The organism is Rhodopseudomonas parapalustris, from assembly GCF_053772255.1.
This window is the reverse complement of sequence record NZ_JAMKBZ010000001.1, coordinates 334278-391948: the sequence shown is the minus strand read 5'-3', so window position 1 is coordinate 391948 and position 57671 is coordinate 334278. Positions and strand designations below refer to the sequence as shown.

51 protein-coding genes (2 of these 51 cut by a window edge) are annotated in these 57671 nt (G+C 64.4%); 26 read left to right on the top strand and 25 right to left on the bottom strand.

The window, feature by feature from the left end; genetic code table 11:
* From M9H71_RS01900 to M9H71_RS01870, 7 genes are all read right to left on the bottom strand, one after another.
* Positions 1 to 1105: the 5' portion of a CpaF family protein gene (locus M9H71_RS01900; protein ID WP_455403412.1), read on the bottom strand. 347 nt of this gene lie to the left of the window's left edge; the window shows 1105 of its 1452 coding nt (coding positions 1–1105); the start codon lies at positions 1103 to 1105; its stop codon lies off the left edge, out of view.
* A gap of 21 nt (positions 1106 to 1126) precedes the next feature.
* The gene (locus tag M9H71_RS01895; RefSeq protein WP_455403411.1) at positions 1127 to 2398 is read right to left on the bottom strand and encodes an AAA family ATPase; all 1272 of its coding nucleotides are present in this window, start codon (positions 2396 to 2398) and stop codon (positions 1127 to 1129) included.
* Complete coding sequence (locus tag M9H71_RS01890; protein WP_455403410.1) at positions 2395 to 3123, bottom strand: CpaD family pilus assembly protein; 729 nt, start codon at positions 3121 to 3123, stop codon at positions 2395 to 2397. Before M9H71_RS01890 ends, M9H71_RS01895 begins: the two co-directional genes overlap by 4 nt.
* A gap of 19 nt (positions 3124 to 3142) precedes the next feature.
* Positions 3143 to 4585: a type II and III secretion system protein family protein gene (locus M9H71_RS01885; RefSeq protein ID WP_455403409.1), complete on the bottom strand. Its 1443-nt coding sequence runs from the start codon at positions 4583 to 4585 to the stop codon at positions 3143 to 3145.
* Between the two features lie 13 nt (positions 4586 to 4598).
* The gene (cpaB, locus tag M9H71_RS01880) at positions 4599 to 5387 is read right to left on the bottom strand and encodes a Flp pilus assembly protein CpaB (protein WP_455403408.1); all 789 of its coding nucleotides are present in this window, start codon (positions 5385 to 5387) and stop codon (positions 4599 to 4601) included.
* Positions 5388 to 5511: 124 nt separating this feature from the next.
* Positions 5512 to 6036 (bottom strand): A24 family peptidase, encoded by a 525-nt coding sequence (locus M9H71_RS01875; RefSeq protein ID WP_455403407.1) that lies wholly within the window; start codon positions 6034 to 6036, stop codon positions 5512 to 5514.
* Positions 6037 to 6369: 333 nt separating this feature from the next.
* Entirely contained in the window at positions 6370 to 6546 is a 177-nt protein-coding gene (locus M9H71_RS01870; protein WP_455403406.1) for a Flp family type IVb pilin, read from the bottom strand.
* A gap of 397 nt (positions 6547 to 6943) precedes the next feature.
* Between M9H71_RS01870 and M9H71_RS01865 the strand changes: the two genes are divergently transcribed.
* From M9H71_RS01865 to M9H71_RS01855, 3 genes are all read left to right on the top strand, one after another.
* On the top strand, positions 6944 to 7438 hold the full coding sequence (locus M9H71_RS01865; RefSeq protein WP_164605322.1) for a pilus assembly protein N-terminal domain-containing protein: 495 nt from the start codon (positions 6944 to 6946) through the stop codon (positions 7436 to 7438).
* Positions 7439 to 7600: 162 nt separating this feature from the next.
* A complete protein-coding gene (locus tag M9H71_RS01860; RefSeq protein WP_455403405.1) occupies positions 7601 to 8134 on the top strand; it encodes a TadE/TadG family type IV pilus assembly protein in 534 nt (177 codons plus the stop codon).
* A 12-nt stretch (positions 8135 to 8146) separates the two neighbouring features.
* The gene (locus M9H71_RS01855; RefSeq protein WP_455403404.1) at positions 8147 to 8764 is read left to right on the top strand and encodes a TadE/TadG family type IV pilus assembly protein; all 618 of its coding nucleotides are present in this window, start codon (positions 8147 to 8149) and stop codon (positions 8762 to 8764) included.
* A gap of 95 nt (positions 8765 to 8859) precedes the next feature.
* Here M9H71_RS01855 and M9H71_RS01850 read toward each other — a convergent pair whose 3' ends face one another.
* The 3 genes from M9H71_RS01850 to M9H71_RS01840 form a co-directional block, all read right to left on the bottom strand.
* Entirely contained in the window at positions 8860 to 9072 is a 213-nt protein-coding gene (locus M9H71_RS01850; RefSeq protein WP_011440687.1) for a cold-shock protein, read from the bottom strand.
* A 284-nt stretch (positions 9073 to 9356) separates the two neighbouring features.
* A complete protein-coding gene (gene infA, locus M9H71_RS01845) occupies positions 9357 to 9635 on the bottom strand; it encodes a translation initiation factor IF-1 (protein ID WP_011159210.1) in 279 nt (92 codons plus the stop codon).
* A gap of 24 nt (positions 9636 to 9659) precedes the next feature.
* Positions 9660 to 11081, bottom strand: coding sequence for a DEAD/DEAH box helicase (locus tag M9H71_RS01840; RefSeq protein WP_455403454.1), 1422 nt, complete (start codon positions 11079 to 11081; stop codon positions 9660 to 9662).
* A gap of 503 nt (positions 11082 to 11584) precedes the next feature.
* On the opposite strand from M9H71_RS01840, the gene urtA reads away from it, so the two are divergent.
* From urtA to M9H71_RS01765, 15 genes are all read left to right on the top strand, one after another.
* Positions 11585 to 12919 (top strand): urea ABC transporter substrate-binding protein, encoded by a 1335-nt coding sequence (gene urtA / locus M9H71_RS01835; RefSeq protein WP_455403403.1) that lies wholly within the window; start codon positions 11585 to 11587, stop codon positions 12917 to 12919.
* A 93-nt stretch (positions 12920 to 13012) separates the two neighbouring features.
* Positions 13013 to 14626, top strand: coding sequence for an urea ABC transporter permease subunit UrtB (gene urtB, locus M9H71_RS01830; protein WP_455403402.1), 1614 nt, complete (start codon positions 13013 to 13015; stop codon positions 14624 to 14626).
* A 172-nt stretch (positions 14627 to 14798) separates the two neighbouring features.
* Positions 14799 to 15965: an urea ABC transporter permease subunit UrtC gene (gene urtC, locus M9H71_RS01825; RefSeq protein WP_455403401.1), complete on the top strand. Its 1167-nt coding sequence runs from the start codon at positions 14799 to 14801 to the stop codon at positions 15963 to 15965.
* A gap of 4 nt (positions 15966 to 15969) precedes the next feature.
* Entirely contained in the window at positions 15970 to 16734 is a 765-nt protein-coding gene (urtD, locus tag M9H71_RS01820) for an urea ABC transporter ATP-binding protein UrtD (RefSeq protein ID WP_164572045.1), read from the top strand.
* 223 nt (positions 16735 to 16957) lie between these two features.
* On the top strand, positions 16958 to 17653 hold the full coding sequence (gene urtE, locus M9H71_RS01815) for an urea ABC transporter ATP-binding subunit UrtE (protein WP_455403400.1): 696 nt from the start codon (positions 16958 to 16960) through the stop codon (positions 17651 to 17653).
* Between the two features lie 277 nt (positions 17654 to 17930).
* On the top strand, positions 17931 to 18767 hold the full coding sequence (locus tag M9H71_RS01810; protein ID WP_455403399.1) for an urease accessory protein UreD: 837 nt from the start codon (positions 17931 to 17933) through the stop codon (positions 18765 to 18767).
* Between the two features lie 48 nt (positions 18768 to 18815).
* Positions 18816 to 19118, top strand: coding sequence for an urease subunit gamma (locus M9H71_RS01805; RefSeq protein WP_415217827.1), 303 nt, complete (start codon positions 18816 to 18818; stop codon positions 19116 to 19118).
* Between the two features lie 137 nt (positions 19119 to 19255).
* Positions 19256 to 19561, top strand: coding sequence for an urease subunit beta (locus M9H71_RS01800; RefSeq protein ID WP_455403398.1), 306 nt, complete (start codon positions 19256 to 19258; stop codon positions 19559 to 19561).
* 9 nt (positions 19562 to 19570) lie between these two features.
* A complete protein-coding gene (locus M9H71_RS01795; protein ID WP_455403397.1) occupies positions 19571 to 20050 on the top strand; it encodes a hypothetical protein in 480 nt (159 codons plus the stop codon).
* A gap of 13 nt (positions 20051 to 20063) precedes the next feature.
* Positions 20064 to 20600: an HD domain-containing protein gene (locus M9H71_RS01790; protein WP_455403396.1), complete on the top strand. Its 537-nt coding sequence runs from the start codon at positions 20064 to 20066 to the stop codon at positions 20598 to 20600.
* On the top strand, positions 20597 to 22309 hold the full coding sequence (gene ureC, locus M9H71_RS01785; RefSeq protein WP_455403395.1) for an urease subunit alpha: 1713 nt from the start codon (positions 20597 to 20599) through the stop codon (positions 22307 to 22309). The genes M9H71_RS01790 and ureC overlap by 4 nt, the downstream gene beginning before the upstream one ends.
* Positions 22310 to 22591: 282 nt before the next feature.
* Positions 22592 to 22891 (top strand): putative quinol monooxygenase, encoded by a 300-nt coding sequence (locus M9H71_RS01780; RefSeq protein WP_455403394.1) that lies wholly within the window; start codon positions 22592 to 22594, stop codon positions 22889 to 22891.
* Between the two features lie 37 nt (positions 22892 to 22928).
* Complete coding sequence (locus M9H71_RS01775; protein ID WP_455403393.1) at positions 22929 to 23228, top strand: putative quinol monooxygenase; 300 nt, start codon at positions 22929 to 22931, stop codon at positions 23226 to 23228.
* A 243-nt stretch (positions 23229 to 23471) separates the two neighbouring features.
* Complete coding sequence (locus M9H71_RS01770; protein WP_455403392.1) at positions 23472 to 24092, top strand: urease accessory protein UreE; 621 nt, start codon at positions 23472 to 23474, stop codon at positions 24090 to 24092.
* Complete coding sequence (locus tag M9H71_RS01765; protein ID WP_455403453.1) at positions 24082 to 24804, top strand: urease accessory protein UreF; 723 nt, start codon at positions 24082 to 24084, stop codon at positions 24802 to 24804. Before M9H71_RS01770 ends, M9H71_RS01765 begins: the two co-directional genes overlap by 11 nt.
* A gap of 65 nt (positions 24805 to 24869) precedes the next feature.
* Here the strand turns inward: M9H71_RS01765 and M9H71_RS01760 are convergent, their stop codons facing one another.
* Positions 24870 to 26432, bottom strand: coding sequence for an AMP-binding protein (locus M9H71_RS01760; RefSeq protein ID WP_455403391.1), 1563 nt, complete (start codon positions 26430 to 26432; stop codon positions 24870 to 24872).
* 84 nt (positions 26433 to 26516) lie between these two features.
* Between M9H71_RS01760 and M9H71_RS01755 the strand changes: the two genes are divergently transcribed.
* On the top strand, positions 26517 to 27506 hold the full coding sequence (locus M9H71_RS01755) for an NAD(P)H-dependent flavin oxidoreductase (protein WP_455403390.1): 990 nt from the start codon (positions 26517 to 26519) through the stop codon (positions 27504 to 27506).
* Positions 27507 to 27585: 79 nt separating this feature from the next.
* Positions 27586 to 28638 (top strand): alcohol dehydrogenase, encoded by a 1053-nt coding sequence (locus M9H71_RS01750; protein ID WP_455403389.1) that lies wholly within the window; start codon positions 27586 to 27588, stop codon positions 28636 to 28638.
* 112 nt (positions 28639 to 28750) lie between these two features.
* Here the strand turns inward: M9H71_RS01750 and mobA are convergent, their stop codons facing one another.
* Positions 28751 to 29371, bottom strand: a complete 621-nt coding sequence (mobA, locus tag M9H71_RS01745) for a molybdenum cofactor guanylyltransferase MobA (RefSeq protein WP_455403388.1) — start codon at positions 29369 to 29371, stop codon at positions 28751 to 28753.
* A 129-nt stretch (positions 29372 to 29500) separates the two neighbouring features.
* Between mobA and M9H71_RS01740 the strand changes: the two genes are divergently transcribed.
* Together M9H71_RS01740 and M9H71_RS01735 are read left to right on the top strand one after the other, a co-directional pair.
* Positions 29501 to 29761 (top strand): sulfurtransferase TusA family protein, encoded by a 261-nt coding sequence (locus M9H71_RS01740; protein ID WP_455403387.1) that lies wholly within the window; start codon positions 29501 to 29503, stop codon positions 29759 to 29761.
* Between the two features lie 60 nt (positions 29762 to 29821).
* Entirely contained in the window at positions 29822 to 30214 is a 393-nt protein-coding gene (locus M9H71_RS01735) for a DUF6496 domain-containing protein (protein ID WP_455403386.1), read from the top strand.
* A 223-nt stretch (positions 30215 to 30437) separates the two neighbouring features.
* Here the strand turns inward: M9H71_RS01735 and ku are convergent, their stop codons facing one another.
* Positions 30438 to 31325, bottom strand: coding sequence for a non-homologous end joining protein Ku (gene ku, locus M9H71_RS01730; protein WP_455403385.1), 888 nt, complete (start codon positions 31323 to 31325; stop codon positions 30438 to 30440).
* A gap of 133 nt (positions 31326 to 31458) precedes the next feature.
* Between ku and ligD the strand changes: the two genes are divergently transcribed.
* Positions 31459 to 34200, top strand: coding sequence for a DNA ligase D (ligD, locus tag M9H71_RS01725; RefSeq protein ID WP_455403384.1), 2742 nt, complete (start codon positions 31459 to 31461; stop codon positions 34198 to 34200).
* 144 nt (positions 34201 to 34344) lie between these two features.
* Here ligD and M9H71_RS01720 read toward each other — a convergent pair whose 3' ends face one another.
* Positions 34345 to 34509, bottom strand: coding sequence for a DUF3309 family protein (locus M9H71_RS01720; RefSeq protein ID WP_164606647.1), 165 nt, complete (start codon positions 34507 to 34509; stop codon positions 34345 to 34347).
* A 176-nt stretch (positions 34510 to 34685) separates the two neighbouring features.
* Between M9H71_RS01720 and M9H71_RS01715 the strand changes: the two genes are divergently transcribed.
* A complete protein-coding gene (locus M9H71_RS01715) occupies positions 34686 to 34994 on the top strand; it encodes a polyhydroxyalkanoic acid system family protein (RefSeq protein ID WP_455403383.1) in 309 nt (102 codons plus the stop codon).
* A 311-nt stretch (positions 34995 to 35305) separates the two neighbouring features.
* Here M9H71_RS01715 and treY read toward each other — a convergent pair whose 3' ends face one another.
* From treY to M9H71_RS01685, 6 genes are all read right to left on the bottom strand, one after another.
* Complete coding sequence (gene treY, locus M9H71_RS01710; RefSeq protein WP_455403382.1) at positions 35306 to 38083, bottom strand: malto-oligosyltrehalose synthase; 2778 nt, start codon at positions 38081 to 38083, stop codon at positions 35306 to 35308.
* Entirely contained in the window at positions 38083 to 39852 is a 1770-nt protein-coding gene (gene treZ, locus M9H71_RS01705; protein ID WP_455403381.1) for a malto-oligosyltrehalose trehalohydrolase, read from the bottom strand. Before treZ ends, treY begins: the two co-directional genes overlap by 1 nt.
* Positions 39849 to 41930, bottom strand: a complete 2082-nt coding sequence (gene glgX, locus M9H71_RS01700) for a glycogen debranching protein GlgX (protein WP_455403380.1) — start codon at positions 41928 to 41930, stop codon at positions 39849 to 39851. Before glgX ends, treZ begins: the two co-directional genes overlap by 4 nt.
* A 159-nt stretch (positions 41931 to 42089) precedes the next feature.
* On the bottom strand, positions 42090 to 44240 hold the full coding sequence (gene glgB, locus M9H71_RS01695; RefSeq protein WP_455403379.1) for a 1,4-alpha-glucan branching protein GlgB: 2151 nt from the start codon (positions 44238 to 44240) through the stop codon (positions 42090 to 42092).
* A complete protein-coding gene (gene treS, locus M9H71_RS01690) occupies positions 44237 to 47539 on the bottom strand; it encodes a maltose alpha-D-glucosyltransferase (RefSeq protein WP_455403378.1) in 3303 nt (1100 codons plus the stop codon). Before treS ends, glgB begins: the two co-directional genes overlap by 4 nt.
* A 10-nt stretch (positions 47540 to 47549) precedes the next feature.
* Positions 47550 to 49505, bottom strand: a complete 1956-nt coding sequence (locus M9H71_RS01685; protein ID WP_455403377.1) for an alpha-1,4-glucan--maltose-1-phosphate maltosyltransferase — start codon at positions 49503 to 49505, stop codon at positions 47550 to 47552.
* 200 nt (positions 49506 to 49705) lie between these two features.
* On the opposite strand from M9H71_RS01685, the gene malQ reads away from it, so the two are divergent.
* Both malQ and M9H71_RS01675 read left to right on the top strand, forming a co-directional pair.
* Positions 49706 to 51658 carry a 4-alpha-glucanotransferase gene (malQ, locus tag M9H71_RS01680; RefSeq protein WP_455403376.1) on the top strand — a complete coding sequence of 651 codons (1953 nt, stop codon included), beginning with the start codon at positions 49706 to 49708 and terminating at the stop codon, positions 51656 to 51658.
* A 4-nt stretch (positions 51659 to 51662) separates the two neighbouring features.
* Positions 51663 to 53471 (top strand): glycoside hydrolase family 15 protein, encoded by a 1809-nt coding sequence (locus tag M9H71_RS01675; RefSeq protein ID WP_455403375.1) that lies wholly within the window; start codon positions 51663 to 51665, stop codon positions 53469 to 53471.
* Here M9H71_RS01675 and M9H71_RS01670 read toward each other — a convergent pair.
* From M9H71_RS01670 to gnd, 5 genes are all read right to left on the bottom strand, one after another.
* On the bottom strand, positions 53468 to 54286 hold the full coding sequence (locus M9H71_RS01670) for a Cof-type HAD-IIB family hydrolase (protein ID WP_455403374.1): 819 nt from the start codon (positions 54284 to 54286) through the stop codon (positions 53468 to 53470). The two genes, M9H71_RS01675 and M9H71_RS01670, sit on opposite strands and share 4 nt — an antisense overlap.
* Positions 54287 to 54412: 126 nt before the next feature.
* The gene (locus tag M9H71_RS01665) at positions 54413 to 54904 is read right to left on the bottom strand and encodes a gluconokinase (RefSeq protein ID WP_455403452.1); all 492 of its coding nucleotides are present in this window, start codon (positions 54902 to 54904) and stop codon (positions 54413 to 54415) included.
* A 25-nt stretch (positions 54905 to 54929) separates the two neighbouring features.
* Positions 54930 to 55670 carry a 6-phosphogluconolactonase gene (gene pgl / locus M9H71_RS01660; protein ID WP_455403373.1) on the bottom strand — a complete coding sequence of 247 codons (741 nt, stop codon included), beginning with the start codon at positions 55668 to 55670 and terminating at the stop codon, positions 54930 to 54932.
* Positions 55671 to 55673: 3 nt separating this feature from the next.
* Complete coding sequence (gene zwf, locus M9H71_RS01655) at positions 55674 to 57188, bottom strand: glucose-6-phosphate dehydrogenase (protein WP_455403372.1); 1515 nt, start codon at positions 57186 to 57188, stop codon at positions 55674 to 55676.
* Positions 57185 to 57671 carry the 3' portion of a phosphogluconate dehydrogenase (NAD(+)-dependent, decarboxylating) gene (gene gnd / locus M9H71_RS01650; RefSeq protein ID WP_455403371.1) on the bottom strand. Its footprint extends 554 nt past the window's final position, so only the last 487 of its 1041 coding nucleotides appear in the window; its start codon lies off the right edge, out of view — the gene reads right to left on this strand; its stop codon occupies positions 57185 to 57187. Before gnd ends, zwf begins: the two co-directional genes overlap by 4 nt.

Below are 57671 nucleotides of genomic sequence, written 5' to 3'. Positions count from 1 at the left end.
GCGACAGCGCTTCGCGCGGGTTGTTGGCGTGCAGCGTGCCCATCGAGCCGTCGTGGCCGGTGTTCATCGCCTGCAACAGATCGAACGCTTCCGGGCCGCGGACTTCGCCGACGATGATCCGTTCCGGCCGCATACGCAGACAGTTGCGGACCAGGTCGCGCATCGTGACCTGGCCTTCGCCCTCGATGTTCGGCGGCCGGGTCTCCAGGCGCACAACGTGGGGCTGCTGCAGTTGCAGTTCGGCGGCGTCCTCGCAGGTAATGATGCGTTCGTCGTCGTCGATATAGTTGGTCAGGCAGTTGAGAAGAGTGGTCTTGCCCGATCCCGTGCCGCCCGAGATCAGCACGTTACAGCGGACGCGCCCGATGATCTGCAGGATCTGGGCGCCTTCGTAGGAAATCGCGCCGAACTTGACCAACTGCTCGAGCGTCAGTTTGTCTTTCTTGAATTTGCGGATTGTCAGCGCAGGTCCGTCGATAGCCAGCGGCGGCACGATGGCATTGACGCGCGAGCCGTCGGCGAGACGAGCGTCGCAGATCGGCGAAGATTCGTCGACACGCCGGCCGACCTGGCTGACGATGCGCTGGCAGATGTTGAGGAGTTGCTGATTATCGCGAAACCGGATGCCAGTGCGCTGAATACGACCGCCGACCTCGATGTAGACCGTTCCGGAGCCGTTGACCATGATGTCGGAAATGTCGTCGCGCGACAGCAACGGTTCGAGCGGCCCGTAGCCGAGCACGTCGTTACAGATGTCGTCGAGCAGTTCTTCCTGCTCAGCGATCGACATCACGATGTTCTTGATCGCGATGATTTCGTTGACGATGTCGCGGATCTCTTCGCGGGCGGATTCACCGTCGAGCTTGGCCAGTTGTGCCAGATCGATCGCTTCGATCAGCGCCCCGAAGATGGTCGCCTTGACCTGATAGTAGTTCTCCGAGCGACGCGTCTCGACGACCGGCGGCGGCGGATTCGCGCGTCCCGGCGCGATCGGCGGCGAGGAGATGACCGCCCGTGGCTCAGGGGTGCGCGCAGCCGCCTCCAGCGTAAAGCTCACCGGCTTCGGGGCCTTGACGTCGTTATCCGGTCCGCGCTTACCAAACACCTCGATACTCCAACTTCAAGCTCATTTGGCCCGCAACTTCTCCAGAAGCGGCGCCAGGAACGAGCCTTTCGTCTTCTTGGCTTCACCGCGTCCCGTCAGGCGCTGAGCGATCTGCAGGAACATTTCGGTGGTCTTGTGGTTCGCAGCGATCTCCGCGATCATCTGGCCGTTATTGGCCGCGGCCCCGAACATCGGTGGGTCGAACGGGATCGAGACGATCGGCTGGCTCTCGATCGCCTTGGCGAATTCGCTCGTTGAGATTTCCGGCCGCTTCGGGATGCCGACCTGGTTCAGACAGTACAACGGAGGGCGGTCGTTCGGGCGCGCCGCCTTCAGCAGGTCGATCAGGTTCTTGGTATTGCGCAGATTGGCGAGGTCGGGGGTCGCGACGATCAGGATGTCGTCGGCATTGGTCAGCGCCCGCTTGGCCCATCCTGTCCACTGGTGCGGAACATCGAGCACGATGCAGGGCATGGTGCTCCGCAGCGTGTCGAAGATCGCATCGAAGGCATCGACGCCGAAATCGTAGACGCGATCCAGTGTCGCCGGTGCGGCAAGCAGGCTGAGGTGGTCGGTGCACTTCGACAACAGCCGATCCACAAAGGCAGTATCGACCCGCTCCGGCGAGAAAACCGCCTCGGCGATGCCTTGCGGCGGGTCCTGATTGTAATCGAGTCCGGCGGTGCCGAATGCGAGATCGAGGTCCGCGACCACCGAGTCCAGGGCCAAATCGCGCGCAATCGCCCAAGCGACGTTGTGCGCGATGGTCGAGGCGCCGACGCCGCCCTTTGCGCCGACGACGGCGATGATCCGCCCTACCGCCTTGGCTTCCGGGGCGGAGAACAGGTTGCAGATCGACTGCACCACGTCGATCGGACGGACGGGTGCGATCGCGTAGTCGCTGACGCCGCGTCGGACCAATTCGCGGTACAGCGTCACGTCGTTGACCTTGCCGATGACGATCACCCGGGTTCCGGGATCGCACACGGTCGCGAGCTGATCGAGGCCTGCCAGTACGTCGCTGCGCGCGTCGGTCTCGAGGATAATGACGTTGGGAGTCGGCGCAGAGCGATACGCCTCGATCGCCGCGACGACGCCGCCCATTTGAATCTTCAAATGGGCCTTGGCGAGCCTGCGGTCTTCGCCGGCGGACTGCACCGCGGCGGCGGTCTCGACGGTCTCACAGAAGGCTTGAACGGACACCCGCGGCGCCGGAGCAATGTGCTCTTCCGGCGCGGGAGCCACAGCCATCGTGGCCGGTTCGTCCTGGTTCTCGCGGGAGTAGCTGATCATTGTCCGGCGTTGCTCAACTTGGTCTTGTCGGAAGTGTCTGGCTTTGTGGTCCGGTAGGCGTCATTGGTGACGACGCGTCGGGCCGTGTAGGGTGGCGTTTCGGGGCGCGGCTGAACCAGATCCGCCGGGTTGTCGACCATCGCGGCGAGATTGCGCTGAGTGGCACACCCCAGGTTCCAATACTGCCGGTTTTCGAAGTAGCCCTTGTTCTTGATGCTGGAGCCGAGATCCTCCGGCCACAGGCCGCAGGGCCCGGCGACCGCGGCGACCCGCGGATAGATCAGGCGAATGGTCGCAAAGGTCCGCGGATCGGCCGGACGATAGTGCTTGACGGTGAGCCCGCGGGGCGGGACGCCGCCGGCGGTCAGCAGCGAGCGGATCTCCCGAATGGAATCCGCGGCCGCCCGCGCGTTCGGCGTGTCGATCGGTACTTCGGCGATGATCGGTCCGGTGCCTTCGCGCAGCCAGGTCTGACCGAGCTCCATCACGTCGGCGCGCTGGGGGGCAGTCAGGCCGCCGCGGCCATTGCCGACGAATACCTCGACGGTGCGGTCTGCTTCCCGGATCGCGATCGGATGGCGCTGCCGATAGTCGGTCGGGATGCTCTGCGTAACCTCCGCTTCACGACTGGTATGGGTGCAAGCGCCGAGCGACAACGAAAAACCGATCAAAGCGGCCCCGAGTCCGAGGCCGCGAGTCGCTTTGGCGGATATGGTGGATGTCATCGTCCTGTCCTCGCTCCGCCTAGTCGGTAATGAAGCCGAAATGGCCGCGATAGGTACGCGCCGGCTCGGTGCGGCCGGGGACGCCATAGAGCTTGTTGATGCTGCCGAGCAGATCCGCCTGCGGATCCGAGGCGTCGGCGAAGCCGTCGTCGGGCCGCGACAGGTCCTTCTGTGCCACGGCGCGAACCACATAGGGCGTCACCAGCACCATCAGCTCGGTTTGCCGGTTGATGTAGTCGCGGCTGCGGAACAGGCTGCCGAGCACCGGCAGTTGCGCAGCACCCGGTAGTCCGTTGATCGCCTGCTTGGTCTGTTCCTGAATCAACCCGGCCATCGCCAGGGAGCCGCCAGAGGGGATTTCAACCGTGCTCTCGACCCGGCGGGTCTTGATCGACGGCACCGACAGGCTGTTGATGACGACCGAGTTGTCGCTCGAGACCTCCGAAACCTCGGTCATCACCTTGAGGCTGATTCGCCCCGCGGTCATCACCACCGGGGTGAAGTTGAGCAGAATACCGAACTTCTTGAATGTGACCGATGGCGTGCAGACGCCGTTGCTGCAGGTCACGCCGCTCGGCACGGGGAATTCGCCGCCGGCCAGGAACGTGGCCGGCTCGCCCGAGATCGCGGTCAGGTTCGGTTCGGCGAGGGTGCGCACCACACCGGCACTCTCCATCGCCCGCAAGGTGGCGGTGACCGATGGCAGCGATCCAAACTTGGTCGTCAGCGCGTTGTTTGGCACCAGCGCGGAGCCCGATTGCGTGAACGGGTTGGTGTTGTTGAAGTTCACGACCGCTGTGCCGTAGGCGAGGTTCGCGCTGAGGTCGACGCCGAGTTGTTTGACGATGTCGCGCTGCACTTCGGCGACGGTGATCTTCAGCATCACCTGGTCGCGTCCGCGAACGGCGATGTTGTTCACCACCTTCTTGTCGTCGCCAACGAGGCGCGCTGCCAGATCGAACGCCTGCTGCGCTTCGATGGGGGAGCCGACCCAGCCGGTCAGCATTACGCCGTCGCCAAGCCCCTCGACGTGAACGTCGCCATTGGCGATTGACTGTTTCAGGGCCGCGCGGATTCCGTTCAGATCGCGGGTCACCGCAATGTCGTAGGCAGCGATCTGCTGGCCGCTGGAATCGAAGAACACGATGTTGGTCTGGCCGACCGAGGCGCCGATGATATAGGCGCGCTGCGCCGACCGGATCACGGCGTTTGCGATCTTCGGATCCGCGACCAGCACGTCCTTGATGTCGCGTGGCAGGTCGATCACCATCGACTTGCCGATACCGAGCGCGATCGACTGCGCGTTCAGACCAGAGCTCGTTGCCGTGACAGGAGCTGCGCGGTAGTCCCGGGCATGAACAGCCGTCAAGCTCGGAAATAAGGTGAGCGTAGCCGCGGCGGACAGCGCCAGTACCGCGCTTCTCAGAGGCCGGATGGGTCGGGTGCCGATTTCGCGGGTCATCTCCGTCCTCGGATCATTTCTGCGACGACGTCTGAGTGGTGACGCCATAGCGAACCACGTTAACGGTGCTGCTCTTGGCGTCGGTTTCGGTGGAGGTGGGCTGGCTCGCGTCGGCGAGGCTGCGCAGAGCCAACGACAGCGTTCCGCTCTGGCGTGCGCGCGCGAGGTGTTCCGCCTGCTCCGGCTTCAGCTCCAGCGTTGCGGTCTTTCCGACCACGACTTTCTGGCCGTTCTTTTCCTCGATGGTCTGGTCGATCGCCAGCACGCGGATGTTGCTGAGGATGATCTCGGAACTGACCTGATCGTTGTTCGCCTGGTCTGAATTCCTGCCACGCTTGGACAGGATCACGTCGACCCGGTCGTTGGGCAGGATGAAACCACCTGCACCGGTTTCCGGAGAAATCTCGGTCGAGACCGCTCGCATTCCGCTGGGGAGGATGGCGGCCATAAAGCCGGAGCCGTTGGCCTTCACCAGCTTCTGTTCGCGGATCGGCTCGCCAGCGATGAACGGCGAGCGCGCGACTGAACCGACGATGTCGGACGTCGCGTTCGGTTGTTCGTTTCGGCGAATGAACTTCGAGCTCGCAGTCGCCGACGGCCAAGTCTGCCATTGCAGGTCGCCGGGGGTCACGGCCTGACCCAGCGGAATATCGTTCTTGGCGACCAGGACCTCTACGGTCGGCAACTGAGCCACCGGCGCGGAAGGGGCGGCGGGCGGCGGGCCGGATGTACTCGCCAGGTAAGCCGCGACGCCGCCGGCACCGACTGCGATGGTCAGGACGACAATGCGCGCGGTATTCATACGCTTCACTTTCCACATGACACGGGCGGCGCACCCGCCGCAGTGAGGCGAGTTGACCAGCTATTCGTCAAAGCATGGTTAATGAGGCGTATCTAAATCGCGTTAACGAGGGGTTCCTGTCCGCTCAGCCCAAAGCGAGTCGGGCCAGATCGACCCCTCGGATCCATTGGGTCTGCGGATAGATCATCAGCGCACCGGTCGCGAGGGCAATTCCATACGGGATACCGGTCTCACGATCGTGGAGCCGTAACAGCCAGCTTTGTCCGACCAGCGGATAGGGGACCGGCCATTGTCGGAAGCTCAGGATCAACAACGTCAGCGCGCCGCCGAACAGAGAGGTGTAAAGTAGGTAGTCGAGCAAATGTTCGAAACCGAGCCACAACGCGGCGGCTGCCGCGACTTTCGCGTCTCCGCCGCCGATCCATCCCATGGCGAAACACGCGAAGGCTACGGTTAGGACGGTGGCGCCGGCGCCGACATGGGATAGAACGTCGTAGGCGCCGAATCCGCTGAACGGTACCAGCAGCGCAAAGCCGGCGACCAGCAATAACGACACGCGGTTCGAAATCGTCATCGTGATCAGGTCGCTCGCCGCGGCGAACGCCATCAAAGCGGGGAAGAGTGATATCCGCAGGAGATCGGCGATCATCGGCTCTGCCTTATCTTGCTCCGGGCGGCCGGAGTTGTCGCGAGTGCATCCCGAAATGGGCCCAAGGAGTAAATAATCGGAAAAAGCGTGCCGCTCAGAAGGTCGATAAAACACGAAACGCCAGAGCGGTGATCGCGAGTAGCAGCGCTACGCATACGATTTGACGCGCCGTCGCCTCACGCGCTGCGAGTTGGGTCCCAGGAATCGGCGGTCGCTGCATTCGGTTCAAATCGGGCACCAGGGTGTGACGCTGTCTTTGTCGGCGTGCATCCGGAGTAGAATCAACAAAGGCCCCGGAATATCCGGGGCCTTGATGAATCTCGCTGGGCTGTCTTACTTCTTGGCGCCGATCAGCATGTCGCTCAGTTCCGTGAATTTTGTATTCAGGGTGCCGCCGATCGTTTGCACGACCGCGATGATCGCGAGCGAGATGCCGGCAGCGATCAGACCGTACTCAATGGCGGTGGCGCCGGATTCGTCCTTGATGAAACGCGCAACGATGTTCTTCATCGGGTAGCTCCATGTACACGTGGCTGTCGAACTCTGTTTGGTCTTGCCGGCGTTCTCAGCACCGTGACCATGGCGTTGAACCTATGTGCGGGAAATTGCAGGGCAGTTAATTCGATTGCGTAAAAATGGGGGCATTGAGCGTTTCCGCGACGCTTCTCGCCCAGGGTAAATGTGCTGTTAATTTGAAGTAATTGCGAAGTGGTCGTGCTCTCGTCGGCATGCCAATACCGTGAGGCGACGATCCTTCAACTCGGCTGCTTCAAAATCGGACGAATTGGCTCGAATGCGAGCACACCGGTTTGCGGTTCGTTCATCAATTGACGTCACTTTGACACCGTCGGGCGCCGGCACCGCTGCGTATCGCTTAGGCCGGCTCGTGAACGTCCCGGAGTTGAGTATGTCGTCGTTCCGCTTCGCGCGCCGCATCGGCGCCACGCTGTTCGTTCCCTCGCTGCTGTTTGGCCTTTGCTCCGCACCGGCGGGCGCGGGCACCGAAGATTCGATCTCCGTCAGCGTCGACCAGGCCAAGCTGGTCAAGCTGCCGCAGGACGTTGCGACGATCGTGGTCGGCAATCCCCTGATCGCCGACGTGAGCCTTCAGCCCGGCGGCATGGTGGTCATTACCGGGAAGGGCTATGGCGCTACAAACGTCATTGCAATGGATCGAAAAGGAGCGGTCGTCACCGATCGCCTGATTCAGGTCGAAGGTCCGTCGGACAAGGTGGTGACCGTCTATCGCGGCACTAACCGGGAGTCTTACAGCTGCGCACCGATCTGCGAGCGCCGGATGACACTGGGCGATTCCGAGGCTTACTTCAAATCGACGATGGACCAGACCGGAAAGCTCAACGAGCAAGCGAGCGGCGTGTCAGGCGCTTCCAGGACGAATTGATCGACAATTCGGGGCTGTCGAGTCCATCGCGTCGCGCAACATGGTTGACGCGCGCTTAATGGCGTTCAGCATTTTGTTTCGATCCAGCGAAACACTTCCACAATGTGTTGAGATTAGTTTCCGAAGTTACGAGGTGGCCCGACCGAAGAGGACTGCGGATCTATGCCCTCCATGATCTCACCGGCGCTGGCATTGGCGCGCAGATTTCGCCGCAACCGGCGAGGCTCCGCCGCGGTCGAATTCGCGCTGGTGGCTCCGATGTTTTTCGCGATGCTGTTCGCGATCATCGAGGTGGGGCTGATCTTCTTCGCGGGCCAAGTCCTGGAGACCGCCGTACAGGACTCGTCGAGACTGATCCTGACCAGGCAGGCGCAAGACAGCTCGATGAAGCAGGCGGATTTCAAGAACGAGGTCTGCAATCGCGTCAAGGCGCTGTTCGACTGCAACGGCATCTATGTGGATGTGGAGAACTACGGTAGCGACTTCAGTAAGGTCAACCTTGCTTCCCCGATCGACAAGGACAACAACTTCATCGACAACATGAAGTACAACATCGGCGGACCGGGCGACATCATCGTGGTGCGGGTCTTCTATCAGTGGCCGCTGTTCGTCACCCGTTTGGGATTCGATCCTTCGAACCTAGCGAATGGCAAGCGCTTGTTGATGGCGACCACCGCGTTCCGCAACGAGCCCTGAGCGAGTTTGGCAATGCGCACTCCGACGAAGTATCTGCGCCGCTTGCGTTTTCTGCTGTTGCGGCTGCGTGCCGATCGGCGCGGGGTGGCGGCTACGGAATTCGCGGTGATCGTGCCGTTGATGCTGCTGATGTTGCTGGCGACCGTGGAAATCACTGCGGGAATTGCGGCGGACCGCAAGGTGACGCTGGTCGCGCGGACGCTTTCCGACCTGGTATCGCAGGCCAGCAGCGTCACCGACAATGATATGAAGAACGTGTTCGCTGCCAGCTATGGCGTGCTGACGCCGTATCAGGCGAACAGTGCGAAGGCGACGATCACCGAGATCTACGTGGACAAAAACAAGATCGCCAAGGTGTTGTGGAGCAAGTCGGGGACGGTGACGGTGAGCGGAAGCACCGCTTCGGCGACGCTCGCAGCCTCGCCCCACGGTGCGGGTGATACGATCTCCATTCCGAACGGCCTCAAGGTCCCGGATACGTTCTTGATCTTCAGTGAGTTCACCTATCGGTATCAGCCGACGATCGCGTATCTGCTGCCGAAAGCGGGAATCGACCTGAGCGATACGTCTTACACGCGGCCGCGGCAGACCAAATGCGTCAGCTATCCGCAAGCCGCAGCCTGTCCCTGAGGGGGGGCATTTTCCGCAGCCGGCGGGCAGGGGACAATAAAAAACGAGGCCGCGCTGGTGGGCGCGGCCTCGTTCGATTCAGATCCGAAATCTGCTCAGCTTGCGGCGCGCAGATTGTCGGCCGACGACTTGCCAGAGCGGCGATCGGCAACGATCTCGTAGCTGATCTTCTGGCCCTCGCGCAGGGTGCCGAGACCGGCACGCTCGACAGCGCTGATGTGCACGAACACGTCGTTGCCGCCATCATCCGGCTGGATGAAGCCGTAGCCTTTGGTCGCGTTGAACCACTTCACGGTTCCCATGCTCACGGGTGGTAGTCCCTTCTCAATATAGACACGGTCGATACCCACGTTGTCTCAGGTGGGCTGGTGAGATCGAATTTTTGGAAGGGTCGTCAGCGTTCTGAACCGGCTGTACCGGTGGATAGCTAATGTCGTCCGGCCGAAAATCGATTAACAGATATTATGCGAAGCCTGCCCTCAAAACAATCCTGGCATGCGCGATTTTTTAACGCCCGCAAGTTCCAGGCCAGGGGCAGCTTCGGCGCTCTGCCGCGATCGGTAGAGCGCCCTTGTTGTTGCGGTGCGTTCGCTCAGCGGCGGCGGAACTGGCCGCGCGGCGGGCCGCTGCGCGGAGGACCGCCGGGCCGCTCGTCCTTGTGGCGGAAGATCAGCCGACCCTTTTCCAGATCGTAGGGCGACATTTCAACCGTCACGCGGTCACCGGCCAAGGTCTTGATGCGGTTCTTCTTCATCTTGCCGGCGGTGTAGGCGACGATTTCGTGCCCGGTGTCGAGTTGCACGCGATAGCGCGCATCGGGGAGAATTTCGGTCACCAGTCCTTCGAACTGGATCAGCTCTTCTTTAGCCATTGGAATCTCCAGATCGGCTTAACGTTAGCGATGCGGTCGGTGTTGGGCGGTCGGCTGTGCGGGGCGGTTCTTGCGCTGCAAGAAGGCCACTCCCTGCAGGCCTTCGCCGTGACTGTTCGATTGCGGACGTGCCGTCGTCTCGTGGCGGCTGGCTTCCGGCTGACGACCGGGACCAGCGGCACCGACGCGACGTCGGCGATTCTTGGCGCGCGGCGGCGTATCCCCGCTGCGCGAGGCGTGGCCATTGGCGGCGGGACGGCCGCCGCGATGCGGGGGCGGGGTCGGATTGGCATGGGCGCCAGGAGTGCGGCGATCTTCTTTCGGCAGCGACACCTTGATCAGCTTTTCGATGTCGCGCAGATACGCCATTTCTTCGCCGGCGCACAACGAGATTGCAGTACCTTCGGCACCCGCCCGCGCGGTGCGTCCGATGCGGTGGACATAGGTCTCGGGAATGTTCGGCAGATCGAAGTTGACCACATGCGATACGCCGTCGACGTCGATGCCGCGGGCGGCGATGTCGGTGGCGACCAGGGTGCGCAACTCGCCCGTCCGGAATGCCGCCAGCACCCGCTCGCGGTAGTTCTGCGACTTGTTGCCGTGGATGGCGTCGGCGGTAATGCCGGCGCGGGCCAGTCCCTTCACCACCTTGTCGGCGCCGTGCTTGGTCCGGGTGAACACCAGCGCCTGATTGATGTTCTCGTCCTTCAGAAGCTGGGCGAGCACCGCCGGCTTGGCGGAATGGTCGAGCTGGATCACCCGCTGGTTGATGCGCTCGACCGTCGATGACACCGGGGTCACCGCGACTCGGGCCGGATCGCGCAGCATATGCTCGGCGAGCTCGGCGATATCCTTCGGCATGGTCGCCGAGAAGAACAGCGTCTGCCGCTTGATCGGGAGTTTGGCGACGATTTTGCGGATGTCGTTGATGAAGCCCATGTCCAGCATGCGGTCGGCTTCGTCCAGGACCAGGAATTCGACCTGGGTCAGCTTCAGCGCGTTGCCCTGAACCAGATCGAGCAGCCGGCCGGGGGTTGCGACCAGAACGTCGACGCCGCCCATCAGGCTCCGCACCTGCCGGCCCATCGGCACGCCGCCGATCGCGAGCGCGGCGCTGAGGTGGATGTGGCGGCCGTAGGCGTTGAAGCTGTCGAGGATCTGGCCGGACAGTTCGCGGGTCGGGCTCAGCACCAGAACGCGGCAGGTCTTGGAGGCCGGCTTGATGCGGTTCTCCAGGAGGCGATGCAGGATCGGCAGAGCGAACGATGCGGTCTTGCCGGTGCCGGTCTGGGCGATGCCGACGACGTCACGCCCGGCGAGCGCCAGCGGAATGGTCTGCGCCTGGATCGGTGTCGGGGTGTGGTAGTTTTCTTCTTTGAGGGCGCGAGAGATGGGATCGGCGAGACCGAATTCCTGAAAGGAGGTCAAAAGGCTGGTTCTTTCCATCATGAAAGCAAACGCCCGACGGAGCCCGTCGGGTGCGCTTCGAAACTCTGGAACGCTCGCGTGTCCGGAGCGTCGGCTATAATCGGATGAAAGGCGAACCAGAAACCGCAGTTCACACAGCATGCGGGATCAGAACACGCGGCTCGCAACGACCTGATGAATCTCTAGGTCTCTCACAGTCATATGGAACATCGCTGCACCGCTTTCAAGGTCGAATTGCAGATCCGGCTCAGGATCGCCGCGGCGATGATCGAAAAGTGCAATAATTGGTCAGCGAATGAATGGTTGCCTATAATTTGATCTGGTTGACCAGTCGGCAATCAATCGTTCTGCCTGCTTCGTGGGCGGATGCGTCATTTGCGATCCTTCGGCGATGACGAATTAACCCGCTGGATCATAGCCTTACCCGTATCGGTAGGGATGGCATACTTCTTGCGATCGTTTCTCGCTGCAGACGGCCGTTGGGGCCGCGCATCATGTCTGCGTCAGGGAGATGACACCTCATGCATATTGAAACAAAGCGTCTTGGAGCGACGCCGATCAGCCGCCGCAAATGGCTGGCTGCGGCGGCCGGCTTGGTTCTCGGTCTGTCGGCATTCGGCCCGGCTCGTGCGGCCGACGACACCATCAAGGTCGGCATTCTGCATTCGCTGTCGGGCACCATGGCGATCAGCGAGACGACGCTGAAAGACGTGATGCTGATGCTGATCGACGAGCAGAACAAGAAGGGCGGCGTGCTCGGCAAGAAGCTCGAGGCGGTGGTGGTCGATCCGGCCTCGAACTGGCCGCTGTTCGCCGAGAAGGCGCGCGAGCTGATCACCAAGGACAAGGTTTCGGTGGTGTTCGGCTGCTGGACCTCGGTGTCGCGCAAGTCGGTGCTGCCGGTGTTCAAGGAGCTGAATTCGATCCTGTTCTACCCGGTGCAGTACGAAGGCGAGGAGAGCGAGCGCAACGTGTTCTACACCGGTGCGGCCCCGAACCAGCAGGCGATCCCGGCGGTCGACTACCTGATGAAGGAAGAAAAGGTGAAGCGCTGGGTGCTGGAAGGCACCGACTACGTCTATCCGCGCACCACCAATAAGATCCTCGAAGCTTACCTGAAGTCGAAGGGCGTCGCCCCCGAAGACATCATGGTCAACTACACCCCGTTCGGGTTCTCCGACTGGCAGACCGAAGTTTCCAAGATCAAGACCTTCGGCTCGGCCGGCAAGAAGACGGCGGTGGTCTCGACCATCAACGGCGACGCCAACGTGCCGTTCTACAAGGAGCTCGGCAACCAGGGCATCAAGGCGACCGACATCCCGGTGGTGGCGTTCTCGGTCGGCGAAGAGGAACTCGCCGGCATCGACACCAAGCCGCTGGTCGGCCATCTCGCCGCCTGGAACTACTTCGAGTCGATCAACACGCCCGAAAACAAGGCGTTCATCAAGTCCTGGCACGAGTTCACTAAGAACCCGAAGCGCACCACCAACGACCCGATGGAAGCGCACTATATCGGCTTCAACATGTGGGTGAAGGCGGTCGAGAAGGCGAAGTCGTTCGATCCGGACAAGGTGATCGACGCGCTGCCCGGCATCAAGCAGGCGAACCTGACCGGCGGCACCTCGGAAATGCTGCCGAACCATCACATCACCAAGCCGGTGTTCATCGGCGAGATCCAGGCGGACGGCCAGTTCAACGTCGTGTCGCCGGACGATCCGAAGAAGGCCAAGCTGGTGCCGGGCGACGCCTGGTCCGACTATCTGCCGGGTTCGAAGGACCTCGAAGCCGACTGGGTCAAGCTGAAGTGCGGCAACTACAACACCGTCACCAAGAAGTGCGGCGGCCAGGGCTCCTGACGCCCTGCTGACGACCCGCAATCGACCGGGCGGCGCTGTCGCCGCCCGGTTCTCCTCGACGACGACCTCTTTCATCCTTGCCGGGATAATTCAGTGTCATTGATCCATCTGTCGCGCCTGCTGCTCGCCGCCCTGGTGATCGCGTGGGCTGCCGCCGCAGCGTCGCCGGCGTTCGCAGGTCCTTACGAGGACGCCGTCGCGCAGTTCGCCGAAGGCTCCTTCGCCGACTCCGAGGAGGCGGTCGGCAAGCTGATCGCGTCCGGAAATCCGCGCGCCGCCGATATTATCACTGCGCTGCAGGATCAGCGCTTGTACGCCGATTCCGACACCAAGCTGGTGTTCATCAAGGGCGCCGGCGACAAGATCAGCAACGCGGTGACCGGCGAAGCCGTCGCCACGCTGCCCGACAATGCCAGCAAGGTTCGCCTCAACAACAAGCTGCGCCGCACTGTCGAGGCCGCGATGGCCGGTCTGACGCTGCTGTCGCCCTATCTCGACAAGCGAATTCAGGCCGCGCAGCAGGTGTTCAAGAGCCACGACGAGACCATGCTGCCGACGGTCGAGGCGGCCCTGAAGGCCGAGAAGAATGCGGCTGCCCGGCAGGCCTTCGTCGAAGCGCGCGCCGCCATTGTGCTGTTCAAGTCCGACGCCGCCGATCCGGCCAGGCTCGACGCCATTGCGGTGATGAAGGCGCGGGGCGATCAGGACGCGCTGGCTCTGCTTACCGAGATGCCGACACAGCAGAGCGCTGCCGTCACCAACGCCGTCGCCGGGGCCAAGGCGTCGATCGAGCGGAGCCTGGCGATGTGGTCGCTGGTGCAGAACGGCTGGTATGGGCTGTCGCTCGGTTCGGTGCTGCTGCTGGCCGCGATCGGCCTCGCCATCACCTTCGGGGTGATGGGGGTCATCAATATGGCGCATGGCGAGATGGTGATGCTCGGCGCCTACACCACCTTCGTGGTGCAGGAGGCGATCCGCACCCATTATCCCGCGCTGTTCGATTATTCGCTGCTGATCGCCGTGCCGCTGGCGTTCCTCGTCGCTGGCGCGATTGGCGTCTTGATCGAGCGCAGCGTGATTCGCTTCCTATACGGCCGTCCGCTGGAAACGCTGCTCGCGACCTGGGGTATTTCGCTGCTGCTTCAGCAGGCGGTGCGCACCATCTTCGGCGCCAACAATCGCGAAGTTGGCAATCCGAGCTGGATGAGCGGCGCGTTCGACATTGGCCAGATCACCATCACCTACAACCGCCTCTGGATTCTGTGCTTCACGCTGGCGGTGTTCGCACTGCTGCTGGCCATGCTCCGCTACACCAGCCTCGGGCTGGAAATGCGCGCGGTGACGCAGAACCGCAGGATGGCGGCGTCGATGGGGATCGCCACTTCGCGGGTCGACGCGCTGACCTTCGGGCTCGGCTCGGGGATCGCCGGCATCGCCGGCGTGGCGCTGTCGCAGATCGACAATGTCAGCCCCAATCTCGGCCAGAGCTACATCATCGACAGCTTCATGGTGGTGGTGTTCGGCGGCGTCGGCAATCTGTGGGGCACGCTGGTCGGCGCATTCTCGCTCGGCATCGCCAACAAGTTCCTGGAGCCGTTCGCCGGCGCGGTGCTCGGCAAGATCGCGATCCTGGTTCTGATCATCCTGTTCATCCAGAAACGCCCCCGCGGCCTGTTCGCGTTGAAGGGCAGGGCGGTGGAGGCATGAGGATGATTGGAATGCACAGCATCCGCTCCGCGTCGCAGACTGACTCCCTCTCCCGCTTGCGGGAGAGGGCCGGGGTGAGGGCTCTTGCCACAAGCTCAGTGCTTGTGGACCCCCACCCCCGACTCCTCCCCGCAAGGGGGAGGGGAGAACGCCGTGCTCGGGGTGAAGGCCGATGACCCCGCACATCCTCACCCGCTCGCTGGATCGCGGCGCGACGTTGTTCCTCGTGGTCCTCGCCGCGATCGGAATCCTGCTGCCGCTGCTCAACCTGCTGACACCCGAGACGTCGGCTCTGCATGTGCCGACCTATCTGATCTCGCTGTTCGGCAAATACGTCTGCTACGCGATCCTGGCGTTGTCGATCGATCTGATCTGGGGCTATTGCGGCATTCTCTCGCTCGGTCACGGCGCGTTTTTCGCGCTCGGCGGCTACGCGATGGGCATGTATTTGATGCGCCAGATCGGCAGCCGCGGCGTCTACGGCAATCCGGTGCTGCCGGACTTCATGGTGTTCCTGAACTACAAGGAACTGCCGTGGTACTGGTACGGCTTCGACATGTTCTGGTTCGCGGCCGTGATGGTGCTGCTGGTGCCGGGGCTGTTGGCCTTCTGCTTCGGCTGGCTGGCGTTCCGTTCGCGCGTCACCGGCGTGTATCTGTCGATCATTACGCAAGCGATGACCTACGCGCTGCTGCTGGCGTTCTTCCGCAACGATTTCGGCTTCGGCGGCAACAACGGACTGACCGACTTCAAGGACATCCTCGGCTTCAACATTCAGTCCGACGGCACCCGCGCGGCGCTGTTCCTGCTGAGCTGTCTGGCGCTGGCGGTCGGCTTCCTGATCTGCCGGGCGGTCGTCAGCTCCAAGCTCGGCAAGGTGCTGATCGCGATCCGCGATGCCGAAAGCCGCACCCGGTTCCTCGGCTACCGCGTCGAATCCTACAAGCTGTTCGTGTTCACGCTGTCGGCCTGCATGGCCGGCGTCGCGGGCGCGCTGTATGTGCCGCAGGTGGGCATCATCAATCCGAGCGAATTCGCCCCGGCCAATTCGATCGAGGCGGTGATCTGGGTCGCCGTCGGCGGGCGCGGCACGCTGGTCGGTGCCGCGCTCGGGGCGATCGTGGTCAACTACGCCAAGACTGTGTTCACCTCCGGGCCGCTGGCGCCGTATTGGCTGTTCATGCTCGGCGCGATGTTCGTGGCGGTGACGCTGCTGCTGCCGAAGGGCATCGTGGGCACCGTCAATGCGTGGCTGGAGTCGCGCAGGCCGCCACCGACCGACGTCGCCGACAGTGCGGCGCGCGAAGACGGCGCGATCCAACCGAAGCCGGCGGAGTGACGTCATGAGCATGCTCGAAACCCGCTCGACCTCGGCGATGCTGTATCTCGACGGCGTCCACGTCTCGTTCGACGGCTTCCACGCCATCAACAATCTGTCGCTGACGCTGGAGCCCGGCGAGATGCGGGCGATCATCGGCCCCAACGGTGCCGGCAAGACCACGATGATGGACATCATCACCGGCAAGACCAAGCCGGACAAAGGCGAGGTGGTGTTCGACGGCACCGTCGACCTCACCAAGCTGGACGAGACCGAGATCGCCAAGCTCGGCATCGGCCGCAAATTCCAGAAGCCGACGGTGTTCGAAAGCCAGACCATCGAGGATAATTTGCTGCTCGCGCTCAACGTCGATCACAGCGTCCGCGGCACGCTGTTCTGGCGGCGGAGCAGGGACGAGAGCGAGCGGATCGAGCGCGTGCTCGACATCATCCGCCTGCGCGACGCCCGCGACCGGCTCGCCGGCTCGCTGTCGCACGGCCAGAAGCAGTGGCTCGAGATCGGCATGCTGCTGGCGCAGGACCCGAAGGTATTGCTGGTCGATGAACCGGTCGCCGGCATGACCGACGTCGAGACCCAGCAGACCGCCGAGCTGCTGCGCGAGATCAACAGCCACGACAAGACCGTGATGGTGGTCGAACACGACATGACCTTCGTGCGCGAACTCGGCGTCAAGGTGACGTGCCTGCACGAGGGCACCGTGCTGGCGGAGGGAAGCATCGACGATGTTTCGGCCAACGAGCGGGTCGTGGAAGTGTATCTGGGGCGGTGATGCGCAATCTTCCAATGATGTTTCACGCGGCGTCTCCCCGCTCTCAACCGTCATCGCCCGCGAAGGCGGGCGACCCAGTATTCCAGAGCGCCACCGCGTGTTCACCGTAGCGCTGCGGCGTACTGGATCCCCCGCATGCGCGGGGGATGACGTTTGTGAATAGGACGACTGCCGTGCAATTGAAGCGGGCCGTCGCTGAACTGACGTATTGAGGACGCCATCGATGCTCACCGTCGACAACATCAATCTGTATTACGGCGCCGCGCAGGCGCTCCGCGGGGTGTCGATCGCGGCGGAGCCCGGCAAGGTCACTTGCGTGCTCGGCCGCAACGGCGTCGGCAAGACCAGCCTGCTGCGTGCGCTGGTGGGACAGCAGCCGATCGCGTCGGGCGCGATCACCTTCGACGGCACCGACATCTCGCATCTGAAGCCCTACGAGCGGGCGCGGCGCGGCATCTCGCTGGTGCCGCAGGGCCGCGAGATCTTCCCGCTGCTGACGGTGGAAGAAAATCTCAAGACCGGCTACGCGCCGCTGAAGCGCGCCGACAAGTCGATTCCGGACGACGTGTTCTCGCTGTTTCCGGTGCTCAACTCGATGCTGAACCGCCGCGGCGGCGACTTGTCCGGCGGCCAGCAGCAGCAACTGGCGATCGGCCGGGCGCTGGTGATGCGGCCGAAGCTGTTGCTGCTCGACGAGCCGACCGAAGGCATTCAGCCGTCGATCATCAAGGACATCGGCCGGGCGATTTCGTATTTGCGCAATCTCGGCAACATCGCCATTGTGCTGGTCGAGCAATATCTCGATTTCGCCTGCGAGCTCGGCGACAGCTTTGCGGTGATGGACCGCGGCGCGGTAAAATACACCTGCGACCGCGCCAGCCTCGACCCCGCAGAGATCAGCCGGCAGATGGCGCTGTAGGACGACTTTTGACTCATCAGTTTCGGCATCACCACGAGCGCCCGTCTTCACCTCTCCCCGCGCGCGGGGAGAGGTCGATCGGCGTCGCGCAGCGATGCCGATCGGGTGAGGGGGCGTCTCCGCGTAGCCGAGAGTGCGTGACACGCGTTGCCCCTCACCCCAACCCTCTCCCCGCACGAGCGGGGCGAGGGAGCTCGCCGTGCTCGGGGCGAGCAAGTGAGTCCAGGGCGGGGCGAGGGAGCCCGCGGCCGGTGTGGCAGCGCTGCGGATACTCGGCATGATCGCGGATACCAGCCTCACGGCTTCGAAGACCTTCGCCGCCAATCGGGCGGTCGGCGAAGTGACTGTGGAGGTACGGGCGGATGGCGGCGTCACGCGGCGAGGGCCGATGCATGAAGCCGGATCGCTCCGCGTGCGCTTTCCATCGCCGGAACAGCGGGGGCTGTCGGCCGTGCTGGTCAACACCGCGGGCGGCGTCGCCGGTGGTGATCGCTTCAGCATCAGCCTCGACGTTCAGGCCGATGCGCGGCTGACGCTGACGACGGCGGCGGCCGAGAAAGTGTATCGTTCGCACGGCCCGGCCGCGCAGCTCGACATCGCGCTCAAGGTCGCGGGCGGCGGCCATCTGGCGTGGCTGCCGCAGGAGACCATCCTGTTTGACCACGCCCGCGCCGAGCGCCGGATCGATATCGATCTTGCGGAGGATGCCTCGCTGCTGCTCTCCGAGATGGTGATCTTCGGCCGCTCGGCGATGGGTGAGACGATGCAGCATGGCCGCTTCGTCGACCGCTGGCGGATGCGGCGCGGTGGCAAGCTGGTGCTCGCCGAAACTGTTCGGCTCGACGGCGATATCGGCAGTCTATTTGGACGGCGCGCTGTGATGAATAGCGGCGTTGCGATCGGCACCGCGCTGATTGTGCCCGGCGATGCCGTGCTGGTCGAGCGGCTGCGCGCGGAGGCGGATGCGTTCGGCGCCGAGGTTGGGATTTCAGCGTGGAATGGGTTTGCAATGGCCCGGTTCTGTGCCCAAAATGCCGCGAAGCTGCGCGCCGACATGATGACTGTTCTCGGCCGCGCTGCCGGTCGCGCGCTGCCGCGGCTGTGGCTGAGTTGACCCGCGTCCCGCCAAGCGAATTTCAGGCTCAATCGATCGAGTGCCTTCATGAACCTCTCCCCCCGCGAAAAGGACAAGCTGCTGGTCTCGATGGCCGCGATGGTCGCCCGCCGCCGCCTCGAGCGCGGCGTCAAGCTCAACCATCCCGAGGCTATCGCGCTGATCACCGACTTCATCGTCGAGGGCGCGCGCGACGGCCGCAGTGTCGCCGAACTGATGCATGCCGGCGCCCAGGTGATCACCCGCGACCAGTGCATGGACGGCATTGCCGAGATGATCCACGACATCCAGGTCGAGGCGACATTCCCCGATGGCACCAAGCTCGTTACCGTGCATCAGCCGATCCGATAAGCGGCAATGTGCCGTCGCTTCGAAAGCCCTTTCGTTTGTCATTGCGAGGAGCGCAGCGACGAAGCAATCCAGGGCCACGCGTGCGGCTCTGGATTGCTTCGCTTCGCTCGCAATGACGCCTGTTGTGGAGAATGACCATGATCCCCGGTGAACTGTTCATCGAAGACGGCGAGATCGAGCTCAATGCCGGCCGCACCACGGTGACGCTGGCGGTGGCCAACAGCGGCGACCGGCCGATCCAGGTCGGCTCGCACTATCATTTCTTCGAAACCAATCCGGCGCTGCAATTCGACCGCAACAAGGCCCGCGGCATGCGGCTCGACATCGCGGCCGGGACAGCGGTGCGCTTCGAGCCCGGCCAGAGCCGCGACGTGCAACTCGTCGAACTCGCCGGCAACCGCACCATCTACGGCTTCCGCGGCGACGTGATGGGCAAGCTGTAGGATGCTTTGATGACCAATCAAGATCAATTTAAGCTCGAAGAGCTGAAGGCGGCACATACTCGCATTGATCACGAAATTGCGGCCATGAATAATTTCGAGATAGTGAGTGTAGTCGCGATTGGTGCGGTCTACTTTACGTTCTTCTCTCAGCGCATTGCAGACCATACCGCCTTGGTAGTGCTATTTGCTGTCCCGGCAATTGTATGTGCTTATGGTCTTTTTCGTTATCGAGGGCACGCAAGCATCGTTCAAGTGCACGAGTCTTATATCAAGAAGTTGGAAAAAGGCTTCTTGGGAGCGTCGGGATTAGTCGGTCATTACGATGACAACAAGTCTGGTCAATTAAAACAGGCTCGCTTCGCTTTTTGGAGCGTTATGCTCATATTTTCTGCGCTTTTGTGTGCGATCGCAGTCGTGTCGCCTGACGTACTCAGAAGAGTCCATCCGATGCCTCAAGATCAGAGCTCTTTGAATTGCAAGGCCACATGATGGATATCTTCGAATGACCGGCCTTGTTCTCGTCTCCCGCGCCGCGGATTTCGCCGCGCGTTGCCATGCCGGGCAGCGGCGCAAGGGGGCGGCGAAGGAGCCCTATGTCAACCACCTCGCCGAAGTCGCCGAACTGCTGGCGGTGGCGACCGACGGCTCCGACGCGGCGCTGGTCGCCGCCGGCTGGCTGCACGACACGGTCGAGGACTCCGGCACGACGCGCGACGAGCTGATCGAACAGTTCGGCGAGGACGTCGCTGCGCTGGTGATCGAATGCACCGACGACAAGACGCTGCCGAAGGCGACGCGCAAGCGGCTGCAGGTCGAGCACGCGCCGCATCTGACCGGCCGGGCGCGGATGATCAAGCTCGCCGACAAGATCAGCAATCTACGCTCGTTGATCTTTTCGCCGCCCGACGATTGGGAGCGCGACCGGCTGGCCGATTACCTCGATTGGGCCGACCAGGTGGTCGCGGGTTGCCGCGGCGTCAACGTCTGGCTCGAACGCATCTACGACGAAACCGCCTCGTCCGGGAGGGCCGTGTTGTGAGCACGAAGATTGCACGTTCCGTCTATGCCGACATGTTCGGCCCGACCACCGGCGACCGTGTCCGGCTTGCCGACACCGATCTGATCATCGAGGTCGAGAAGGATTTCACCACCTACGGCGAGGAGGTGAAGTTCGGCGGCGGCAAGGTGATCCGCGACGGGATGGGGCAGTCGCAGGTGACCAATGCCGACGGCGCCGCCGACACCGTGATTACCAACGCGCTGATCGTCGATCACTGGGGCATCGTCAAAGCCGATGTCGCCATCACCGCCGGCGTGATCACCGCGATCGGCAAGGCCGGCAATCCGGACATCCAGCCCAATGTCGATATCATCATCGGTCCCGGCACCGACGTGATCGCCGGCGAAGGCAAGATCCTCACCGCCGGCGGCTTCGACAGCCACATCCATTTCATCTGCCCGCAGCAGATCGAACATGCGCTGATGAGCGGCGTGACGACCATGCTGGGCGGCGGCACCGGTCCGTCACACGGCACCTTCGCGACGACCTGTACGCCGGGGCCGTGGCATATCGGCCGGATGATCCAGTCGTTCGATGCCTTCCCGGTCAATCTCGGCATTTCCGGCAAGGGCAACGCCGCGTTGCCCGGCCCGCTGAGGGAGATGATCGAAGGCGGGGCCTGCGCGCTCAAGCTGCACGAGGACTGGGGCACGACGCCGGCGGCGATCGACAACTGCCTCACCGTCGCGGACGCCTACGACATCCAGGTGATGATTCACACCGACACGCTCAACGAGTCGGGCTTCGTCGAAGACACTGTGAAGGCGTTCAAGGGCCGCACCATTCACGCCTTTCACACCGAAGGCGCCGGCGGCGGCCACGCGCCGGACATCATCAAGGTCGCGGGCCTCGACAACGTGCTGCCGTCGTCGACCAATCCGACGCGGCCGTTCACCAGGAACACTATCGACGAGCATCTCGACATGCTGATGGTATGCCACCATCTCGATCCGTCGATCGCCGAGGATCTCGCCTTCGCGGAGAGCCGCATCCGCAAGGAGACGATCGCGGCCGAGGACATCCTGCACGACCTCGGCGCGCTGTCGATGATGTCGTCGGATTCGCAAGCGATGGGCCGGCTCGGCGAAGTGATCATCCGCACCTGGCAGACTGCCGACAAGATGAAGAAGCAGCGCGGCGCGCTGCCGCAGGACTCGGCGCGCAACGACAATTTCCGGGTCAAGCGCTACATCGCCAAGTACACGATCAACCCGGCGATCGCGCATGGCGTGTCGAAGCTGATCGGTTCGGTCGAAAAGGGCAAGATGGCTGACCTGGTGCTGTGGTCGCCGGCGTTCTTCGGCGTCAAGCCGGACTGCATCATCAAGGGTGGCAGCATCGTCGCGGCGCCGATGGGCGATCCCAACGCCTCGATCCCGACGCCGCAGCCGGTGCACTACCAGCCGATGTTCGGCGCCTTCGGCAAGGCGCTGACCGCGTCGTCGGTGGTGTTCACCTCGCAGGCCGCGGCCGCGGGCAATCTGGCGCGCGATCTCGGCATCGCCAAGACGCTGTATCCGATCAGCAACGTCCGCAGCGGCATCTCCAAGAAGAGCATGATCCACAACGACGCCACGCCGAAGCTCGAAGTCGATCCCGAGACCTACGAAGTCCGCGCCGACGGCGAACTGCTCACTTGCGCGCCCGCCGACGTGCTGCCGCTGGCGCAGCGCTACTTCATGTTCTGAGGGGCTTCTCGTTCGTCAACACCAGCCTGTTACGCGCAACCTCTCCGCCGGTCATTCCGGGGCGCCGCGAAGCGGCGAACCCGGAATCTCGATCCGCACAAACTTCGCGATTCCGGGTCTGCGCGCGTTCGCGCGCATCCCGGAATGACCGTCGCGTGGTGGCGCGTCGACGCGGTTGAGCCACCCCTTTGCATCCCGGCGGCATCCGCCTATGGTCCGGCGGCGGCGCCGGCCTGACAACGAGCGCCGAGTTGCATTGACAATCCGCCGGGAGGAATATTCGTGATCTATGTCATCGCCACTTTGACCGTGAAGCCCGAGATGCGGGCCGAGCTGATCGCCGCTGCCAAGGATTGTATCGCTGGCACGCGCCAGGAGCCGGGCAACGTCGCCTACGATCTGCACGAGAGCGTCACCGATCCCACCCAGATGGTGTTCGTCGAACAGTGGGAGAACGCGGAGGCGCTCGGCCCGCACGGCAAGACCGAGCACTTCAAGGCGTTCGGCCGTGCCGCTGCCAAATGCCTGATGGCGCCGCCGAAGATCGAGATCATCACGCCGGCCAAAGTCGACGTGAAGTAAGCAGCCTCGCAGCCGCCAACGAGAAGGGAAGATCCCCATGATTTACGTCGTCGCCACCACCCAAGTGAAGCCGGAGTCGCGAGACGCTTACATCGCAGGCGCCAAGGCGTGCATCGCCGAGACCCGCAAGGAAAAGGGCTGCATCTCTTACGAGAACCACATCTCGATCAACGATCCGAACACCTTCGTGGTGGTGGAGCGCTGGGAGAGCCGGGAGGATCTCAACGCCCATGCCCGTGCGCCGCACATGAAGGTGTGGCGCGAACTGTCGGCGCCGCTGAAAGCCTCGCCGACCGTGATCGAGATCATCAGCGACGGCAAGGTCGAGACGTTCTGAGGCAGCTCTCCGCGTCATTGCGAGCGAAGCGAAGCAATCCAGCATCGGTGTGCCGAGCCTCTGGATTGCTTCGTCGCTTCGCTCCTCGCAATGACGACGGGGAGAGGTGGTCACTTCCATTGAGCCGCATACAGCCGTTTCAAAGCGCTCATGAAGTCCTCGCCGCGCGGTGTGATCCGGATTTCCCTCGCCCGGGAAATGCTCTAAAGCTTCTGGCTCGTCCTGATATGCGATGAGCACTCCATGATCCGAGCCAGCAAAGTCTACGGGCAATATCACTTTACGGCGCCGGCGGCCGACACCGTCGTGCTGGCGTTCGATGATCGCCATCGCCGCCGGATGGCGATGACCGGCACGCGCGGCCTCGAATTCCTGCTCGACCTCGAGCACGCGGTGGCGCTGCGCGGCGGCGACGCGCTGGTGCTCGACGACGGGCGCCTGGTGGAAGTCGTCGCGGCGCCCGAGCCGCTGCTCGAAATCCGCGGCCGCGATTCCTTGCATCTGGTGCGGCTCGCCTGGCATCTCGGCAACCGCCATCTGCCGACGCAACTGATGGCCAAGGCGCTGCGGATTCGCCGCGACCACGTCATCGCCGACATGGTGCGCGGCCTCGGCGGCAAGGTGGTGGAGATCGAAGCGCCGTTCGATCCGGAAGGCGGCGCCTACGCGCCCGCGCATGACAGCGGCGAGGCCGCACACGCGCCCCACGATCACGCGCATCATGACCATGATCATCACGGTCATGATCATCACGGTCATGCCCATGGTCACGGTTGCGGGCACGATCATCATGGGCATGATGATCACGTCCATGACGAGCATTGCGGTCATTCGCACGGCCACTCCCACAAGCATGAGCACTGAGCCGGAGCCATCGGCGCAGCCGCTGCCCGCAGAGCAGAGTGCGGCGCTGTACCGGTTGATGACCTGGCTGTCGCCGGCGTTTCCGGTCGGCGCGTTCTCCTATTCCAGCGGCATCGAATGGGCGGTGGAGGCGGGCGACGTCACCGACGCCGCTACTCTGCGCGACTGGCTCGATGCGATGCTGCAGCACGGCGCCGGCTTCTGCGACGCGGTGCTGCTCTGTCATGCCTATTGCGCCGCGGAGCGAGGCGATGACGCCGGCTTGCACGCGGTAGCCGAACTTGCCGCAGCGTTCGTCACCTCGGCGGAGCGGCAGCTCGAGACGCTGTCGCAGGGCCGCGCCTTCATCCAGATCGCCCGCAACGCGTGGGACAGCGACGGCCTCGGCCGCGCGGTGGCCGCGTGCGGCGAGGCGATCGCCTATCCGGTCGCGGTCGGCGTGGTCAGCGCAGCGCACGGCGTGCCGCTGCCAGCGACGCTGCACGCCTTCCTGCACGCGGTGACGTCGAACTGGATCTCTGCCGGCGCGCGGCTGATTCCGCTCGGCCAGACCGACAGCCAGCGCGTGCTCGCCGCGCTGGAGCCATCGGTGATCGCGACGGGCAGCCGCGCGCTCGCCGCCTCGCTCGACGACCTCGGCACCGCCACCTTCCGCGCCGATCTCGCCAGCCTCCGCCACGAGACGCAGTACACCCGGCTGTTTCGGTCGTAATACCAAGTCGTCACTCCGGGTTCGCGCTGCGCGCGCCCCGGAATGACCATTGAAGGGATTGCGAACTACCCCACCATCCGATCGCGCCCGGCCCAGAAGCCGGCGCGTAGCACCTTCTTGTCGATCTTGCCGACGCCAGTCATGGGGAGCTCGGTCACGAACTGCACCGACTTCGGCGCATGCGCCGAGCCTTTGCGGGTCTTCACGAGCTCGATCAGGTCGCGCTCGTCGGGCTTGGTGCCGGGTTTGGCGACCACGACCGCGGTGACGGCTTCGCCCCATTTGTCGTCGGGCACGCCCACCACCGCGACCATCGCGACGTCCTGATGGGTCGACAACACGTCCTCGACCTCGCGCGGGAAGATGTTGAAGCCGCCGGACACGATCATGTCCTTCTTGCGGTCGAGGATGTACATGTAGCCGCGGTCGTCACGCTTGGCGATGTCGCCGGTGTGCAGCCAGCCGTTCTTCAGCGTCTCGGCGGTCTGTTCCGGGCGCTGCCAGTATTCGGTCATGACGTGCGGCGCGCGCACGCAGATCTCGCCAGCTTCGCCGTCGGCGACTTCCTGATCGTTCTCGTCGAGAATCCGGGCGTCGCACGCGGCGATCGGGAAGCCGCACGACAGAAACAGTTCCGGCTGCTTCGGATCGTGATCGGCCTTGCGCAGCACCGACACCGGATAGCACTCGGTCTGGCCGTAGAGCTGCGAGAACACCGGCCCGATCCGTTCGATACCTTCGATCAGCCGGGTCGGTGACATCGGCGAAGCGCCGTACAGCACCAGATCGAGTGACGACAGGTCGGTCTTGGCGAGCGCCGGATGATCGAGCAGCACGTAGACCATGGTCGGCACGAACAGCGTGAAGTTGATCTTCTCGCGCGCGATGGTCTGCAGCACGGCCTCAGGGTCGAACCCCTTCATCATGTGTACGGTGCCGCCGCGGATCAGCGACGGCAGCACCTTGGTGCCGGCGACATGGCTGATCGGCGCCACGGTGAGATAGCGCGGGTCGAACGGGATCTCGAAATCGGCGAGGATCGCGCTCGCGAAGCCCGCAGTCTCGCGATGCCGGCGCAGCGCGCCCTTGGATTTGCCGGTAGTGCCGCCGGTGTAGTTCAGCACCGCGACGTCGTCGACCTGCGCATAGTCGCGCGGCGTGGCGCTGCCGGCCCGGTCCATCGCTGCCAACAGATCGAGGCCGTAGTCGGCGCGGCCGACGGTGAAGACGTGGCGCAGGCCGCTGGCCTGGGCGGCGAGCTCGCCGCCGCGTTCGAGAAACGCCGCGGCATCGACCACCAGCACCGTGGCGCCGGAATCTTCGATCTGATCGAGTTGATCCTGGCGCGAGCCGAGCGGGTGCAGCCAAGTGATGGCGAAGCGGCAGAGCTGCGCCGCGACGCCGGCGCACCAAGTGTCGGCACGATTAGCGGTGAGTAGCGCGACGCGCGTGCCCGGCGGCAGGCCGAGTCCCATGAACACCTTCTGGATGCTGCCGATCATGTCGGTGGCGCCGCGGTAGCTCAGGCTGCCGCCGGGCCAGGCGAACGCGGTGCGCGACGGATAGCGCGCCAGCGCCCGCAGCGTCTGCGTGCCCGCGGTCGGAAAGGAGTTGAGCTCGGCAGTCATGGCGTTCGTCTCCCTTGTGTTTTGTCATCGGCTATTGGGCGTGCCAATGTTCGGCAACCACATTAGCACGGCTGGCCACAGTCGATGCAAACAGAGCAGGAGGAAACTGCCGTGAAATCATCGGACCGTCTGGCGCGCTTTGGCGATCGTCTCAGTTTGCCGCTGATTGCGGCGCCGATGTTTCTGGTGTCCGGCGTCGATCTGGTAGCGGCGGCGTGTCGGAACGGCGTGATCGGATCATTTCCGACGGTGAATTGCCGCACGACGGAACAACTCGGCGAATGGCTCGGCGAGATCACCCGGCGACTCGACGCGCACGAGCAGGCGAGCGGCCGGCGCGCCGCGCCATGGTGCCCGAACCTGATCGTGCATCGCTCCAATGCGCGGCTCGGCGACGATTTGAAGCTGCTGTTGCGGCACAAGCCCGAGGTGGTGATCACCAGCGTCGGCTCGCCGCAGCCGGTGATTGCACCGCTGCACGATGTCGGCGCGATGGTGCTGGCCGACGTCGCCAGCATCCGTCACGCCGAACGCGCGGCGGCGGCCGGCGTCGACGGCCTGGTACTGCTCACCGCCGGCGCCGGTGGGCAGACCGGCTGGCTCAATCCGTTCGCCTTCGTGCGCGCGGTGCGGCAGTTCTTTGACGGCGTGATCGTGCTGGCCGGCGGTATCAGCGATGGCGTCGCGCTGCGCGCCGCGATGACGCTCGGCTGCGATCTCGGCTACATGGGCACCAAGTTCATCGCCACCGAAGAGAGCCTTGCGGACCCGCGCTACAAGGCGATGCTGGTGGAGGCGAGTGCCGACGACATCCTGCTGACCAAAGCCTTCACCGGGCTGCAGACCAACATGCTGCGGCCGTCGATCGTCGCCGCCGGGCTCGATCCGGACGATCTGCCGGAGCGCGGCGGCATCGATATCGGCAAGGACATCGACGTCGGCGCGCGCGAGGACAGGCCGAAGCGCTGGCGCGACATCTGGAGCGCTGGGCATTCGGCCTCCGGGATCGGCGGCATCGTGCCGATCGCCGAGCTGGTGGCGCAGACTGCGGCCGAATTCCGCAGCGCGGCGTAAGCTGCGCCGGCCATCGACGACCGTGCGGCGCCGTGGCATGCTTCGGCGATAAACAAAAACACTCTCGGGAGATTACGCCATGAGGAGCTTTCGCGTCACCGATTTCGGCAAGCCGCTGAGCGAAGACAACCGGCCGACGCCGGAACTGACCGGCACGCAGGTGCTGGTGCGCGTCAAGGCGGCCGGCATCTGCCACAGCGATCTGCATATCTGGGAGGGCGGCTATGAACTCGGCCACGGCCGCAAGAAGTTGTCGCTCGCCGATCGCGGCGTCGCGCTGCCGCTGACGATGGGCCACGAGACCGTCGGCGAGATCGTTGCCGCCGGCCCCGACGCCAAGGACGCCAAGATCGGCGAGGTCGCGCTGGTGTATCCGTGGATCGGCTGCGGGAGCTGCGATGTCTGCAAGGCCGGCGACGAGAATATGTGCCTGAAGCCGCGCTTCCTCGGCGTGTATTGTGACGGCGGTTATTCGGACGAGCTGATCGTGCCGCATCCGCGCTATCTGCTCAGCCTCGACGGGCTCGATCCGGTGACCGCGGCGCCCTATGCGTGCTCCGGCATCACCACCTACAGCGCGCTGAAGAAGCTGGATTTCTGCTTCGACAGTCCGATCGTGATCTTCGGCGCCGGCGGCCTCGGATTGATGGCGCTGGAGCTGCTCAAGGCGATGGGCGGCAAGGGCGCCATCATGGTCGACATCGATGCGGCCAAGCGCGAGGCGGCACAAAAGGCCGGTGCGCTCGGCGCGGTCGACGGCGCAGCACCGGATGCGCTGGCGCAGATCGCGGCGATCGCCAAAGGCCCGGTACGCGGTGCGCTCGATCTGGTCGGCAATCCGCAGACCGCGCAGCTCGGCTTCGATTGCCTCACCAAGGGCGGCAAGCTGGTGATCGTCGGCCTGTTCGGCGGCGGCGCGCCATGGGCGCTGCCGTTCATCCCGATGCGGGCGATTACCATTCAGGGCAGCTATGTCGGCAATCTCGCGGAGACTCAGGAGCTGCTCGATCTGGTTCGCGCCAAGAAGGTGTCGCCGATCCCGGTCACCAAGGTGGGGCTGTCGCAGGCTTACGATGCGCTCATCGATCTGCAGAAGGGCAAGCTGGTCGGCCGCGCGGTGCTGACGCCGTAAAGCCCGCCGCAGTTTTCGTCATTGCGAGCGAAGCGAAGCAATCCCGGAGCCCAGTGCTCGGCGCTGGATTGCTTCGTCGCTTTGCTCCTCGCAATGACGGGGAGGCGTTTTGCTATGGATCGCCCGCCACGATGCGCTCGGCTTCGGCCACATCTTCCGGCGTGTTGGCATTGAAGAACGGGTCGAATGGCGTGACCGGCCACTCAACCACCGCGCGCGGATAGCGCGCGGTGACGCGTTCGACCTTGCGGATGTCCTCGTCGATCAAAGCGGTTCGCAGCGCGTCGCGGAGCGCGACCGGCCACAGTGCGATCACCGGATGCAGATGACCGCCGGAGGCGGCGACGGCGATCTCTGCCGCTTCGGCGAGCCGTGCCTCGTTCAACCGGGCCACCAGATCGTGCGGCAGGAACGGGCAATCGCCCGGTGCGGTCAGCACGCAGGTCGCATCGGGCTGCTGCGCCGCGGCCCAATCCAGCGCCGCAAGGATGCCGGCGAGCGGGCCGGGGAAACCCTGGACACTGTCGGCGATCACCGGAAGGCCGAACGGCGCGAAACGCGCGGGATCGCCGTTGGCGTTGAGCGCCAGCGCGCGGCATTGCGGCTGCAGACGCTCGATCACGCGCGCCAGCAGCGGTCGGCCTGCGACGGCACGCAGCGGCTTGTCGCCGCCACCCATCCGGCGGGCCAGACCGCCGGCGAGGATCACGGCGGGAGGAAGAGCATCGGCCATCGCGAACTCCGCAAAGCTGGTCGCGGCTGAGGCGACGCCCCGTGGTTAGCTCAGCGCAGGCGGGCTCGGCAATAAGAACGAGGCCGAGGCGATTGACCGCGTCCCGCGGCTTCGTCATCGTCCGCCTCCATGACCACGACCGTTCTCGATCTCACCGGGCTGAAATGCCCGCTGCCGGTGCTGAAGACCCGCAAGGCGCTGACGCGCCTGGCGTTCGGCGACGTGCTGGAAGTCCGCTGCACCGATCCGATGGCGCTGATCGACATCCCGGTGCTGATCGGCGAGACCGGCGATCGCATCACGTCGAGCGAACGTCGCGACGAGGTGATCGTGTTCGTCATCGAGAAGCGGGCGCTCAACTCCGCTGCGGACGAGGCGAGCCGCGGCTAGCAGCGCGGAGGAACTATCGCCGGTCGCCATCATTGGTCTTCGTTCCGTAGGGAGGAGATCATGGCCCGGAAATATTCCAAGAAGGCGTCCGCCAAGGTCGGCCGCGCGATGAAGAAGCGCAAGGCCGGCACGCTGAAGAGCGGCGGCTCCGGCAAGACGGTCAAGAGCCGCAAACAGGCGATCGCGATCGGCCTATCGGAAGCCCGCGCCGAGGGCGCCAAGGTGCCGAAGAAGACCGGTAAGAAGGCGGCGAAGAAGAGTACCAAGAAGGCCGCGAAGTCCGGCCGTAAGACCACGAAAAAGACGACCAAGAGGACGACAAAGTCCAGCAGCAAGAAGACCGGCGCGAAGAAGTCGCCGGGCCGCACATCGTCCAAGTCATCCAGCGCGCGAGAATCGTCCGGCCGCAAATCGTCGAAGCGCAAGGCCGGGAAGAAGACGTCGTCGGACTAAGCGCGTACCACCCAAGCGCGGGTCATTCCGGGGCGCCGCGCAGCGGCGCACCCGGTATCTGAGATTCAGGGCACTGATGGTTCTGCCGCGCTGCGGCAAAACAACTTCGAGATTCCGGGTTCGCGAGCGGGCGCTCGCGCCCCGGAATGACGGTGTGGGGCAAAGCTCCGAGGCGTCCTAAGCTGTCAGAGTAGCTTTGTAGGATGCCCGATCGGAGCCAGTCTCACCCCGCCTTGCGCTGCCGAGCATTGGAGCGGCGCGTCTTGGTGCTGCTGCGGGCGGAGGAGGGGGAGGCTTTACGGCGGCTGTGGGCCTTGCCAGTCTTCGCCCCGGACTTGCCGCCTTCCAGACTCTGCTTCAACGCGTCCATCAGGCTGACGACGTTGCTCTCCTTGTCCTCCGGCTCCGTGAGCTTGATCGATTTTCCGGAGGCCTTGCGCTTGACCAGCGCCTTCAATGCGGTCTCGTACTCGTCCTTGAATTTTTTGGGATCGAAATGTGCCGCTTTGGTCTCGAGGATGTGGCCGGCCAGCTCGATCATGTCCTTGGAGATCTTCGGCGACTTGATGCCCTCGAAATACTCGTCGGCGTCGCGGAGTTCGTAAGGGTAGCGCAGCGTCGTCGCCAGCAGTCCCTTGCCGAGTGGTTCGATCGCCAGCACATGTTCGCGGTTGGTCAGCACGATGCGGCCGAGCGCGACGCGATCCTTGTCTTTCATCGCGTCGCGGATCACCGCGAAGGCGTCGATCCCGGCCTTGCCGTCGGGCACAATGTAATAGGGGCGGTCGAGATAGCGCTGATCGATCTCTTCGGCGGGGACGAAACTGTCGATGTCGATGGTGTGGGTGCTCTCGATCTGCACCGCTTCCAGCTCGTCCTTGTCGATCGCAATGTACTTGCCCTTGCGAACCTCGTAGCCGCGGGTCTTTTGCTCCTTTTCCACGACCTCGCCGGTGTCCTCGTCGATCATCTGCTGCTTCAGCCGGTTGCCGGTCGCGGCGTTGATCATATGGAAGCGGGTCTTCTCACCGCTGGTTGTCGCCGGATACAGCGCCACCGGGCAGGTGACCAGCGACAGCTTCAGCGTGCCCTTCCAGTAGGCGCGAGGCATGGGAGTTCTCCGTAGGCTGGAGCCGTCGCGACCAGACGGCCGGGGCAATGCGATCATGGCCGGGAACTTGAACGGGCATCCCGGGTTTTGGTTCCGGTCGAGCCCAGCCTGCAGGCGGCGCGAAGGAGCGACGGTGGCCAGCAACAAGCTCAGCATCTACCGCAAGAAACGTGACTTCGCGCAGACCGCGGAGCCGCGCGGCGACGGCAAGGTGGCGCCTTCGAAGCAGCGAAGGTTCGTGATCCAGAAGCACGACGCCACCCGGCTGCACTACGACCTGCGCCTGGAATATGGCGGTGTCTTTAAGTCCTGGGCGGTGACCAAAGGACCGTCGCTCGATCCCAACGACAAGCGCCTTGCTGTCGAGGTCGAGGATCATCCGCTCGACTACGGTGACTTCGAAGGCACGATTCCCAAGGGGCAGTATGGCGGCGGCACGGTGCAGCTCTGGGATCGCGGCTATTGGGAGTGCGACGATCCCGAGCGCGGCTTCAAGACCGGCGACCTGAAGTTCACCCTGCATGGCGAGAAGCTGCATGGCAGCTGGGTGCTGGTGCGGATGCGGCACGACCGCATCGGTGGCAAGCGCACCAATTGGCTGCTGATCAAGCACCGCGACGACTACGCCCGCGAGGGTGACACAGACACGGTACTGGACGACGATTGCTCGGTCGCGTCCGGACGCGCAATGGCGGCGATCGCGCAAGGCAAGGGCAAGGCGCCGAAGCCCTTCATGCTGCGCAAGGCGGCCGCCAAGGTGACGGCGGACGCGGTGTGGGATTCCAGCAGCGGGCTCGCCGCCGACGAGCGGGCGAAAAGAAGCGCTAGGACCACATCCGCGACGGCGAAAGCCACCAAGCCGGCCAAAACGAAGGTACGAAGCAAGCGAGCGCATAGCCAGCGCGTAGCGATGCCGGACTTCGTACCGCCGCAGCTCTGCACCTCGGTGGACCGGCCGCCCAGCGCGGGCGGCTGGGGCCATGAGATCAAGTTCGATGGCTACCGGATGCAGCTTCGCGTCGAACACGGCAAGGCTAGGCTGCTGACACGCAAGGGCTTCGACTGGACCGCCAAATTCGGTGCGATCGCCAGGGAGGCGGCGGCGCTGCCGGACGCGATCATCGATACCGAAGTGGTGGCGCTGGATTCACACGGGCAACCGGATTTCGCCGCGCTGCAGGCAGCGCTGTCCGATGGCGACACCGGCAATCTGATCTGCTTCGCGTTTGATCTGCTCTATGCCGAGGGCGAGGATCTGCGAGGGCTGCCTCTGTCCGAGCGTAAGGAGCGGCTCGCCGCGTTGCTGAAGGCCGCACGCGGCCGTCGCAAGGAAGCGCTGATCCGCTACGTCGAGCATTTCGACACCGGCGGAGATGCCATTCTGCAGTCGGCCTGCCGGCTATCGCTGGAAGGCATCGTGTCGAAGAATCTCGATGCGCCGTATCGCTCGGGGCGCAGCGGCGGCTGGACCAAGGCGAAGTGCCGCGCCGGCCACGAGGTGGTGATCGGCGGCTGGAAGACGACCAACGGCAAATTCCGCTCGCTGCTGGTTGGCGTCCATCGTGGCGACGATCTGGCGTATGTGGGAATCGTCGGCACCGGTTTCGGCCAGGACGTCGTCAGGCGCATCCTGCCCGAGTTGAAAGCTCATGAAGCGGATCGGAGCCCGTTCAGCGGCGCCAACGCACCGAAGACGGAGCGCGAGATGCATTGGGTGACCCCGGATCTTGTCGCCGAGATCGAATTCGCCGGCTTCACCGGCGCCGGCATGGTGCGGCAGGCCGCGTTCAAGGGCCTGCGCGCCGACAAGCCGGCTGCGGAGGTCGAGGCCGAAGAGCCGCAGCAGGTCGAGCTCGCCGAACCGAAACCGAAGCGCTATGCCGGCAGGACTGCAAAGAAGACAGTCAAGAAGGCGACAAGGAAAGCTTCGAAGGTGCAGAAGCGCACTTCGCCGCGGCGCGCTGACGCTGCGCGAGTCGAGGTGTTGGGCGTGGTGATCTCCAAGCCCGACAAGGAGCTGTGGCCGGCAAGCGAGGTCGGCGGCGCGATCACCAAACGCGACCTGGCCGATTACTTTGCGGCCGTGGGCGATTGGCTGATCCCACACATCAAGGGACGACCGTGTTCGATTGTGCGTGCGCCTGACGGGATCGACGGCGAGCACTTTTTTCAGCGCCACGCCATGCCGGGGATGTCGAATCTGATTGGGCTCGCCAAAGTCTCGGGTGACCGCAAGCCCTACGTGCAGATCGATCGGGTCGAGGGGGTGATCGCGGCGGCGCAGATCGGCGGTGTCGAACTGCATCCGTGGAATTGCGCACCCGATCGTTACGACGTGCCGGGACGACTGGTGTTCGATCTCGATCCGGCCCCCGAGGTCGGTTTCGACGTGGTGATCGCGGCCGCCAAGGAGATGAAGCAGCGGCTCGAGGCGGTGGGCCTCGCGACTTTCTGCAAGACCACCGGCGGCAAGGGGCTCCATGTGGTGGTGCCGCTGAAGCACGACGACAGCATCGACTGGAAGGCGGCCAAGACCTTCGCCCAGACGGTGTGCGCGCAGATGGCGGAAGACAGCCCGGAGGAATATCTGCTCAACATGTCGAAGCAGAAGCGCAAGGGAAAGATCTTCCTTGACTACTTGCGCAACGACCGGATGTCGACCGCGGTCGCAGTTCTGTCGCCGCGCGCCCGCACCGGCGCTCCCGTGTCGATGCCGCTGACATGGTCACAGGTGAAGGCTGGGCTCGATCCGCAGCGCTACACCATCGCGTCGGTCCCCGCCTTGATGAAACGCTCGAAGGCGTGGGCGGATTGCGATGCTGCTGCGGTCCCGCTGAAAGCGGCGATCAGGGCGCTGACCTCCGGCAGGAGCTAACTCGCGCGGCCATCGGCCCATTGAGACCTTGGCGACAACGTCGCTGGCCGGGCTTTCGCCGTTCCTGAGCGGCATTTGCCGCGCAGGGGGCGTAAGGCCCGGCCATGATCTGCACTCATGGAGCAGACGGAACGATGCCGTGCGTCAGATCTTGCCGAGCAACAGCAGGATCAGCAGGATCACGACGATCAGACCGAGACCACCACCGCCGTAGTAACCAGTCCCGTAGAACGGACCGCCGCCGACCCCGGTGAATCCGCCCAGCAACGCGATGATCAGAATGATCAGGATGATTGTGCCGATGGACATGTCGCTCTCCTTATCGCGGCGGGTCGCCCGAATGCTCCGCCTGTCGGGAGAGAGAACACGGCGTAACAATGAAGGTTCCGCGGCGGAAACTCGGCATCGCGCGCAGCGCCCTGTTGTTTTCGCAATGCTTGCCTAAATAGGAATGATCAATCCGTATTCGTGACGAGGATGCCGCGATGTCAGCTCCGCTTGTCGTATCAATTCCCCATCACCTCGGTCGAGACGAGGCGCGCCGCAGACTGCAGAGCGGCCTCAGCCGTGCGGCGATCAACGTACCGGTGCTCAAGGTCGACGAAGAGACCTGGCGCGGCGACCAGATGCTGTTTCGCGTCCGCGCGCTCGGTCAGGTCGCGGCCGGGCAGGTCGACGTCGCCGAGGATCATGTTCGGCTCGAAGTACGGCTGCCCTGGCTGCTGCAGAAATTCGCCGATGCGGCGCGCGTGGCAATTCAGAAACGCGGTCATTTGATGTTGGAGAAGAAGTAATCAGCGTGTGCGCTGCACGCAAATTGTCGCGTTGCAGCAAGTAGTTATTCGAAGCGATTCATTAATCTTCAAGTAAGCGAATCTTGAAAATCTGGTTCGGCGGGTGAGGGAACCGATTCTCCTTGTCGGCACAAACCCCGTCAGGCCGTCCGGCTTCAGCTCCCGGGCGGCCTCGGTGTTTGTGGGCTCTCGCAAGCGCGGGTGCCTTGCGAAGCGTCTGGTTGCTGTCGGTGCAGGTGGCAGATCCGGTTTCGCTCGCTGACGCCTGCCCCGGCTGACGAGGCTGCAGGAGGAGTACCGGTGCTGCCAGATCAGCCGCGTCGCGCGCGTCTTGATTCGGCGTGACGCAGGGCGACCGGCAGGCGACGGAACAGGTCGCGTAGCGGCAGTTCGCCGGAGGCATTGTCGCCGTCGTCGGTCTCGACCACATAACCTTTGGTCTCGACCGCGCCCTCGAAGGCATCGCCGCTCGGCCATTGCCGTCCCTCGTCGGACAGTCCGGCAAATCCCTTTCCGACCAAGACGATCAGGGCCTCGGTGCCTCGGGTGCGGGCGAACGCGATGACGTGGTCGCGATGCGGGCCGGTGACCGCGAGCGGCCGGTAGTCGCCATCGGCGAACAGCGCGGCGTGTTGCTGGCGCAGCCACAGCAGGTGGCGCGTCCAAGCCAGCTTGACGTGGCCGTCGGGCCAGCGCGCGATCAGCGCGTCCCAATCCGGACGGTCCGGTAGTGCGTCGAGGACTTGGGTGCGCATGGCGAAGTCCACCGGACGACGGTTGTCAGGATCGACCAGCGAGAAGTCCCAGAACTCGGTGCCTTGATAGAAATCCGGCACGCCTGGCATGGTCGCCTTCAGCGTCACCTGGCTGAGGCTATTGAGCGCGCCGAGCAGCGACAGCCGTCGGTGCAGGCTCTCGACCGACTCCAAGAAATCGCCGGACAGTTTCGGATCGAGCAGGCGGTCGATGAAACTTCGTAACCCGTCCTCATAGGCAAGGTTGGGATTGAGCCAGTTGGTCTCCTGCTTGCCCTCGCGCGCGGCCTTCAGCGCGAAGCCCTGGAAGCGATCGGCGAAATCCGGATCGGCGGACAACGGCCAGGCGCCGAGCAGCGCCTGATACAGCATGTATTCGAACGCGGCCGAGGGCGCGCGCATTTCGCCGTCGACAACCAGATGCGGCGCGTTGAGCACTTTCCATTTGCCGACTGCGCTGGCCCAGGCGCCGGGGATTTCCGCGAGCGCCAGCAGCCGCGCGCGGGCGTCCTCGCCGCGCTTGGCGTCGTGGGTCATGGTCGCGGTCATGCCGTGCGGCCAGTCCTTGGCGCGGCGCCGCATTTCCTCGTGGAAGGCGACGATCGGCATTTCAGGCGCGGCCGGATCGCCGCCGACTTCATTCAGCGCGAGCATCCGATGATAACGGTAGAACGCGGTGTCCTCGAGCGACTTGGCCATCGTCGGCCCGGTGAACTGCTGCACCTTCAGCGCGAAGTGGCGCACCCGCTGTTTGGAATGCGGTGCGCGGCCCGGCTTCACCAGGTCCATCGTCAGCACGTCTTTGAGGAATTCGAAGATGCCGTCGTCGGCGCCGAACCAATCGGCGCGCGCCTTGGCGATGGTGTCCTCGATCAGGTCACGATCGAGGCGCGTCGGGCCGCTGCCGATCAGGTAAGTCCGGTAGACCGGGAAGTGCAGCACGTACAGCTCGAACACCTGACGCAGATTGTCGGCGGAGAAGTCTCGGGTCGAGTAATGGCCCGACGCGATCCGCGCCAGCAGCCGGGTGAGGACGGTGAACTCGCTGAGCAGCAGCGTCTCCAGCACGCGGCGCTTGGCGGCCTTGAGGACCGGATCGAACGTCGGTGACAGGTTGCTGGCCTGCCGCCAGGTCTCCTCCAGCGGCTTGAGGCCGGCGCCGTCGAGCAGGACGCGACTGATCACGTTCAGCCATTCGTAGCCGGTGGTGCCGTGCACGCCGGCGAAGCGGTGCAGCTCTTCGCCTTCGCCGAGGATCTTCTCGACCACTGTATAGAGCGGCGGTGCGCCGGCGCCTTGGGCGTCGCGCGCCAGCCGTCGCAAACGTTGAAAATACTGTGCCGGATCGCGGAGGCCGTCGATGTGGTCGAGCCGCAGTCCGTGGAGTTGGCCGTCGGCAAGCAGCTTCTTCACGCGGCGGTGGATCGCCTCGAAGGTGGCGGCGTCTTCGACGCGCAGGCCGGCGAGGGTGTTAACATCGAAGAACCGCCGGTAGTTGATCTCGCTCGAGGCCAGTTGCCAATGGCCGAGCTTGTAATGCTGACGCTCCAAGAGATTATGCAGCGCTTGGATCTGCGACGCGCGGCCTTCTCCGGCACGGTAGGCGTCGAGACCACGCGCGATCACCTCGGCGGCGCCGGGGATCGCCTGCAATGCGGCTTTAAACTCCGGCGCCTCCTTGCGCGACGGCCGGCGCAAGCCGGTATAGCGGGCGGCGAGATCGAGAATCGCGCGCCCGACGTCAGTCTCGGCCGCGTCGGCCTCGCGCACGACGCTGCGCAGAATCTCGCTGTAGCGCTGCGGTGCGATCGGCAGCCGGTGTTCATAGTACCACGCTGAAAAACTGCCGTCGGCGGCATCAAAGCGCAGCTCGATTTCGCCGCCTTCCAGCGCCTTGCCGTAAGACGAGCCGATGATTGGCAGCAGCACGCCGCCGCGGGCGCGGAACGGCAGCATATCCCAATCGATGTCGAACGACGCGGCGTGCGGCGAGGCCGGACCCCATTCGAGAACGTCGAGCCACCACGGATTGTCGGCGTAATGCACGCCGACATGATTGGGCACGAAGTCGAGGATCAGGCCGACGTCGTGCTGCTTCAGCGCATCGCTGAGACGGGCAAAGCCGGCTTCGCCCCCGAGCGCGGGGTTGAGCTTGGTGTGATCGACGATGTCATAGCCGTGGGTCGAGCCCTTGCGCGCCTTCATGAACGGCGAGGCATACAGATGCGAGATGCCGAGCCGCTTCAGATAGGGCACGATCGCGGCGGCAGCGTCGAAACCGAAATCGGCAGTGAGTTGGACGCGGTAGGTGGCAGTCGGTATCGCAGGAGGCATTACGGATGCTCGAGGCGCCAGGACACCGCCCAGGGCGGAAGGATCTGGTTCCAATCGCCGCCCCATAAAATAGTTCCCGCGGCCGGTGAGACGCCATGGTCGCGTTCGTCGTCCGACAGATTGGCGACGAGTTCGAGCGTGGCTCCATCGCCGAGCCGCCAGCTTGCGGTCAGTAGGCCACCATCCACGATGTCGGCGGTGCCGAACCGTGCGCCGGCGAGCCGTGGGACGATCGCATTCCGCCGGACCTGCAACAGCCGCGACACCAGCGCTAGCCGCTGCGCGCCGGCCCCGCCATCGCGTTCGCGCCAGTCGAGCACGGCGCTGTTGAACGCATCGGCGCTGAGCGGGTCGGGGACGTCGTCGCCGTAGGTCTCGTAAGCTCCGGCGAATTCCTTGCGCCGTCCGGCACGCACCGCTTCGGCGAGATGGCCTTGAAAATCACAGAAGAACGGAAACGGCGCCTGCGCACCCCATTCCTCGCCCATGAACAGCATCGGTACGGTCGGCGCCAGCAGCGTGATCGCGAGCGCCGCCTCGATCGCCTCGGGGCGGGCCAGGCGTTCCAGCCGGTCGCCGAGTGCGCGGTTGCCGATCTGGTCGTGGTTCTGCAGGAAGTTGACGAAGGCCAGCGGCGGCAGCTCGCCGCTCGGCTGGCCACGCGGCGTGCCGCCGCGATGCGGCGACGGCTCGCCCTGATAGGCGAATCCGGATCCGAGCGCGCGGGCGAGATGCCGCAGCGGAGCGTCGGCGTAGTCCGCATAATAGCCGCGGCTTTCGCCGCTCAGCGCGACGTGCCAGGCGTGATGATAATCGTCGTTCCACTGCGCGCGATACTGGCCGCGTGACGGATCGGTGACCGGATCGAGCACGGCTGCGATATTATCGTCATTCTCCAGCACCAAGTGGATATGCCGGCCGGTTTCGGCCGCCAGCTTGCCGGCCTCGCGTGACAATTCGCGCAGCATCGGGATCTCGCCCTGATCGGGGATCGCGTGCACGGCGTCGAGCCGTAGCCCGTCGAACCGGTAGTCGCGCAGCCAATGCAGTGCGTTTTCGATCGTGAAGGCACGGACCTCGGAGACGTGGTAGTTGATGGCGCTGCCCCACGGCGTCTGCGAGTCCGTAAAGAACCCCGGCGCGTAGCTGCCGAGATAATTCCCTTCCGGGCCGAAGTGATTGTAGACGACGTCGAGAAACACCATCAGGCCGCGCGAATGCGCTTCGTCGATCAGCGCCTTCAGGTCTTCGGGGCGACCGTAAGCGCTGTCGGGCGCGTACCACAGCACGCCGTCGTAGCCCCAGTTGCGCTGACCGGGGAAGTCGGCGAGCGGCATCAATTCCAGTCCAGTGATGCCGGTTGCGACCAGATGATCCAGCTTGTCGATCATTGCACGGTAGCTACCTTCGGGCGTGAAGGTGCCGACATGGGCTTCCAGCAGAACGGTCTCGGCCCAGGGACGGCCGCGCCAATCGGTCGCGCGCCATTCGTAGGCGTCGTGATCGATCACCTCGCTCGGGCCGGTGATGTCGTGCGGCTGAAACAGCGAGCCGGGGTCTGGCACGTCGAGGCCGCCGTCGATGCGGAAGCGATAGCGAGCGCCGGCGCCGAGACCAGCAATCTCGGCCCTGTGCCAGCCGTCGTCGTCACGCTGCATCGGATGCGCAGCACCCTCCAGCATCACCTCGACCTTCTGCGCACTCGTTGCCCACAGCCGGAATTCGACACCGCCGGCGGTGAGGCGTGGTCCGAAGCTGCGTCCGCTCATGCAGTCACTCCGGCGAAAGCCAGCACCGAGCGCGGCGGCGCCGAGCTGACGCTGCCGAATTTCAGCGGTGCGACCTGGACGGTGTCCTTGGTGGTGTCGAACAGTTGGTACCAGTTCGGATAGTCGCTCGTCTTCGGCAGGTGAAAATCGATCGCCTCGCTGCCGGAATTCAGCACGATGAAGATCGCGTCGCTGCCGGGGTCGCTCGGGCTCAGCATGTAGGCGAGGAAGCGGCCATCGGGAAACCCCCAATCCTGCTCGGTCATCTCCGCCGCCGACGGCGTCAGCCACAGCACCCCATAAGAACCGTCGGCGCGCCGGCCGTCGAGCCAGCGCCGCGAACGGATCTGCGGAAAGCGGCGCCGGATGTCGGTCATCAGTCCAACGAACTCGACCATGTCGTCGTCGGTGTTGGCGCCGGTCCAGCCGACCCAACCGATCTCGTTGTCCTGACAATACGCGTTGTTGTTGCCGGACTGCGAATTGCCGACCTCGTCGCCGGCCAGCATCAGCGGCACGCCCTGCGCCAGAAACAGGCAGGCGAGCTGGTTCTTGCGGAGCTGCCGGCGCAGGCCGAGGATCTCGGGATCGTCGGTCGGACCTTCGACGCCGCAATTGATGCTGTGATTGTCGTTGGAGCCGTCGCGATTGTCCTCGCCGTTGGCGAGATTGTGCTTGTGCTCGTAGCTGAACAGGTCGGCGAGCGTGAAGCCGTCGTGCACAGTGACATGGTTGATGCCGGCGCGCGGCATCCGGCCGTCGCGGTTGAACATGTCGGACGAGCCGGTCATGCGCCGAGACACTTCGCCGATCAGGCTGCCTTCGCCGCTCCAGTAGCGCCGCATCACGCTGCGGTAGCGGTCGTTCCATTCCGACCATTGCGACGGGAATGCGCCGACCTGATAGCCGCCCATGCCGAGGTCCCAGGGCTCGGCAACCAGCTTGACGCCGGCCAGCACCGGATCCTGGCGGATCGCGGTGAAGAACCCGCCCTTGTGATCGAAGCCGTTCGGGCCGCGCGCCAGGGTGGTGGCGAGGTCGAAGCGGAAGCCGTCGACGTGGCAGACTTCGACCCAATAGCGCAGGCTGTCCATCACCATCTGCAGCACGCGCGGATGGTTCAGATTGACCGAATTGCCGCAGCCGGTGAAGTCGTCGTAGTAGCGTGGATTGTCCGGCTTCAGCCAATAGTACGACGCGTTGTCGATGCCGCGGAACGACAGCGTCGGGCCAAGGTGGTTGCCTTCCGCGGTGTGATTGTAGACGACGTCGAGCAGCACTTCGATGCCGGCGTCGTGCAGCCGCGCCACGGTGGTGCGGAACGAGTCCAGCGGATTGTCCTTGTCCGGCGCGTATCGCTGCTCGGGCGTGAAGAACGAGATCGTATTGTAGCCCCAGTAGTTCACCAGCTTCTTCTCGACCAAAACACGGTCATCGACAAAGCCGTGGACCGGCAAAAGTTCGATCGTGGTGACGCCGAGGCGTTTGAAATGGGCGATCATCGACGGGCAGGCGAGCCCGCCGAAGGTGCCGCGCAGGCCGGGCGGGACGTCTTCGCGAAGCTGGGTCACCCCTTTGACGTGCGCCTCGTAGATGATGGTGTCTTCCCAGCGCACGCCGGGGCGGGTCTCGCGGCGACCACTGCCGACGGTCTCGTCGACCACCACGGCCTTCGGCATGCCGCGGGCATTGTCGCGGCGGTCGAACGACAGATCCTCGCGCGGGGAGCCAGTGCGATAGGCGAAATGCGCCTCGCTCCACACCAGCCGTCCGTTCAGCCGCTTGGCATACGGATCGATCAGCAGTTTGTGCGCGTTGAAGCGATGGCCGCGTTCGGGATCGTAAGGACCATGCACCCGGTAGCCGTAGAGCTGCCCGGGCGAGACGTCGTTGAGATAGCCGTGCCAGACGTCTTCGGTGCGCTCCGGCAGTTCGATTCGTTCGAGCTCACGCCGGCCCTGATTGTCGAACAGGCAGAGCTCGACCTTGTGGGCGTTGGCGGAGAACAGTGCGAAGTTGGTGCCGCGCCCGTCCCAGGTCGCTCCGAGACGGAGGTCGGTTCCGGCGGTGAGGCGCATAGCGAGTGTCCCGATCTCGAAGTTCGCATAGCCTGCGATTGTCTTTGTTAGCGAACTTCGGAATCGAAGGACACTAGTAAATCTGCCATTCCGAGCCGTGGTGTGCAAAACGATGCGCACGGCTTGCGTGACGCCGCGCGCATCGTACAACCGTCACACTCAATCCTCGGGTGTCAGGAAGATTGCTGCGAGTGGCGGAAGCGTCAGGCTAAGTTCGGGGACCAGGCCATCGCGCGGATGGACCTCGCCGCCGTTGCCGACATTGCTGCCGCCGTAAGTTGCCGAATCCGAATTGAATACCTCGCGCCAGCGTCCCGCGAACGGCACCCGCACGCGATAGTCTTGATACACGTTCGGCGAGAAATTGACGATCACGAGGCAGCGGCTGCGGGTGTCGTTGCCCTTGCGCATCCACGCGAACACGTTGCGGTCGGCGTCGTCGGTGATCAGCCATTCGAAGCCGAACGGATCACAATCGAGCTGATGCAGCGCGGGCAGCGAGCGATAAAGCTTGTTGAGGTCCCGCAGCAGCGCCTGGACGCCGGCGTATTTCGGAAAGTCCAGCAGATGCCAGTCGAGCGAGCGGTCGTGGCTCCATTCACGCTCCTGGCCGAATTCGCTGCCCATGAACAGCAGTTTCTTGCCGGGGTGGGCGAACATGAAGGCGTAGTAGGCGCGCAAATTGGCGAAGCGCTGCCATTCGTCGCCCGGCATCCGGCCGAGGATCGAGCGTTTACCGTGCACCACTTCGTCGTGCGACAGCGGCAGAATGAAATTCTCCGAGAATGCGTAGTGCAGGCCGAACAGGATCTGGCCGTGGTGATATTTGCGGTGGATCGGATCCTTGGCGATGTAGTTCAGGGTGTCGTGCATCCACCCCATGTTCCACTTGTAGCCGAAGCCGAGCCCGCCGAACTCGACCGGGCGCGACACCTGGGGCCAGGCGGTGGACTCCTCAGCCGCCGTGGTGGCGTTCGGGAATCTGCCGTACACCTGGGTGTTGAAGCGGCGAAGGAAGTCGATCGCCTCGATGTTCTCGCGGCCCCCGAACTTGTTCGGAATCCACCCGCCGGCCGGACGGCTGTAATCGAGATACAGCATCGACGCCACCGCATCGACGCGCAGCCCGTCGATGCCGTATCGCTCCAGCCAGAACAGCGCATTGGCGGTGAGGAAGTTGACGACTTCAGTGCGGCCGTAATTGTAGATCAGCGTGCCCCAGTCGAGGTGCCGGCCCTGCATCGGGTTGGCGTGTTCGTACAGCGCGGTGCCGTCGAAATTGCCGAGGCCGTGCGGATCGTCCGGGAAGTGGCCCGGCACCCAGTCGAGGATCACGCCGATGCCGGCGGCATGGCAGGCGTCGACCAGCGCACAGAAGTCTTCCGGCGTTCCGAACCGCGAGGTCGGGGCGTAAAGGCCGGTCGGCTGATAGCCCCACGAGCCGTCGAACGGATGCTCGCTGACGGGCAGGAATTCGACATGGGTGAAGCCCATGTCGCTGACATAGGCCGGCAGTTGTTCGGCCAGCTCGCGATAGGTGAGCCACTGGTCGCCGTCCTTGCGGCGCCACGAGCCGAGATGCACCTCGTAGATCGACATCGGCGCGCCGAGCGCGTTGATGCCTTCGGGCGCCGGTCGCGGCTGCGGCAGCTTGGTGGCGTCGACCACGATCGAGGCGGTCTTCGGCCGCAGCTCGGCGGCGAACGCCAGCGGATCGGATTTCTGCGGCAGTTGCTCACCGTGCTTGCCCGACATGTCGAACTTGTAGCGGTCGCCGGCGCGGGCACCGGGGATGAACAGCTCCCAATAGCCGTTGCCACGCACCCGCATCGGGTGGCGCAGTGGATTCCAGTAGTTGAAATCGCCGACGACGCTGACGCGTCGGGCATTCGGCGCCAGCACCACAAAAGCGACACCTTGGACGCCGTCGAGCTCCATCGGATGCGCGCCGAGCTTGTCGTACAGTCGCTGGTCGGTGCCTTCGCCGAGCAGATAAAGATCGAACTCGGTCAGAATCGGCGGGAAGCGGTAGGGGTCCTGCAGCTCGACGGTGGCGTCGCCGAAGCCGGCGCGCAGCGTGTAGCGCGACGAGTTGCCCGGCAGCGGGCCGGCAAACAGGCCGGACTCGTGCAACCGCTCGAGCGGCGCGGTTTCGCCCTCGGCGCCGACCACTTCGACCGCAGAGGCGTCTGGCAGCAGCACACGGACGACGGTGCCGCCATCCTGCGGGTGGGGGCCGAGGTAGTGGAACGGATCGGCGTGGCGCCCTTCGAGAACTGCGTAGGCTTCGTCGTTCAACAACTCGGTCATGAAATCTCCTCGGGCGGCGGCGACAGGATGCGCAGAATGCCGGCGAGCGGCACACGCAGCCAGTCGGGACGGTGCGCGATCTCGTAGTCGATCTCGTACAGCGCCTTTTCAATCAGAAAGAAGTCGAGCCAGCGATCCGCCGCCTCGGGATCGGCCGGCCAGACCGGGCTGTCGCCCATGGTCTGACGGTAGCCGTCGAGGAAGGCGGCGGTGGCGCGGATGCGCCACAGCTCCAGCGCCTCGTTCAGTCGGCCGGGCTCGTCGGACGGCGACTTGAGCGCGCGGGTGAGCGCGGCGGTGGTAGAATAGTCGATCGAACGGACCAGACCGGCGACGTCGCGGGCCGCCGGCGCCTTGGCGCGGCGCTCGTCCAGCGTCCGGCGCGGTTCGCCCTCGAAGTCGATGATGTAGACGTCGTCTTTGACGATCAGCATCTGGCCGAGATGGAAGTCGCCGTGGTGACGGATGTTCAAGCCGCCATCGTCGCCGAGCAGATCGCCGATGCGGCGGAGCAGTTCGTCGCGCGCTGCCAGTAGCCGATCCACCAGCGCCTTGTCGGATTCGCTGAATCCATCGCGGCGGCGGCGCAGCTCGCCCAGGACGCGCTCGGCAGACGCCGTGACGGTCGCCGCCCATTGGGCCGCATCGTCGGGGCCGATCGGCTCCGGCGCGAAATCGGGGAGTTCGGGGTGACTGGCGAGCGCGAGGTGCATTTCGGCGACGCGCTGGCCGGTGTGCTGCATGAAGTGCAGATACGGGGCGAACTGATCGCTCTCCGGTGTCTCGGCGTCGGCCGTCAGCATTCGATGTTCGTCGACGTAGCGATCGAGATAGCCGGCAGTCAGTGACCAGCCGTCGCCCTGATTGCCGACGAATTCGTGCACCACAGCGATCGCCGTGGCGGTGTCTCCCTCGATCAGCTCGACGCTACCGAGCAGCGCCGGGGTGTTGGTGTAGCCGGCGACCTCGGTCAGGAAGCGGCCCATCTCCAGCTCTGGATTGATGCCGACCTGCAGCCGCCGATACAGCTTGACGACGTAATCCTCGTCGATCAGCGAGGTCGAGTTCGATTGCTCAGCATCGACCGGACGGATGTTCTTGAACGGGCCTTCCGGGCGTTCCGCGAGCTGCGAGCCGGCACGGAATTCGAGCCGGTTGCCGTCCTCGCTGACCACGGTGAGCGACTTGCGGACGTTCTCCAGCAACAATTCGATGAATGACGGATCGGCCGCGACATCGAGCAGTGTGCCCTCACGCGCGCCTTGCCGGACCGCTGCGAATGCGCGGGGATTGTAGCGCTCGCGGTCGAACCGCACCCAGTCGATCTGCATCGGCAGCAGATAACGCGCGGTGGTGCCGCGCAGCGTCGCTTCGAACAACGCCAACCAGGGACGGTTGTCGTCGTCGTTGTCGAACGGGACCGCCGAAGTCACCCGCGGATGGATGGCGCGCGGGTTGCGCTCCGGGAACCAGCGGGTACGCGACAGGAAGGTCGGCAGCACTTCGTGTTCGAACATCGAGCGGGTGCGCCCCAGCGTCATCCAGGTCGAGCCGAGCGGCACCACCAGCGTGATGAATTCGGGTACCGTCGACGCTGGTGCGACATGCGCGGCGGTGCCGGGCTCTTCCAGCCTGAACCAGTAGAAGCCGAACGGCGCCAGCGTGATCATGTATGGCAGTTCGCCGATCGCGGGGAACTTGGTGCGGCCGAGCATCTCCTGCGGCACACGGTCCTTCCATGGCGACAGATCGAGCTCGGTGGCCTGCGCGGCGCGCGACAAATTGGCGACGCACAGAATGACTTCGTCCTCATGCTGCCGAACATAGGCGAGCACGGCGCGGTTGCTGGGCCGGATGAAGGTCATGCTGCCTCGGCCGAACGCCGGTGCCGACTTGCGCACCGCGATCAGCCGCTTCATCGCGCTGAGCAGCGACGACAGGCTGCGCTGCTGCGCCTCGACGTTGACCGAAGCGTAGCCGTACACCGGGTCCATGATCGGCGGCGCGTACAGCCGCGCCGGGTCGGCACGCGAAAAGCCGCCGTTGCGGTCGGACGACCACTGCATCGGGGTCCGCACGCCGTTGCGATCGCCGAGATAGATGTTGTCGCCCATCCCGATCTCGTCGCCGTAATAGATGATCGGGGTGCCGGGGAACGACAACAGCAACGAGTTCATCAGCTCGATCTTGCGGCGGTCGTTGTCCATCAGCGGCGCCAAGCGGCGGCGGATACCGACGTTGATCCGCGCCCGCGGATCGGCCGCATAGGTCTTCCACAGATAGTCGCGCTCGACGTCGGTGACCATTTCGAGCGTCAGCTCGTCGTGGTTGCGCAGAAACATCGCCCATTGGCAGTTCGGCGGGATCTCCGGCGTCTGCCGCATGATGTCGGTGATCGGGAAGCGGTCTTCCTGCGCGATCGCCATGTAGATGCGCGGCATCAGCGGGAAGTGGTACGCCATGTGGCATTCGTCGCTGTCGCCGAAATACTGTTGGACGTCCTCCGGCCATTGATTGGCCTCGGCGAGCAGCAGCTTGCCCTTGGCGTAAGCGTCGAGTTCGGCACGCAGCCGCTTGATGACCGCGTGGGTCTCCGGAAGGTTCTCGTTGTTGGTGCCGTCGCGCTCGCAAAGATAAGGAATCGCGTCGAGCCGGAAGCCGTCGACGCCATTGTCGAGCCAGCGCTTCATCACCTTGACGACAGCGCTCACGACGCGCGGATTGTCGAAGTTCAGATCGGGCTGATGCGAGAAGAACCGGTGCCAGTAATACTGGCCGGCTTCCGGATCCCAGGTCCAGTTCGACTTCTCGGTATCGGTGAAGATGATCCGTGTGCCTTGGTATTTCTGGTCGGAGTCGCTCCAGACGTACCAGTCGCGTGCGCTGGAGTTCTTCGGGCTGCGCCGCGCACGCTTGAACCAATTGTGCTGGTCGGAGGTGTGATTGATCACCAGCTCGGTGATGACGCGCAGATTGCGGCGCTTGGCCTCGACGATGAAGCGGCGGAAATCCTTCATCGTGCCGAAATCGGGATTGATCGAGCCGTAGTCGGCGATGTCGTAGCCGTCGTCGCGCTGCGGCGACGGATAGAACGGCAGCAGCCACAGCGTGTTGACGCCGAGTTCCTGGAGATAGTCGAGCTTCTCGGTGAGGCCGGCAAAGTCGCCGATGCCGTCATTGTTGCTGTCCGCGAACGCCTTGACGTGCAACTGGTAGATGATCGCGTCCTTGTACCAGAGCTCGTCGGAAGTGTCCGTGTTCGGCTGCTCGCTCTCCGCGATCGATGTCATCTTGTTCATGATTTCGCACTCAAGCCAGGCAACGGAACAGCAGCGCCGGGTCGCGATGTGGATCGATCCGCAGGTTGATCCCGCCCCAATCCAGCGCGTGACGTTCACCGGTCAGCAGGTTCTCGACGGCGACGACAGGCCGCCGCTCGCCGGCGACCTCGATCTGGACGTCGCCGAGCGGCAGCCAGAACTCATGGTAATCGCTGCTGAGCGCGATCGCTACGGCAACCGCGTTGCTGCCGTCGACGGAGGTCTTGACGAAGCCGGTCACGTTCGGGTCCTGCACCGCGAGAAAGCGGATATTGGCGATCTGTTGCATCGCCGGGTTGCTGCTGCGAATACGGTTGATGTCGCGGATATAAGGCTTGATGTTGCCGGGCTTGTCCCAGTCCCGCACCTTGATCTCGTACTTTTCGGAATCGAGATATTCCTCCTTACCGGGGATTGGCTCGTGTTCGAGCAGCTCGAAGCCGTTGTAGATGCCATAGGTCGATGACAGCGTTGCGGCGAGAACGAGGCGCGATTTGAACATCCACGGCTCGCCGCCCTGCAGGTGGTAGGGCAGGATGTCCGGTGTGTTGGTGAAGAAGTTCGGACGATAGAAATCGCGCTCCGGATAGCCGGCTAGCTCGGTCAGATACTGTTCGATCTCCCACTTCTGGGTGCGCCAGGTGAAGTAGGTGTAGGACTGGGTGAAGCCCAGCTTGGCCAGTCCCTTCATCAGCTTCGGGCGGGTGAAGGCCTCGGCGAGGAAGATCACGTCGGGGTGACGGAGCTGCACCTCGCGGATCATCCATTCCCAGAAACGCAACGGCTTGGTGTGCGGGTTGTCGACGCGGAAGATCTTCACGCCCTGATCGGCCCAGAACAGAATGACGTCGCGCAGCGCGTTCCACAGCGCGCCAGCGTCCTCGCAGGAGAAGTCCGGGTTGACGATGTCCTCGTATTTCTTCGGCGGATTCTCGGCGTATTTCATCGAGCCGTCGGGCCGGCGCTTGAACCAATCCGGATGCTGCTTCAACCACGGATGGTCCGGTGAGCATTGCACGGCGATGTCGAGGGCGACCTCGAGGCCGACCACTTCGCAGGCGGCGACGAAGGCGCGGAAGTCCTCGAGCGTGCCGAGCTCCGGATGCACGGCGTCGTGCCCACCGTGTTCGGCGCCGATCGCGTACGGGCTGCCGGGATCGCCGGGTTCGGCCTTGAGCGAATTGTTGCGCCCCTTGCGGTTGGTGTGGCCGATCGGATGAATTGGGGTGAAGTACACGACGTCGAAGCCCATTGCGGCGACGTCGGGCAGCCGTGCGATACAATCGCGAAACGTGCCGTGGCGGCCGGGCTCGGTGCCCTGGCTGCGTGGCACCATCTCGTACCAGGTGCTGAAGCGGGCGCGCGGCCGGTCGATCATCAGCGGCAGCGGCTCGGTACGGGTGAGGTCGTGCCGGGCCTGGCTCCCCGCCATCGCCTCGAGCAATTCTGGGGCAAGCAAGGGACCGATCTCGCCGGTCCGCAGATATTCCTCGCAGCGCTGTTGGATCGACCGCAGCACCTCGGCGTCTTCGGATTGGGCCTTGGTCAGAAGACCGGCGCCTTCCAGCGCATCGAGCGACAGATCCTGTCCGGCCTTCAGCTTGAGTTCTGCACCGTGTCGCCAGGTGGCGAATTCGTCGGTCCAGGCTTCGATGACATAGACGTGACGGCCGATCTGCTGCGGCGTGAACGTCGCGGACCAGCGGTCGTTGACGGCGTGCACCATCGGCGCGCGCTGCCAGGCATCGTCCTGTTCGCGGCGCCAGAGCAGGGCGGCGGCGATGACCTCGTGGCCGTCGCGATAGATATCTGCCCACACCTCGATCGGCTCGCCAACGATACGCTTGACCGGGAAACGCCCGCCGTCGATCAGCGGATAGATGTCTTCAATGTGAAACGCGCCGCCCTGAGCGGCGCTCTGAAGCGCTTGTGTCGGCTTGTTCACAGTAACTCACGTTCGATTGAGTGAGGTGATGCCACGATCTAGGACTCTCGTCCCGTAGTGAACCGGGCGGTTCTCGGTTACAAAGCTTTTGAACCTCCCTGGTTCCAATGGAACTCACCCTACGCAATTGCGTTCGATATGACTATCCTGGGACAGGCGGAATCGCTGCGTACCCGCGCGGCGTCTAGACAGCGTGCTTAATGGATCTCCTCAGTAAAGCTGCCGAGCTCGGCATCCAGACCGAATTCTACGACGGTCAGGGAAGTCGCCACGTCACTCCGCCCGAAGCATTGGGGCTGATCATCGATGCGATGCCGCAACCGGCGGCGCATCGGCTGCTCGACCGGATCGTGGTGATCCGGCAGGGTGAACCAAACCATTCCCAACTGAGCGCGCAGGCGGCGTTTCCGGTACGCTGGCGTATCGTCGGCGATGCGGCGACGCTCGCTGAAGGCGATGCCGGCGAGCGGATGGTGACATGGCCGCACGATCTGCCGTCCGGTACATACCGCCTGCAGCTCAGCGACGCTTCCGGCCACAACGAGGAGCTGCCGCTGCTGGTCGCGCCGCCGCATGCGTTCGGCGGCGCCTTCGACCGCGCGTGGCTGATCGCGGTGCAGCTCTACAGCCTGCGATCCGAACGCAACTGGGGCATCGGTGATTTTACCGATCTGGCGAACCTGATCGATTTTGCGGCCGCGCTCGGTGCCGGCGGCATCGGTCTCAATCCGCTTCACGCGCTGTTCGATGACCGGCCGGGCGATTGCAGCCCGTATTCGCCGAACAGCCGGATGTTTCTCAATCCGCTCTATGTCGACGTCGAGAGGCTGCCGGAGTTCTCGCCTCCCGATCTGCCGGGCGTCGACATCGCGGCGCTGCGTGACGGCGAACTGATCGACTATCAGGTCGTGGCTGCGGCGAAGTGGCGCGCCTTGCGCGCCGCCTTCGACAAATTCCGTGCGTCTCCTGGGCCAGGACGCCGCGAGGCGTTCGATGCCTTCCGCAACGAACGCGGGACGCTGCTGACACGGTTCGCCTGCTTCGAAGTGCTGCGGCACAAATTCGGCAGTCCGTGGTGGGAGTGGTTGGAGGAGTGGCGTCGGCCTGATGACGCGCGCTGCGCCGACCTGCGGGCGGGGGCCGATGCTGCCGAAGTCGAATTCGTCGAGTTCACCCAATGGTGTGCCCACGATCAGCTCCGCGGCTGCCGCGATCGCGCCGCCGAGCGCGGCATGAGCGTCGGGCTGTATCTCGATGTCGCGGTCGGGGTGCAGAGCGATGGCTTCGATGCCTGGAACGAACAGACCGCGATCTCGCGGCTGCTGTCGGTCGGCGCGCCGCCGGATTCGCTCAACACTGCGGGGCAGAATTGGGGGCTCGCCGGCTTCAACGCGCCGGGGCTGGAGCTGACGGGCTTTGCGCCGTATCGCGAGATGCTGCGCGCTTCGATGCGCTATGCCGGCGCGATCCGGCTCGATCACGTCCTTGGGCTCAACCGGTTGTATCTGGTACCCCACGGCTTCGCCGCGCATCAGGGCGTCTACGTGCAGATGCCGTTCGAAGCGCTGCTCGCGGTGACAGCGCAGGAAAGCGACGATCATCGCTGCGTGGTGATCGGCGAAGATCTCGGGACGGTGCCGGACGGATTCCGTGACCGGCTCGCCGCCTGGGGGATCTGGTCGTACCGCGTGATGATGTTCGAGCGCGATTTCCACCAGGGCTGGTTCTTCGGCCTCGATCATTATTTGCCGAACGCGCTGGTCACGTTCAACACTCACGATCTGGCGACCTATTCGGGCTGGCGTGCCTTGACCGATCTGCAGATGAAGCGCTCGATCGGCGTCGATCCCGGCGAGAGCGACGACAGCCGGCGTCATGCGCTGGTGATGCTCGGCGACGCGCTGCGGCATCAGGGCATCGAGCAGGACGACATCTACGCGGTGCTGACCTTCCTGGCCCGCACTCCGTCGCGGCTGCTCGCGATCGCGCTGGAGGATCTGCTCGGCGTGCTCGATCAGCCGAACGTGCCCGGGACCGTCTCCGAGCACCCCAACTGGCGGCGGCGGTTGCCGAAGCCGATCGAACACATCGCTGAGGCGATCAACCGGAAGGCGTTGGTGGCGGCGACCGCCGATCGCCGGATCGCGGGGTAACGCCTTGGCCGGGAAGATCGAAGACTACGCCCTGATCGGCGATTGCGAGACCGCCGCTCTGGTCGGCCGGGACGGCTCGATCGAATGGCTGTGCTGGCCTTCGTTCGATTCCGATGCCTGCTTCGCGGCGCTGATCGGCAGCGAGGACAACGGCCGCTGGAAGGTTGCGCCGGCGGAGGCGGTGGTCCGCTGCAGACGGCGTTATCGCGGCGACAGCCTGATCCTGGAGACGACGTTCGAGACCGACAGCGGCACGATCACGCTGATCGACTTCATGCCGCCGCGGGGCTCGGCCTCCGACGTCGTCCGCCTGGTGCGTGGCGACAGCGGCGTGGTCAAGGTCGAGATGCAGTTGGTGATCCGGTTCGGATTTGGAGTCGCGATACCATGGGTGAAGCGCGGCGACGACGGAGCACTGCTGGCGATCGGCGGCCCCGACATGGTGGTGCTGCACACGCCGATCGAGGTCCGCGGCAAGGACCTGACCACGGTGGCAGAGTTCGAGGTGGCTGAAGGCGACGTCGTGCCGCTGGTGCTGACCTACGGGGCGTCGCATCTGCCGGTGCCGAACGAGATCGATCCTCTTCAGGCGCTCAAGGACACCGAAGAGTTCTGGGCCGATTGGTCCGGCCGCTGCACCTATCAGGGTGAATACCGCGAACTGGTGATGCGCTCGCTGATCACGCTGAAGGCGCTGACCTTCGCGCCGTCGGGCGGCATCGTTGCGGCGCCGACCGCCTCGCTGCCGGAGAAGCTGGGCGGCGCGCGCAATTGGGACTACCGGTTCTGCTGGCTGCGCGATGCCACCTTCACGCTGTTTGCGCTGATGAACAACGGCTACACCGAAGAAGCCGCTGCCTGGCACGATTGGCTGCTGCGCGCGGTCGCCGGTAATCCTGCCAATATGCAGATCATGTACGGCATCTACGGCGAGCGACGGCTGCTGGAATGGGAGGCCGACTGGCTCACCGGCTACCAGGGCGCACGGCCGGTGCGGATCGGCAACGCTGCGCATGGGCAGCTCCAGCTCGACGTCTACGGCGAACTAATCGACGCGTTCCATCAGTGGCGCAACGCCGATATCGCGCTCGACGGCGAGTCCTGGGCGCTGGAATGTGTGGTGCTCAAGCACCTCACGGCGATCTGGGACCAGCCCGACAGCGGCATCTGGGAGCTGCGCGGTCCACGTCAGCACTATGTTTTTTCCAAGGTGATGACCTGGGTGGCGTTCGACCGCGGTATCAAGAGCGCGGAGAAGTTCGGCCTGCAGGCGCCGCTGGCGGAGTGGCGCGTGTTACGCGAGCGGATCCATGCGGATGTCTGCGCCAACGGCTTCGATCCCGAGCAGAACACCTTCGTCGAGCACTACGGCGCCAAAGTGCTCGACGCGTCGGTTTTGCTGATACCGGCGGTCGGCTTCCTGCCGCCGCGCGACCCACGGGTGCTGGGCACGCTCGAGGCAATCGAGCGCCACCTGATGGTGGACGGCTTCGTGATGCGCCACGATCCGCGTGAACAGTCCGACAAGTCCGAGCAGCTCGAGGGAGCGTTCCTTGCCTGTAGCCTGTGGCTCGCCGACGCCTATGTGCTGGCCGGCGAAATTGCGCGTGCCAAGGAGCTGTTTGAGCGCGTCGCCGGAATCGCCAACGATCTCGGTCTGTTGGCGGAAGAGTACGACACCGCGGAACGGCGTCAGGCAGGCAACTTCCCGCAGGCGCTGACGCACATCGCGCTGATCAACACCGCCAACAACCTCACCGCCGCCAAGGCCTCGACCGAGAAGCCGGCGATGCAGCGGTCGAAGCAGAGTTAGCGGTCGAGCTTCGCGTTGCGATCCATGATGAAGTCGATCGCGGCGGCGAAGCCGTCGTCATCGTTGCGGCCGGTGACGTGGGCAGCCTGCTGCTTGACCTCGTCGGCGGCGTTGCCCATCGCAATCGGCAGGCCGCTGACGCCGAACATCGGCAGGTCGTTCTGCATGTCGCCGATGGTGGCGATCGCCTCGGGGGCGATCCCGAGCCGCTGAGCCATGGCCTGCACGAAAGTCCCTTTGCTGCGGCCGGGCGGGGTGACGTCGAGATAGTAGTCCTGCGACCGCACCGCCAGCGCGCCGTCGCCGAGGGCTGCCTGTAACTCCGGCTCGCAGCGTTTCAGGAGCGCGAAGTCGGCACTGACGCCGACGATCTTGCAGGCCTTGCCGGCGAGCGGCGTCAGATCTTCCAGCATGGTCGGCGCAAACCGGATGGTGCGCTCCTCGTGCGGGACGTATTTTCCGTCGTCGCGGCGGATGTACCAATTGTCGTTGGTGAACAGCCAGATGTCGATGCCGCTGCGCTCGAACAGCGCGATGCTGGTGGTGACTGCGCTTTCCGGGATCAGATGCTGTTCGACCACCGACAGCGTCGGGGTGACGATCGAGCTGCCATTGAACGGCCCGAGCGGCAGCGTGATGCCGAGCGGATCACTGTACATCTGCATGCCGACCGGCGGCCGGCTGGAGGTGAGGGTGAAGCCGACGTCACTGGCTTCGAGCCTCGCCACCGCATCGCGGGCGCGATCGGTCAACCGCTTGTCGGTCGTGACGAGTGTGCCGTCGACATCGGACACAACGAGCTGAATGCGGGTCATTCGGTTTCCCTATCAAGGCCGTCATTGTGAGCGAAGCGAAACAATCCTGGGGCTCCGTGCACGGAGCTTTGGATTGCTTCGTCGCTCCGCTCCTCGCAATGACGAATTCAAGTGCTCGGCATCGAATTAATCGCTGCCTGAATTCGGAAGCTGGCGAACGATGTCGTCGACGATCGCTTCGACCGGTGCGTCGATCGAGGCGATGATCGGCCGTTCGTCGGGGGCCGGGCGCTCCAGCGTTGCGAACTGGCTGTCGAGCAGGCCGGCGGGCATGAAGTGGTTCTTGCGCGCCGCCATCCGGGCGCCGATCAGCTCGCGGCTGCCGTCGAGATAGACGATGCGGACATCGTCGCGGCCGTGCACCAGCACGTCACGATAGGCGCGCTTCAGCGCCGAGCAGCCGAACACGAGGCGGCCGCCGTCGGCCGTGACGCGGTCGATTTCGGTGGCGATTGCCTGCAGCCACGGCCAGCGATCATCGTCGGTGAGCGGCTGGCCGGCGCTCATCTTGGCGACATTGGATTTCGGGTGATAGGCGTCGGCGTCCTCGTAGCGCCAGCCGAGCCGCTGGGCGAGGGCCTCGCCGACCGTGCTCTTGCCGGAGCCGGACACCCCCATCACGATCAGCGCTTGCGGTATCGGTTCAGGCGCCACGGGCGTTCTCCGGCAGCGCGTCCTGGGTCACCAGCCACACCGTTTCGCCCTGCGAGCGGGCATGCGCCGACGGCAAATCTTCGCCGGCGAACACGCGGGTGAGAATGTCCCGCTTGGCGGCGCCGTGCGCCAGGAACAGCATTTCGGCGCAGGAGGCGAGCGCCGGGAAGGTGAGGGTGACTCGCGGCACCAGCGGCTCCACTGGGGCGGTGTCGACGCCGGCTGCCCAGTGGTCCTGGATCAGAAGCTGCGGCCGGCCGGGAAACAGCGACGCCGTATGACCGTCCGGCCCGACGCCGCCGAGCACCAGATCGAACAACGGCCGCTCGGGCGCGAGCTGGTCGCCGCCGTAGAATGCCTTCAGCTCGGCCTCGTAGCGGCGCGCCGCATCATCCGGCGTTGCCGCGTCGGTCGGGATCGAATGGATGTTCTGCGGCGGTGCGCGGCCATCGAGAAATGCGCGCTTGGCGGCGCCGATATTGCTGAGTGGATCGTTCTCCGGCACGAAGCGCTCGTCGCTGATGAACCAGTGCACCCGCTGCCACGGAATCCGACTCTCGAATTCGCCGGCCAGCCGCTCGAACATCCGCTGCGGGCCGGAGCCGCCGGTGAGGCAGATCGCCGGACGATCGTGATGCAGCTCGATCCGTGCGATCAGCCGCTGCGCCGCCAGCCGCGCCTGCGCATCGGCGTCAGCCGCGACCACGAGGTGATGATCGACGCTGCTCATCGGCTAGCCCGGCTTGCGCCAGTCCCGGCCGTCGCGGGACAGCAGTTCGTCGGCGTCTTCCGGGCCGTCGCTGCCGGCGCGGTAGATCTGCAGGCCGTGAGCGCCGGCCTTCTTCCAGGCTTCGAGAAACGGCTCCACCGCGCGCCATCCCGCCTCGACGCCGTCGGCGCGCTGGAACAGGATGTTGTCGCCGATCATGCAGTCGTGCAGCAGCGTCTCGTAGCCGTTGCTCGGCGCCACCTTGAAGTAGTCCTTGTAGCGGAACGTCATCTCGACGCCTTCGATGGCGATCGACGGTCCGGGCACCTTGGTGTTGAACTGCAGCGAGATGCCTTCGACCGGCTCGATCCCCATCACCAGATAGTTTTGCGACAATTCCTGCACCGGGGTGCAGCGGAACATCGAGAACGGAGCCTCCTTGAACTTGATCGCAACCTCGGTCCGCTTGCCCGACAGCGCCTTGCCGGTGCGCAGGTAGAACGGCACGCCGGCCCAGCGCCAATTGTCGATCGACAGTTTCAGCGCCGCGAAGGTCTCGGTGGTGCTGTCCGGTTCGACGTCCTCGACGCTGCGATAGTCCGGAATCTCGGTGTCGCCGATCCTGCCGGAGGTATATTGGCCGCGCACCGAATTGCGCAGCGCTTCGTCTTCGCTCTGAAGCTGGATCGCCGCGAGCACGTCGGCTTTGGCCGAGCGCACCCCGTGGGCGTTGAAATGCGCCGGCGGCTCCATCGCCACGAGCGACAGCAATTGGAACAGATGGTTCGGCACCATGTCGCGCAGCGCGCCGGTCTTGTCGTAGAAGCTGCCGCGATGGCCGACGCCGAGTTTTTCCTCGACTGTGATCTGGATGTGATCGATATGCTCGCGATTCCAGATCGGCTCGAACATGCCGTTGGAAAAGCGCAGCACCAGAATGTTCTGCACCGTCTCTTTGCCGAGATAGTGATCGATGCGGTACAGCTCGTGCTCGGAGATGATGCTGAGCAGATGATCGTTCAGCGCCTTGGCCGAGGCGAGGTCGGTGCCGAACGGTTTCTCCACCACCAGCCGGCGCCACGCGCCGCTGACCTCTTCGAGCAGCTTTGCGCGTCCGAGCTCGGTGGCGATCGGTGCGAACGCGTCCGGCGGGGTGGCGAGATAGAACAGCCGGTTGCCGCCGGTGTTGCGGTTGGCCTCGAGCTTTTCCAGCCGTTCGCGCAGCCGATCGAACGAATCCGGCTCGCTCGGGTCGGCGTTGACGGCGGTGACGCAGTACAGCAACTGATCAGCGACCTTGTCGTCGACCGGGCGGGTGGCGTATTTGCGCAGGCCTTGCATCAGGCTGTCGCGCAGCGTGTCGCTCGCCATCTCCTTGCGGGTGACGCCGACGACGCAGAATTTCTCGGGTAGCAGTCCGGCTTCGGCGAGGTTGTACAGCGCCGGGATCACCAGGCGGTGGGTCAGATCGCCGGTGACGCCGAAGATGACGAATGCGCAGCCGTCGGGGATCTGGTTGGGGTTGGCTTGCGTGGTCACGCGCGCTCCGATGTCGGTTTCAGTTTCTGCTGCGGGGCGGCCTGCTGCTCAGGCTCCGGATGCTGCTGCGGCTCCTTGTGGCCACCGAAGCCGGCGCGCATCGCCGAGAGAATCTTCTCCGCAAAGGTGTGATCGCGCCGCGAGCGGAAGCGCGCATACAGCGCCGCAGTGAGCACTTCGGCCGGCACCGCTTCTTCGATCGCCGCATTGATGGTCCAGCGGCCTTCGCCGGAATCCTCGACGAAGCCGGAATAGTTGTCGAGCTGATCGTTCTTGGCCAGCGCGGTGGCAGTGAGATCGAGCAGCCAGGAGGGGATCACGCTGCCGCGGCGCCAGACTTCGGCGATGTCGGCGATGTCGAGGTCGAAGCGGTGCGCCTCGGGGAGGGTTTCGCTGCTCGCGTTCTTGAGAATGTCGAAGCCCTCGGCATAGGCCTGCATCAGGCCGTACTCGATGCCGTTGTGGACCATCTTGACGAAGTGC

What these genes read in the sequence shown, in the direction of transcription:
- M9H71_RS01895 (WP_455403411.1), bottom strand. Translation starts at nt 2,398, where the DNA reads ATGATCAGCTACTCCCGCGAGAACCAGGACGAACCGGCCACGATGGCT.
- M9H71_RS01890 (WP_455403410.1), bottom strand. Translation starts at nt 3,123, where the DNA reads ATGACATCCACCATATCCGCCAAAGCGACTCGCGGCCTCGGACTCGGG.
- M9H71_RS01885 (WP_455403409.1), bottom strand. Translation starts at nt 4,585, where the DNA reads ATGACCCGCGAAATCGGCACCCGACCCATCCGGCCTCTGAGAAGCGCG.
- cpaB (WP_455403408.1), bottom strand. Translation starts at nt 5,387, where the DNA reads ATGAATACCGCGCGCATTGTCGTCCTGACCATCGCAGTCGGTGCCGGC.
- M9H71_RS01875 (WP_455403407.1), bottom strand. Translation starts at nt 6,036, where the DNA reads ATGATCGCCGATCTCCTGCGGATATCACTCTTCCCCGCTTTGATGGCG.
- M9H71_RS01870 (WP_455403406.1), bottom strand. Translation starts at nt 6,546, where the DNA reads ATGAAGAACATCGTTGCGCGTTTCATCAAGGACGAATCCGGCGCCACC.
- M9H71_RS01865 (WP_164605322.1), top strand. Translation starts at nt 6,944, where the DNA reads ATGTCGTCGTTCCGCTTCGCGCGCCGCATCGGCGCCACGCTGTTCGTT.
- M9H71_RS01860 (WP_455403405.1), top strand. Translation starts at nt 7,601, where the DNA reads ATGCCCTCCATGATCTCACCGGCGCTGGCATTGGCGCGCAGATTTCGC.
- M9H71_RS01855 (WP_455403404.1), top strand. Translation starts at nt 8,147, where the DNA reads ATGCGCACTCCGACGAAGTATCTGCGCCGCTTGCGTTTTCTGCTGTTG.
- infA (WP_011159210.1), bottom strand. Translation starts at nt 9,635, where the DNA reads ATGGCTAAAGAAGAGCTGATCCAGTTCGAAGGACTGGTGACCGAAATT.
- M9H71_RS01840 (WP_455403454.1), bottom strand. Translation starts at nt 11,081, where the DNA reads ATGGAAAGAACCAGCCTTTTGACCTCCTTTCAGGAATTCGGTCTCGCC.
- urtA (WP_455403403.1), top strand. Translation starts at nt 11,585, where the DNA reads ATGCATATTGAAACAAAGCGTCTTGGAGCGACGCCGATCAGCCGCCGC.
- urtC (WP_455403401.1), top strand. Translation starts at nt 14,799, where the DNA reads ATGACCCCGCACATCCTCACCCGCTCGCTGGATCGCGGCGCGACGTTG.
- urtD (WP_164572045.1), top strand. Translation starts at nt 15,970, where the DNA reads ATGAGCATGCTCGAAACCCGCTCGACCTCGGCGATGCTGTATCTCGAC.
- urtE (WP_455403400.1), top strand. Translation starts at nt 16,958, where the DNA reads ATGCTCACCGTCGACAACATCAATCTGTATTACGGCGCCGCGCAGGCG.
- M9H71_RS01810 (WP_455403399.1), top strand. Translation starts at nt 17,931, where the DNA reads ATGATCGCGGATACCAGCCTCACGGCTTCGAAGACCTTCGCCGCCAAT.
- M9H71_RS01805 (WP_415217827.1), top strand. Translation starts at nt 18,816, where the DNA reads ATGAACCTCTCCCCCCGCGAAAAGGACAAGCTGCTGGTCTCGATGGCC.
- M9H71_RS01800 (WP_455403398.1), top strand. Translation starts at nt 19,256, where the DNA reads ATGATCCCCGGTGAACTGTTCATCGAAGACGGCGAGATCGAGCTCAAT.
- M9H71_RS01795 (WP_455403397.1), top strand. Translation starts at nt 19,571, where the DNA reads ATGACCAATCAAGATCAATTTAAGCTCGAAGAGCTGAAGGCGGCACAT.
- M9H71_RS01790 (WP_455403396.1), top strand. Translation starts at nt 20,064, where the DNA reads ATGACCGGCCTTGTTCTCGTCTCCCGCGCCGCGGATTTCGCCGCGCGT.
- M9H71_RS01775 (WP_455403393.1), top strand. Translation starts at nt 22,929, where the DNA reads ATGATTTACGTCGTCGCCACCACCCAAGTGAAGCCGGAGTCGCGAGAC.
- M9H71_RS01770 (WP_455403392.1), top strand. Translation starts at nt 23,472, where the DNA reads ATGATCCGAGCCAGCAAAGTCTACGGGCAATATCACTTTACGGCGCCG.
- M9H71_RS01765 (WP_455403453.1), top strand. Translation starts at nt 24,082, where the DNA reads ATGAGCACTGAGCCGGAGCCATCGGCGCAGCCGCTGCCCGCAGAGCAG.
- M9H71_RS01760 (WP_455403391.1), bottom strand. Translation starts at nt 26,432, where the DNA reads ATGACTGCCGAGCTCAACTCCTTTCCGACCGCGGGCACGCAGACGCTG.
- M9H71_RS01755 (WP_455403390.1), top strand. Translation starts at nt 26,517, where the DNA reads ATGCAAACAGAGCAGGAGGAAACTGCCGTGAAATCATCGGACCGTCTG.
- M9H71_RS01750 (WP_455403389.1), top strand. Translation starts at nt 27,586, where the DNA reads ATGAGGAGCTTTCGCGTCACCGATTTCGGCAAGCCGCTGAGCGAAGAC.
- mobA (WP_455403388.1), bottom strand. Translation starts at nt 29,371, where the DNA reads ATGGCCGATGCTCTTCCTCCCGCCGTGATCCTCGCCGGCGGTCTGGCC.
- M9H71_RS01740 (WP_455403387.1), top strand. Translation starts at nt 29,501, where the DNA reads ATGACCACGACCGTTCTCGATCTCACCGGGCTGAAATGCCCGCTGCCG.
- M9H71_RS01735 (WP_455403386.1), top strand. Translation starts at nt 29,822, where the DNA reads ATGGCCCGGAAATATTCCAAGAAGGCGTCCGCCAAGGTCGGCCGCGCG.
- ku (WP_455403385.1), bottom strand. Translation starts at nt 31,325, where the DNA reads ATGCCTCGCGCCTACTGGAAGGGCACGCTGAAGCTGTCGCTGGTCACC.
- M9H71_RS01720 (WP_164606647.1), bottom strand. Translation starts at nt 34,509, where the DNA reads ATGTCCATCGGCACAATCATCCTGATCATTCTGATCATCGCGTTGCTG.
- M9H71_RS01715 (WP_455403383.1), top strand. Translation starts at nt 34,686, where the DNA reads ATGTCAGCTCCGCTTGTCGTATCAATTCCCCATCACCTCGGTCGAGAC.
- treY (WP_455403382.1), bottom strand. Translation starts at nt 38,083, where the DNA reads ATGCCTCCTGCGATACCGACTGCCACCTACCGCGTCCAACTCACTGCC.
- treZ (WP_455403381.1), bottom strand. Translation starts at nt 39,852, where the DNA reads ATGAGCGGACGCAGCTTCGGACCACGCCTCACCGCCGGCGGTGTCGAA.
- glgX (WP_455403380.1), bottom strand. Translation starts at nt 41,930, where the DNA reads ATGCGCCTCACCGCCGGAACCGACCTCCGTCTCGGAGCGACCTGGGAC.
- glgB (WP_455403379.1), bottom strand. Translation starts at nt 44,240, where the DNA reads ATGACCGAGTTGTTGAACGACGAAGCCTACGCAGTTCTCGAAGGGCGC.
- treS (WP_455403378.1), bottom strand. Translation starts at nt 47,539, where the DNA reads ATGAACAAGATGACATCGATCGCGGAGAGCGAGCAGCCGAACACGGAC.
- malQ (WP_455403376.1), top strand. Translation starts at nt 49,706, where the DNA reads ATGGATCTCCTCAGTAAAGCTGCCGAGCTCGGCATCCAGACCGAATTC.
- M9H71_RS01670 (WP_455403374.1), bottom strand. Translation starts at nt 54,286, where the DNA reads ATGACCCGCATTCAGCTCGTTGTGTCCGATGTCGACGGCACACTCGTC.
- M9H71_RS01665 (WP_455403452.1), bottom strand. Translation starts at nt 54,904, where the DNA reads ATGGGGGTGTCCGGCTCCGGCAAGAGCACGGTCGGCGAGGCCCTCGCC.
- pgl (WP_455403373.1), bottom strand. Translation starts at nt 55,670, where the DNA reads ATGAGCAGCGTCGATCATCACCTCGTGGTCGCGGCTGACGCCGATGCG.